Source organism: Asanoa iriomotensis, assembly GCF_016862515.1.
Taxonomy (GTDB): domain Bacteria; phylum Actinomycetota; class Actinomycetes; order Mycobacteriales; family Micromonosporaceae; genus Asanoa; species Asanoa iriomotensis.
In genome coordinates this window covers 1-43,577 of the sequence record NZ_BONC01000067.1, presented here as the reverse complement: position 1 = coordinate 43,577, position 43,577 = coordinate 1, and the positions used below count along the sequence as shown (strand labels likewise).

Annotated in this window: 34 protein-coding genes; 22 read left to right on the top strand and 12 right to left on the bottom strand. The window is 72.5% G+C overall.

Features of this window, described 5'->3' with window-relative positions; genetic code table 11:
• The first annotated feature begins 48 nt into the window (after nucleotides 1–48).
• The 12 genes from melA to Air01nite_RS32865 all read left to right on the top strand — a co-directional run bounded on the left by melA (nucleotide 49) and on the right by Air01nite_RS32865 (nucleotide 15,206).
• Entirely contained in the window at nucleotides 49–1,338 is a 1,290-nt protein-coding gene (melA, locus tag Air01nite_RS32920) for an alpha-galactosidase (protein ID WP_203707262.1), read from the top strand.
• Nucleotides 1,339–1,502: 164 nt separating this feature from the next.
• Complete coding sequence (locus tag Air01nite_RS32915) at nucleotides 1,503–2,552, top strand: amidohydrolase family protein (RefSeq protein WP_203707261.1); 1,050 nt, start codon at nucleotides 1,503–1,505, stop codon at nucleotides 2,550–2,552.
• A gap of 39 nt (nucleotides 2,553–2,591) precedes the next feature.
• The gene (fxsT, locus tag Air01nite_RS32910) at nucleotides 2,592–5,192 is read left to right on the top strand and encodes an FxSxx-COOH system tetratricopeptide repeat protein (protein WP_203707260.1); all 2,601 of its coding nucleotides are present in this window, start codon (nucleotides 2,592–2,594) and stop codon (nucleotides 5,190–5,192) included.
• 114 nt (nucleotides 5,193–5,306) lie between these two features.
• The gene (locus Air01nite_RS32905; RefSeq protein ID WP_203707259.1) at nucleotides 5,307–6,524 is read left to right on the top strand and encodes a (Fe-S)-binding protein; all 1,218 of its coding nucleotides are present in this window, start codon (nucleotides 5,307–5,309) and stop codon (nucleotides 6,522–6,524) included.
• Entirely contained in the window at nucleotides 6,521–8,020 is a 1,500-nt protein-coding gene (locus Air01nite_RS32900) for an FAD-binding oxidoreductase (RefSeq protein ID WP_203707258.1), read from the top strand. The genes Air01nite_RS32905 and Air01nite_RS32900 overlap by 4 nt, the downstream gene beginning before the upstream one ends.
• Nucleotides 8,020–8,271, top strand: a complete 252-nt coding sequence (locus Air01nite_RS32895) for a hypothetical protein (RefSeq protein WP_203707257.1) — start codon at nucleotides 8,020–8,022, stop codon at nucleotides 8,269–8,271. The genes Air01nite_RS32900 and Air01nite_RS32895 overlap by 1 nt, the downstream gene beginning before the upstream one ends.
• Before the next feature lie 7 nt (nucleotides 8,272–8,278).
• Complete coding sequence (locus Air01nite_RS32890) at nucleotides 8,279–9,334, top strand: LLM class flavin-dependent oxidoreductase (protein WP_203707256.1); 1,056 nt, start codon at nucleotides 8,279–8,281, stop codon at nucleotides 9,332–9,334.
• 36 nt (nucleotides 9,335–9,370) lie between these two features.
• Complete coding sequence (locus tag Air01nite_RS32885; protein ID WP_203707255.1) at nucleotides 9,371–9,994, top strand: hypothetical protein; 624 nt, start codon at nucleotides 9,371–9,373, stop codon at nucleotides 9,992–9,994.
• 84 nt (nucleotides 9,995–10,078) lie between these two features.
• On the top strand, nucleotides 10,079–10,957 hold the full coding sequence (gene sigJ / locus Air01nite_RS32880; RefSeq protein ID WP_203707254.1) for an RNA polymerase sigma factor SigJ: 879 nt from the start codon (nucleotides 10,079–10,081) through the stop codon (nucleotides 10,955–10,957).
• A 99-nt stretch (nucleotides 10,958–11,056) separates the two neighbouring features.
• On the top strand, nucleotides 11,057–13,078 hold the full coding sequence (locus tag Air01nite_RS32875; protein ID WP_373310526.1) for an MMPL family transporter: 2,022 nt from the start codon (nucleotides 11,057–11,059) through the stop codon (nucleotides 13,076–13,078).
• A gap of 389 nt (nucleotides 13,079–13,467) precedes the next feature.
• Nucleotides 13,468–14,448: an ABC transporter ATP-binding protein gene (locus Air01nite_RS32870; protein WP_203707252.1), complete on the top strand. Its 981-nt coding sequence runs from the start codon at nucleotides 13,468–13,470 to the stop codon at nucleotides 14,446–14,448.
• The gene (locus tag Air01nite_RS32865; protein ID WP_203707251.1) at nucleotides 14,445–15,206 is read left to right on the top strand and encodes an ABC transporter permease; all 762 of its coding nucleotides are present in this window, start codon (nucleotides 14,445–14,447) and stop codon (nucleotides 15,204–15,206) included. Before Air01nite_RS32870 ends, Air01nite_RS32865 begins: the two co-directional genes overlap by 4 nt.
• Here Air01nite_RS32865 and Air01nite_RS32860 read toward each other — a convergent pair.
• The 3 genes from Air01nite_RS32860 to Air01nite_RS32850 are packed head-to-tail and all read right to left on the bottom strand — an operon-like array spanning nucleotide 15,161 to nucleotide 21,820.
• Nucleotides 15,161–18,238: an ATP-binding protein gene (locus Air01nite_RS32860; protein WP_203707250.1), complete on the bottom strand. Its 3,078-nt coding sequence runs from the start codon at nucleotides 18,236–18,238 to the stop codon at nucleotides 15,161–15,163. The genes Air01nite_RS32865 and Air01nite_RS32860 overlap by 46 nt on opposite strands.
• 27 nt (nucleotides 18,239–18,265) lie before the next feature.
• Entirely contained in the window at nucleotides 18,266–19,054 is a 789-nt protein-coding gene (locus Air01nite_RS32855; RefSeq protein ID WP_203707249.1) for an alpha/beta hydrolase, read from the bottom strand.
• 51 nt (nucleotides 19,055–19,105) lie between these two features.
• On the bottom strand, nucleotides 19,106–21,820 hold the full coding sequence (locus tag Air01nite_RS32850) for an AAA family ATPase (RefSeq protein WP_239091130.1): 2,715 nt from the start codon (nucleotides 21,818–21,820) through the stop codon (nucleotides 19,106–19,108).
• 22 nt (nucleotides 21,821–21,842) lie between these two features.
• Between Air01nite_RS32850 and Air01nite_RS32845 the strand changes: the two genes are divergently transcribed.
• Together Air01nite_RS32845 and Air01nite_RS32840 are read left to right on the top strand one after the other, a co-directional pair.
• Nucleotides 21,843–22,463: an L-threonylcarbamoyladenylate synthase gene (locus Air01nite_RS32845; RefSeq protein ID WP_203707247.1), complete on the top strand. Its 621-nt coding sequence runs from the start codon at nucleotides 21,843–21,845 to the stop codon at nucleotides 22,461–22,463.
• A gap of 68 nt (nucleotides 22,464–22,531) precedes the next feature.
• Nucleotides 22,532–22,984, top strand: a complete 453-nt coding sequence (locus Air01nite_RS32840) for a hypothetical protein (protein WP_203707246.1) — start codon at nucleotides 22,532–22,534, stop codon at nucleotides 22,982–22,984.
• Nucleotides 22,985–22,988: 4 nt separating this feature from the next.
• On the opposite strand, the gene Air01nite_RS32835 is transcribed toward Air01nite_RS32840, so the two are convergent.
• Complete coding sequence (locus Air01nite_RS32835; RefSeq protein ID WP_203707245.1) at nucleotides 22,989–24,173, bottom strand: MFS transporter; 1,185 nt, start codon at nucleotides 24,171–24,173, stop codon at nucleotides 22,989–22,991.
• Nucleotides 24,174–24,447: 274 nt separating this feature from the next.
• Between Air01nite_RS32835 and Air01nite_RS32830 the strand changes: the two genes are divergently transcribed.
• Together Air01nite_RS32830 and Air01nite_RS32825 are read left to right on the top strand one after the other, a co-directional pair.
• The gene (locus Air01nite_RS32830; protein ID WP_203707244.1) at nucleotides 24,448–25,197 is read left to right on the top strand and encodes an SDR family oxidoreductase; all 750 of its coding nucleotides are present in this window, start codon (nucleotides 24,448–24,450) and stop codon (nucleotides 25,195–25,197) included.
• 36 nt (nucleotides 25,198–25,233) lie between these two features.
• The gene (locus tag Air01nite_RS32825; RefSeq protein WP_203707243.1) at nucleotides 25,234–25,767 is read left to right on the top strand and encodes an acyltransferase; all 534 of its coding nucleotides are present in this window, start codon (nucleotides 25,234–25,236) and stop codon (nucleotides 25,765–25,767) included.
• On the opposite strand, the gene Air01nite_RS32820 is transcribed toward Air01nite_RS32825, so the two are convergent.
• Genes Air01nite_RS32820 through Air01nite_RS32810 form a run of 3 tightly spaced genes read right to left on the bottom strand, consistent with a single transcriptional unit; the run spans nucleotide 25,768 to nucleotide 29,991 of the window.
• Complete coding sequence (locus tag Air01nite_RS32820; RefSeq protein ID WP_203707242.1) at nucleotides 25,768–27,051, bottom strand: nucleotide sugar dehydrogenase; 1,284 nt, start codon at nucleotides 27,049–27,051, stop codon at nucleotides 25,768–25,770. It lies immediately after the preceding gene.
• A gap of 4 nt (nucleotides 27,052–27,055) precedes the next feature.
• The gene (locus tag Air01nite_RS32815; protein ID WP_203707241.1) at nucleotides 27,056–28,591 is read right to left on the bottom strand and encodes a glycosyltransferase; all 1,536 of its coding nucleotides are present in this window, start codon (nucleotides 28,589–28,591) and stop codon (nucleotides 27,056–27,058) included.
• Nucleotides 28,588–29,991 carry a glycosyltransferase family 4 protein gene (locus Air01nite_RS32810; protein ID WP_373310525.1) on the bottom strand — a complete coding sequence of 468 codons (1,404 nt, stop codon included), beginning with the start codon at nucleotides 29,989–29,991 and terminating at the stop codon, nucleotides 28,588–28,590. The genes Air01nite_RS32815 and Air01nite_RS32810 overlap by 4 nt, the downstream gene beginning before the upstream one ends.
• A 162-nt stretch (nucleotides 29,992–30,153) precedes the next feature.
• Between Air01nite_RS32810 and Air01nite_RS32805 the strand changes: the two genes are divergently transcribed.
• Nucleotides 30,154–31,353: a glycosyltransferase family protein gene (locus tag Air01nite_RS32805; protein WP_203707240.1), complete on the top strand. Its 1,200-nt coding sequence runs from the start codon at nucleotides 30,154–30,156 to the stop codon at nucleotides 31,351–31,353.
• Between the two features lie 4 nt (nucleotides 31,354–31,357).
• On the opposite strand, the gene Air01nite_RS32800 is transcribed toward Air01nite_RS32805, so the two are convergent.
• Nucleotides 31,358–32,812, bottom strand: a complete 1,455-nt coding sequence (locus tag Air01nite_RS32800) for a glycosyltransferase family 4 protein (protein WP_203707266.1) — start codon at nucleotides 32,810–32,812, stop codon at nucleotides 31,358–31,360.
• Nucleotides 32,813–32,955: 143 nt separating this feature from the next.
• On the opposite strand from Air01nite_RS32800, the gene Air01nite_RS32795 reads away from it, so the two are divergent.
• Together Air01nite_RS32795 and Air01nite_RS41690 are read left to right on the top strand one after the other, a co-directional pair.
• Complete coding sequence (locus Air01nite_RS32795) at nucleotides 32,956–34,362, top strand: glycosyltransferase (protein WP_203707239.1); 1,407 nt, start codon at nucleotides 32,956–32,958, stop codon at nucleotides 34,360–34,362.
• Nucleotides 34,359–36,485 carry a glycosyltransferase gene (locus Air01nite_RS41690; protein WP_203707238.1) on the top strand — a complete coding sequence of 709 codons (2,127 nt, stop codon included), beginning with the start codon at nucleotides 34,359–34,361 and terminating at the stop codon, nucleotides 36,483–36,485. Before Air01nite_RS32795 ends, Air01nite_RS41690 begins: the two co-directional genes overlap by 4 nt.
• A 24-nt stretch (nucleotides 36,486–36,509) precedes the next feature.
• Here Air01nite_RS41690 and Air01nite_RS32785 read toward each other — a convergent pair whose 3' ends face one another.
• From Air01nite_RS32785 to Air01nite_RS32770, 4 genes are all read right to left on the bottom strand, one after another.
• Nucleotides 36,510–38,036 (bottom strand): glycosyltransferase family 4 protein, encoded by a 1,527-nt coding sequence (locus tag Air01nite_RS32785; protein WP_239091129.1) that lies wholly within the window; start codon nucleotides 38,034–38,036, stop codon nucleotides 36,510–36,512.
• The gene (locus Air01nite_RS32780; RefSeq protein ID WP_203707237.1) at nucleotides 38,033–39,025 is read right to left on the bottom strand and encodes a Gfo/Idh/MocA family protein; all 993 of its coding nucleotides are present in this window, start codon (nucleotides 39,023–39,025) and stop codon (nucleotides 38,033–38,035) included. Before Air01nite_RS32780 ends, Air01nite_RS32785 begins: the two co-directional genes overlap by 4 nt.
• Complete coding sequence (locus Air01nite_RS32775) at nucleotides 39,022–40,131, bottom strand: DegT/DnrJ/EryC1/StrS family aminotransferase (RefSeq protein WP_203707236.1); 1,110 nt, start codon at nucleotides 40,129–40,131, stop codon at nucleotides 39,022–39,024. Before Air01nite_RS32775 ends, Air01nite_RS32780 begins: the two co-directional genes overlap by 4 nt.
• Nucleotides 40,132–40,225: 94 nt before the next feature.
• Nucleotides 40,226–40,852 (bottom strand): TetR/AcrR family transcriptional regulator, encoded by a 627-nt coding sequence (locus tag Air01nite_RS32770; RefSeq protein ID WP_239091128.1) that lies wholly within the window; start codon nucleotides 40,850–40,852, stop codon nucleotides 40,226–40,228.
• 135 nt (nucleotides 40,853–40,987) lie between these two features.
• On the opposite strand from Air01nite_RS32770, the gene Air01nite_RS32765 reads away from it, so the two are divergent.
• The 3 genes from Air01nite_RS32765 to Air01nite_RS32755 all read left to right on the top strand — a co-directional run.
• Entirely contained in the window at nucleotides 40,988–41,884 is an 897-nt protein-coding gene (locus Air01nite_RS32765; protein WP_203707235.1) for an ABC transporter permease, read from the top strand.
• Complete coding sequence (locus tag Air01nite_RS32760; RefSeq protein WP_239091127.1) at nucleotides 41,877–42,680, top strand: ABC transporter ATP-binding protein; 804 nt, start codon at nucleotides 41,877–41,879, stop codon at nucleotides 42,678–42,680. The genes Air01nite_RS32765 and Air01nite_RS32760 overlap by 8 nt, the downstream gene beginning before the upstream one ends.
• A 145-nt stretch (nucleotides 42,681–42,825) precedes the next feature.
• Nucleotides 42,826–43,577: discoidin domain-containing protein (locus Air01nite_RS32755; protein WP_203707234.1), on the top strand; the 752-nt coding region annotated here is incomplete at its 3' end.

Below are 43,577 nucleotides of genomic sequence, written 5' to 3'. Positions count from 1 at the left end.
CGTTCCAGTAACCGCACTGACGCTGCCCGCGTCGCATCAGGAGGACCCTTGACCGCCATCGTTTTCCTCGGCGCGGGCAGCGTCGTCTTCACCCGTGAGCTGCTCACGGACATCCTCGGCTTCCCGGAGCTGGCCGGTGCGCGGATCGTCCTGCACGACATCGACCAGGAGCGGCTTGCCACAGCGGCGATGCTGGCCCGGCGCGTCGCCGACGCGCACGGCGTCCGGCCCGAGATCGTCGCGACGCCCGACCGCCGGAAAGCCCTGGACGGAGCCGACTTCGTCATCAACACCATCCAGGTCGGCATGTACGCGGCCACCCGCGTCGACTTCGACGTGCCGGCCCGGTTCGGCCTGCGCCAGACGATCGGCGACACGATCGGCATCGGCGGCATCTTCCGCGGTCTGCGCACGTTCCCGGTGCTCGCCGGCATCGCCGCCGACATGGCCGAGCTGTGCCCGGACGCGTGGCTGCTCAACTACACCAACCCGATGGCCATGAACGTCACATACCTGGCCCGGGTGGCGCCGCGGCTCAAGGTCCTGGGGCTGTGCCACTCGGTCCACTGGACGGTCCGCGGCCTGTGCGACCTGGTCGGCGTGCCGTTCGGGGATGTCACGTTCGACAGCGCGGGCGTCAACCACCAGGCCTGGATCCTGCGCTGGGAACGCGACGGCACCGACCTCTACCCGTTGCTGGACGCCGCGATCGACGCCGGCCCGGAGCTGCGCCGGCGCGTGCGGGTCGACATGTACCGGCGGCTCGGCTACTACCCGACCGAGACGAGCGAGCATTCCGCGGAGTACGTCCCGTGGTACCTGCACCACGACGAAGAAATAGCCCGGCTGCGCATTCCCGTCGGCGACTATCTGCGGGTCAGCGAGGACAACCTTTCTACCTTCGCCGCCATCCGCGACGACCACACGGGGCCGATCGACCTGAGCCGCGAGACCGTCGAGTACGCACCGCAGGTGATCCACAGCATGCTCACCGGCACGCCGCGCCGGATCATCGCCAACGTGGCCAACGACGGTTTGATCGGAAACCTGCCGGCCGGCTTCGCGGTCGAGGTGGCGACGATCGTCGACGCGAGCGGCGCGAGCCCTGAGCCGGCCGGCGACCTGCCACCACAGCTCGCGGCGGTCAACCGCCCCTACGTCAGCGTCGGCGAACTGACGGTGGCGGCCGCCGTCACCGGCGACCCACGGCTGGTCCGCCAGGCCGCCATGGTCGACCCGAACACCGCCGCCTCCCTGACGGTCGACGCGATCTGGGACCTGTGCGACGCCCTCACCGCGGCGCACGGCAACCAGCTGCACGAGGCGCTCCGGGGATGATCGGCGATCTGGTTGCGGCGCGCGTTGACTTGCTGTCTGAGGGGCTCCGGGGATGATCGCCTATCTGGCTGCGGCGCGCGTTGACCTGCTGTCTGAGGGGCTCCGGGGATGATCGGCGACCTGACTGCGGCGCGCGTTGACTTGCTGTCTGAGGGGCTTCGCGCATGATTGACGACCTGCGCCTTCGTGACTACACCCCGGTGGCTTCGATTCGCCGTCCGGAGACCCGCGTGCCGCGGCCGGCGGTGCCGGTCGTCGACGTGCACAACCACCTGGGCCGGTGGCTCGGCGGCGGGGACTGGCTCGTGCCCGACGTGCCGGCGCTGGTCGAGCTCATGGACCAGGTCGGCGTCCGCACGATCGTCAACCTCGACGGCCGCTGGGACGCCGAGCTGGACGCGAACATCGCTCGCTTCGACAGCCCGTACCCGGACAGGTTCGTGACCTTCTGCCACCTCGACTGGTCACTGCTGCACGGCCCGGACCCGACCGGCGCCCTGATCGCGGCCCTGCGCCGCGCCCGCGACGCCGGCGCTCGCGGTGTCAAGGTCTGGAAGGACCTCGGTCTGACCATCACGGACGCCCGCGGCGAAAAGGTCCTACCAGATGACCCTCGCCTGTTCGACGTGTTCGCGGCGGCGGGGGAGCTGGGCCTGCCGATCCTGATCCACACCGCGGACCCGATCGCCTTCTTCGGCCCGCTCGATGCGACCAACGAGCGCCTGGAGGAACTGGCCGAGAACCCCGGCTGGTGGTTCGGCGCACCCGGCTACCCCACCTTCGACCGTCTGATGACGGCGCTGGACGCGGTGGTCGCCGGCGCACCCGGCACGACGTTCGTCGGTGCACACGTCGGCTGCGCCGCCGAGGACCTGGCCTGGGTCGACGGCATGCTGACCCGCCACTCCAACTTCCACGTCGACCTCGGCGGCCGCCTCGCCGAGCTGGGCCGCCAACCCCGCGCCACCCGCCGCCTGATCGTCGACCACCCCGACCGGGTCCTGTTCGGCTCGGACGCGTTCCCACCGTCCCGGGAGGCGTACGAGATCTACTGGCGCTTCCTCGAAACCGCCGACGAATGCTTCCCCTACGCCCCGGGCGCCCGCGTGCCACCACAGGGCCGCTGGGACATCTCCGCCGTCGACCTGCCGCCGGACGTGCTGGCCCAGGTCTACGCCGGCAACGCCCGCCGTCTCCTCAACCTGCCTAACTAGCGACTGTCGGAGCGCGCCGCGATCGGGCACAGTGGACGCGTGACCGATTTGTTCATCAGTCATGCGGGCCGCGACCGGTCCTGGGCGGAATGGGTCGCCTGGGAGCTGACCGAGGCGGGCTACTCCGTCGAGCTCGACCTCTGGGACTGGGAGGTCGGTGAGAACTTCGTCGAGAAGATGCGCGACGCGCTCGAGCAGGCCGACCGGATGGTCGCGCTGTTCTCGCCGGCCTACTTCGAGCCGCAACGGTTCACCTCGCCGGAGCTGACTGCGCTGCTCGCGGACCGCGGCCCGACCCGCAAGCGGGTGCTGCCGGTGCGGATAGAGAGCGTGACGCCGCCGCAGCTCTACCAGCCGCTGCTCAGCGTCGACCTGTTCGGCGTCCCCGAGGAGGAGGCCCGCCGCCGGTTGCTGGCCGCGGTCGGCGGGGCGCGGCGTCCGGGCGGGCGCCCAGGGTTCCCAGGGACGGCGGCGCCGCCGGTGGCAAACCGTGGCACGGGTCCGCGGTTGCCCGGGTCGCTGCCGCGCGTGTGGAACCTGCCGCCCCGCAACCCGGCGTTCACCGGCCGCGACCGCATGATCGTCGACCTGCGCGACGGACTGCTCGCCGGCAGCCCGATCGTCGTGCAGGCGCTCCAGGGCATGGGCGGTGTCGGCAAGACCCAGCTCGCGATCGAGTACGCCTACCGGTTCGCCAACGAGTACGAGCTGGTGTGGTGGATCGCCGCCGAGCAGGCCGACCTCGTCGCCGAGCAACTCGCGGCGCTCGCGGTCGCCGCGGGGCTCGCACCGCCCGACGGCGGCGTCACGTCCTCGGTCGCCGCGGCCCTGGCCCACCTGCGTTCCGCCGACCGGAGCCTGCTGATCTTCGACAACGCGGAGTCCCGCGAGGCGGTCCGCCCGTGGCTGCCGGGCGGCACGACGCACGTCCTGGTGACCTCCCGCAGCCCGCTGTGGTCAGGTGTCGCGCAGTCGGTCGGGGTCGACGTGTTCGCCCGCACGGAGTCGACCGCGCTGCTGCGTGCCACGCTGCCGCAGCTGTCCGCCGCGGACGCCGACCGCTTGGCCGACGCGCTCGGCGACCTGCCCCTCGCGGTCGCGCAGGCCGGCGACCTGATCGCGGAGACCGGCGTACCCGTCGACGTATTCCTGTCCGCGCTGGCCAAGAACGCCGCGGACCTGCTCGCCAGCGACCCACCACCGGCCGGCTACCAGGTGCCGCTCGCGGCCGCGGTCACCGTCGCCGCGAAACGCCTCGCCGCCGACGACCCCGTCGCGGCGCAGCTGTTGATCCTGTGCGCACACATGGCACCCGAACCCATCCCGCTGGACCTGTTCCGCGACACGACCGACCGGCTGCTCCCGGCCGAGCTGGCCGCCGCGGCCGGCAGCGGGATCGCGCTCGAACGCGCCGCCGGCCGGTTGACCCGCTACGGCCTGGCCCGCACATTGGACGGTGGCGTGCAGCTCCACCGCCTGACCCAGGCCATCCTGCGCGACGCCGACCCCGACGCCGCCGCGCACCGCGCCACTGTGGAGCAGCTCCTCATCGCGGCCCGACCCGACAACGGGCGCGACCCCGCCGGGTGGCCGCGGTGGAGCCAGCTGCTCCCGCACGTCCTCGCCGCCGACCCGGGCAGCAGCCGCAGCCCCGAGGTGCACTGGCTCGCCCATCACGCGGTGTGGCACCTGCTCGCCCGCGGCGACGCCCGCACGGCCCTCCCGCTGGCCGAGCACCTGTACGCCGCCTGGACCGACAGCCTCGGCCCCGACCACTCCTCGAGCCTGCTGGGTGCGGACACGCTCGCCTACGCGTACCGGCTGTCCGGCGCGCCCGACAAGGCGCGCACGCTCAACGAGGACGCGCTGGCCCGCCGCCGGCGGATCTTCGGTGACGACGACCGCAACACCCTCGGCACGGCCAACAACCTGGCCAACGACCTGCGGGACCTGGGTGAGTTCGAGCGCGCGCGGCAGCTCGGTGAGGACACGCTCGCGCGGCGCCGCCGGGTCCTCGGCGAGGACCACCCCGACACGCTCAGCGCCGCGCACAACCTCGCCTTCGACCTGACGCAGACCGGCGAGCGCGAGCGGGCGCGCCAGCTCGACGAGGACACGCTGGCCCGCCGGCGACGCATCCTCGGGGACGACCACCCGGACACGCTCAACTCCGCCAGCAACCTCGCCGTCGACCTGACCAACCTGGGCGAACACGAGCGGGCGCGGCAGCTCGACGAGGACACCCTGGCGCGCCGCGGCCGGATCCTCGGCGTCGAACACCCGGACACGCTCAACTCCGCCAACAACCTCGCCGCCGTGCTCACCCACCTGGGCGACTACCAGCGGGCCCGGCAACTCGACGAGGACACCTTGGAACGCCGGCGTCGGGTGCTCGGCGTCGACCACCGCAGCACCCTCGCGTCGGCCAACAACCTCGCCATCGTGCTCGCGCACTTCGGCGAGTACGAGCAGGCACGGCGGCTCGACGAGGACACCCTCACGCGCCGGCGTCGGGTGCTCGGCGACGACCATCCCAACACCCTCTCGTCGGCCCGGAATCTCGCCGCCGACCTGCGCAATCTCGGCAGGAACGAGGAGGCCGAGCGGATCGAGAAGGAGATGGGGATGCCACCGAGTTGATCTGCCCGATTCGCACGGGTCGACGGTAATCGTCGGACCACGCTAATGATCAGCGTCCCTTTACGGTCGCGCGGCCCGCAGGGCACGATGGTGCGGCGACCAGGGAGGACGACGATGTCTTCGACCGAACGCACCGACGGCGACAACGGCACCGACGGGTTTGTCGCGGAATGGCGCAACGGCGCCTACAACTGTTACAGCTCTGGGCACAAGTTCTGCCGCGAGGTCTGCCCCGTGATGCAGGTGACCCGCAACGAGGTGCACACGCCCACCGCCTTCCACGCCAACGTCGTCGCGATGGAGAAAGGGCTGCTGGACATCGCCGACGTGGCCCGCGACTACGTGCACTGCACGGGTTGCGGCGCCTGCGAACTGCGGTGCCCCAACACCCTGTTCACCGGCGACTTCTACCGCTTCCGCACGCGCACCGTGCAGTTGGTCAAGGCCGCCCGCGCCCTCGCCGTCGACCAGGGCATCCACCAGCCCGGGTGGCAGCGCTGGGTCGAGGAGACGAGCCGCCAGAAGTCCGAGCCGGTGCTGGGCGCCGAGGTGCCCGTCAGCCAGGAGCACGTCCGGGACTGGGCGGCCGGTCTCGACCTGCCGATCGGCGGCGAGACCATCCTCTTCTGCGACTGCGAGGGCGCGTTCCACCGCACGTCGGTGCCGCGGGCCGCGGCCAAGCTGCTCCAGCGGGCCGGCGTCGAGTTCGGCCTCATGCGCGAGCAGTGGTGCTGCGGCGGTCCGGCCGCCGAGATGGGCTACGTCGACCGCGCCCGCGAGTTCGCCAAGCACAATGTGGACGACTGGCGGGCGGTCGGCGCGCGCCGGATCATCGTGTTCGACCCGCACGACTACATCTCGTTCACCGAGGACTATCCGAGCTACTTCGGCGACGAGTACGACTTCGAGATCGTCCTCTTCGTCGAGTTGCTCGCGGAGCTGATCCGCGACGGCCGGCTGCCGCTGACCCACCCGGTCGAGCGGACCGTGACCTACCACGACGCCTGCCGGCTCAACAAGCGCAAGGGCATCCACGCGGCCCCGCGCGAGGTGCTGCGGGCCATCCCGGGCCTGACGTTCAAGGACGTCGACCACGTCACACAGTGGTCCTACTGCTCGGGTGCCGGCGGCGGCCTGCCGATCGAGCGGCCCGACCTGACCGCCGAGATCAGCCGCCGCCGGGTCGAGCGGGCCGCCGCGCTCGACGTCGACACGCTGGTCAGCGCGTGCGTCTGGTCGGAGCGGCCGCTCACGGAACAACGCGGCGCGCTGGAGATCATGGACCTGCTCGAGATCGTCGCGCTGGCGGCGGGTCTGGAGGACGAGCGATGACCAGCACCCTCGTCACCGACCCCGTCATCGACGAGCTGGTCGCCATCTGCGGCCCCGACAACGTGTTCGCCGACAGGTCGTCGCGGGTCAACCGCGCCCGCGTCCCCGCGCCGTTCCCGGTGCACCGCTGGGCCGAGCACGTGCCCGACGTCGTCGTCCTGCCGACCACCGCCGAGCAGGTGTCCGAAGTGGTCAAGCTGGCCAACCGACACCGGATCCCGGTGGTGCCGCGGGCCGGCGGGACCGGGCTGACCGACGGCGCGGTGCCCCTGCGCCACGGCATCGTCGTCGACGTCAAGCTGATGAACAAGATCCTGGAGATCGACCTCGACGACCGCACGGTCACGGTGCAGCCGGGCATCAACATGCTCAAGCTCAACGAAGAGCTGCAGCAGTACGGCGTCATCTACCCCGACGACCCGGCGTCGTACCCGTGCTCCCTCGTCGGCGGGCGGATCGGCACGAGCGGCTGGTCGCTGATCGGCGGCCGCTACGGACACACCCGCGACCTGGTGATCAGCTTCCAGATCGTGCTGCCCACGGGCGAGCTGATCTGGGTCGGCGACGGCGGCGGCCGCAAGGTGCGCAAGTCGTCGACCGGCTACCAGCTCAAGCACCTGTTCATGGGCCACCAGGGCACGCTCGGCATCGTCACCGAGGCCGTCCTGGAGCTGGTCCCGCGTCCCGAGGCCGAGTTCGCGGCGTTCTTCTCATATCCCGACTACGAGACCGCCTGGCGCTCGACGGGCGCCCTGGCGAAATCCGGCCTGGCCACGCTCGCCGGTGTCGTGCTCTTCGACGAGTGGAAGCTCGACTACCTGCGCCGCGACGACGAGGCCTACATCCCGCAGCCCGACGACGTGCGGTGCGTGGTCGCGACCGCGATGTACGGCACCACCGACGAGGTGCGCCCCGGCGCCAAGCGGCTCATGCGGATCGGCAAGGACACCGGCGGCGCGTACCTGGGCGACGAGATCTCCCAAGGCGACTGGGCGAGCCGGCACGACCGCTACGCGACGCCGCTGCACGGGCGGCTGCGCGACGGCCAGGTCGTGCCGATGAGCTGGCACTGCGAGGACGCGTCGATCAACTGGTCGCAACTGCCGCAGGTGCGCCGCGAGTGGCACGAGATCGTGGCCCGGCTCGGCGACAACTTCCGGATCTTCGACGACTGGGGGATGTTCGCCTACACCAACGCGGCGTTCAAGCCGTGGGGCGACTACCTCACCGAGATCGACGTCGGCATCTGGGAGCAGGAGCTCGACGACGCCGCCTGGGACGCCTGGGTCACCGCCAAGCGCGACATCGCGGCGGTGGCGATCGCGCACGGCGGCTCGATCAGCGCGTGCCACGGCGCCTGCCGCGCGGGTGAGGTCGACCTCGTGCCCGAGGAGCTGGGCGGCGGCTGGGACGTGATGAAGAAGGTCAAGCGCGTGCTCGACCCGCTCAACATCATGAACCCCGGGAAATACCTTCTCGACGAGGCGTACGAGTGATGATCGGTTTTCGTCTTTCGGCAGAGCGCCCGCCCGACCCGCGGCGGATCAACGACGTGGTGGTGCAACGCCTCGACCACGTGTATGAAGTGGACCCCGAGCTGATGCGGGACCACATCCAGCAACACGACTTCCCGGCGTGGGACACGCGCCGCATCGTCGACAGCCGGTGGGAGCACCTCGCGTGGATGCACGCCCACTGGGCCGACTCGGTGGTGTCCGGCGAGGAGCTGATCTCGACCGAAGAGTGAGGACGCCATGCGGTTCAGCTATGTGATGCTTCCCGACTACCCGCTCGCCGACTCGATGGAGTCGATCAAGAAGGCGGACGAGCTCGGCTTCTACGGGTGCTATGCCGCCGACGAGACCTGGCACAAGGACATGTGGCTGCTGTTCGCGGCGGCCGCCGACAAGACCATTAACATCCGGTTCGGCCCGAGCCTGTCGGGCGTCGTGCTCCGCGAGCCGACGCTGATCGCACAGGCGACGGCCACATTGGACGAACTGACCGGCGGCCGCGCCGAGTGCGTCATCTCCTGCGGCAACTTCGGTCTGCTGGCGCAGTACCACATCGACTGGGCACAGACCCGGCCGCTGTCCCGGACGCTCGAGGCGCACACCGTGATGCGGACCCTGCTCGACGAGGGCGCGATCAACTTCGAGGGCGAGTTCTACAAGTACTCGGGGCTGTTCACGTTCGCCCGGCCGGTCCAGCCGCGGTTGCCGTTGCTGCTCGGCGCGATGCGCGGCCCGCGCTCGTTCCAGAAGGCCGGCGAGGTCTCCGACGGGGTGCACCACGCGTTGAGCTACACCCGCGAGGCGTACGACTATCTGGTGTCGAACGTCCGAAAGGGAGCCGAAAAGGCCGGCCGCGACTGGCAGTCGCTGGACATCGGCGCGTGGATCGTCTTCTCGATCGGCCGCGACTCGGCCGCGGCCAAGGAGGCCGCGCGCAGCATGGTCGGCCTGTACGCGTCGTCGATGCCGGCGGAGCAACTGCGCCGCAACGGCGTCGACCCGGCCGACCTGCAACCGGTCATCGACGCCCTCGGCAAGGGCGACCTGGCGGGCGCGATCGAGCTCACCCGGCCCGACATCGCCGAACGCCTGTCGGTGGCGGGCACGCCGGAGGAGTGCGTGGCCAAGCTGCGCAGCGAGATCGTCGACGCGGGCGTCAACCACCTGATCTTCGCGATCACGGACGCCGCGCTGGTCAAGGCCCTGATGGGCCGGGACCTCGACAACGTCGCCTCGGTCAACGACCAACTCCAGCTCATCCACGACGAGGTGATGCCGGCCTTTTCCGGAAAATAACCTAGAAGGGCATTAATCAGGAAGATAATCCACTATGTGTCCGTCTTCCCGGAATCGATGTTCCTGCCGGTGGCGCTCGGGTTCTTCGGCCTGGGCACCGGCTACCTGATCTACGGTCCGCAGGAGCTGTTCGGCTTCCCTCGGCGCGATCCGCAGGTCGACCGGGCCACGGGCATGTGGGGTATCTGGCTGCCCGGCTTCTGCCAGGCCCTGGTCGGCGTGATCCTGTTCGTCGGCCTGACCTGGTTTCCGGTCTTCACCGACGCCAGCGCGACCTACATGGCGGCGCTCGCGTTCAGCGCGTACGGCATCCACTGGTTCGTGTTGGGCTGGAACCGCGCGCACGGCGCCGACGCCCGGCCCAACGGCTTCATGTCGATCCCGTTCGTGATCATCTCGGTCCTCGGCGCCACGGTGTTCTTCCTGGCCGGCTCGTGGCCGCTCGGCGTGCTGTTCATCGGGCTCGCGCTGGTCTACGTCGCGGAGTTCTTCGCGAGCTTCAAGATCGGCGTGCGGGCGCTCGCGAACGGTCGGGCGACGGTCAACCTCGGGGAGAAGGCCCTGGGCTTCTTCCACATCCTGGTCGGCCTCTGGCTGATGTACCTCACGTTCGCCACCACGCTGAACATCGCCTCCGGCTACCACATCCCGGCCGCCTGAGACCCGGGACACATTTCCGCCGGCCATGTCGCACTTCGGGTGCCTGTCTCGCTCTCACGTAGCGACCGACAGGAGGCCCGGACGATGACCGATACCGCGACGCAGGCGTACACCGAGCACCGCACGTTGTTGTTCTCGATCGTCTACAACATGCTCGGCAGCGTCGCCGACACCGAGGACGTGCTGCAGGAGACCTGGCTGGCGTGGGCCGAGCGGCACACGGCGCCCGGTGAGATCGACAACTCGAAGGCCTATCTGGTACGCATCGCGGTCAACCGCGCCCTCGCCCAGCAGGCCAGCATCAGCCGGCGCCGGGAGACCTACGTGGGGCCCTGGCTGCCCGAGCCCGTCGTCGAGGCCGGCGACGGGTCGGACGCGTCCGTGCGGGTCGAGTCCGTCTCCATGGCGCTGCTCGTCGTGCTCGAAACCCTGACCCCGCTCGAACGCGGCGTCTTCGTGCTCCACGAGGTGTTCGGCTACGCGCACACCGAGATCGCCGAGATCCTCGGCCGCAACCCGTCGGCAGTCCGCCAACTCGCCCACCGCGCCCGTGAGCACGTCCATGCCCGGCGCCCGAGGTTCCAGCCGGACCCGAGCGTCCAGCGGGAGGTGACCGAGCGGTTCCTGGCGGCCGCGCTCGGCGGCGACATGGCGGCCCTCCTGGAGATCCTCGCCCCGGACGTCAGCCTCTGGGGCGACAGCGGCGGCAAGGCGCACACCGCCGGGGGTCGCCGGCCGATCCAGGGCCGGGCCAACGTCGCCCGCCTCATCACCCACACCGCGCCCACCGCCGGCGCGGACATCGAGGTCGTCTACCGCAGCGTCAACGGCGACCCGTCGGCCCTGCTGTTCGCCGGCGACCGGCTCTATGCCGTGGTCGTCCTGGACCTCACCCCGGACGGCCGCCAGGTGTCCGCGATCTATTCCGTCGCCAACCCCGACAAGCTCGCCCACGTCGATTGAGGACTATCCATGTTGCGTAAGGCTTTGACGATACCCAGCGGACGGCGGGCGAAATGGTTCGTCCTTGCCATTTGGCTAGCTGTGCTCGTGCCGGCCCTGATGCTGGCCGGCCGGCTCGGCGACGTCCAGAAGAACGACAACGCGGCCTGGCTGCCCGGCAACGCCGAGTCCACCCAGGTCCTCGACCAGGTCCGCGAGTTCCAGTCCGCGGACACGCTGCCCGCGATCGTGATCTACGACCGGCCGGCGGGTGTCACCGACGCCGACCTGGCCAAGGCGCGGGCGGACGCGGCCGCCTTCGCCGGGATCGACGGCGTCGTCGGGCAGCCGCAGGGTCCGACCCGGTCGCAGGACGGCAAGGCGATCCAGACCGTCGTCCAGGTGCGCCAGAGTGCGGGCGGCTGGAGCGCGATCGGCGAGGTGGTCTCCGCGATGAGCGATGTCGGCGAGAAGGACGCGGACGGGCTCGGGTTCCACGTCACCGGACCCGCCGGGTACGCCGCCGACTCGTCCGACGCCTTCAGCGGGATCGGCGCCCTCGGGATGATCAGCGCGGTCGTGGTGGTGGTCATCCTGCTGTTCACCTACCGCAGCCCGGTGCTCCCGCTGCTGCCGCTGATGGCCGCGGGCGGCGCGCTGGTCACCGCGGAGGCGCTGATCTACCTGCTGGCCAAGCACGCCGGGCTCACCATCAACGCGCAGACCAGCTTCGTGCTCACCGTGCTGGTCTTCGGCGCCGCCACGGACTACGCGCTGCTGCTCACCTCGCGCTACCGGGAGGAGTTGCTGCGCCACGAGGACCGGCACGAGGCGATGGCGGTCGCGCTGCGCCGGTCGAGCCCGGCGATCATCGCGAGCGCCGCGACCGTCGCCGTCGGCCTGCTCGTGCTGATGCTGGCCACGCTCAACTCCACCAAGGGACTCGGGCCGGCGTCCGCGATCGGCATCGTCGTCGGCCTGCTGGCCATGGTCACGCTGATGCCGGCACTGCTGGTCATCTTCGGCCGCTGGATCTTCTGGCCGCGCCGACCGGTGCACGGCGCGCCCGCCCGCGGCGGGCAGGGCATCTGGACCCGGATCGGCACCGCCATCGCACGGCGGCCGCGGACGGTGTGGATCGCGACGGCGCTGGTGCTGGGCGCGATGGCGTTCGCGGTGACGGGGCTCAAGGCCGACGGGATCCCGAGCAAGGACCAGTTCACCAACTCGACACAGGCGGTCACTGGCGAGGAGATCCAGGCGCGGCACTTCCCGGCGGGCTCGGGCGACCCGGTCTACGTCGTGGCCCGCGCCGACTCGGCGGAGCAGGTCCGGGCGGCGCTGGCCGGCGTGCCGGGTCTGACCGGGGTCACCCCGCCGGTCGTCAAGAACGACAGCGCGCTCATCCTGGGTACGCTCGAGGCCGCACCCAACAGCGACGCCGCCGTGCGCACGGTCGAGGCGGCCCGGACCGCGATCCACGCCGTGGACGGCGCCGACGCCCGGCTCGGCGGCAGCACCGCGATCACGCTCGACATCCAGGAGTCGGCGGCCCGCGACTCCACAGTGGTCATGCCGGTGGTGCTGCTCGTGGTGTTCCTCATCCTGGCGCTGCTGCTGCGGGCGATCGTCGCGCCGCTGCTGCTGATCGCCACGGTGGTGCTGTCGTTCGGTGCGGCCCTGGGCGTCAGCGCGCTGATGTTCAACCACGTCTTCGGCTTCGCCGGGGCGGACGCCGCGTTCCCGCTGCAGACGTTCGTGTTCCTGGTGGCGCTGGGCATCGACTACAACATCTTCCTGGTCACCCGGGTACGCGAGGAGTCGCTGCGCCACGGCACCCACCGCGGAGCCCTGATCGGCCTGTCCGCCACGGGCGGCGTGATCACGTCAGCGGGCCTGGTCCTGGCGGGCACATTCGCGGCGCTGGTCTCGCTGCCACTGGTACTCGCGGCCCAGATCGGCTTCACGGTGGCGTTCGGGGTGCTGCTCGACACCTTGATCGTGCGGTCGGTGCTGGTCACGGCGCTGACCCTGGACGTGGGCCGCTGGATGTGGTGGCCGAGCAAGCTCTTCAAGCGCCACGACGACGCGACACCGGGGGCCCCGGACCACGACCGCGAGCCGGCCCTGGCCACGAGATGACACGGCCGCGGGCCGCCGACCACGGGGCGGCGGCCCGCGCAGGCCTTGGCCACGCGATGACACCACCGCGGGTTTGTCGGCCGCCGAGCGGCGGCCGCCCTGCCTTTGGCAACGGATGACCGCGCGCGTAAGCCTTGGCGTCGGGATGGCGCGGGTGGGGGTTGCCGGTCGGGGGCGCGGTCCGCATAAGCCTTCGCCGTGGGATGACGCCCGCGTGGGTCGTCGGCCGTAGGGCGGCGCCCAAACCCGGCCGTGGCCCCGGGATCACGCCCAAGCCGGCGACGGGGCGGCTCGTGTGAAACCGCTATGAAGCCGGTTTGAAGCCCGGACCGCGCACCCTTCCTTCGACGACGTGTCGGACAGCGACACGGCAAGGGGAGGCGGGGCTAATGGTTAGCGGTTCATCGCGGTCCGCGATCGAGGTGACCGGGTTGCGGAAGTCGTTCGGCGGCACCGTGGTGCTCGACGGCATCGACCTGGCGGTCGACGAGGGGACGACGTTCTCCCTGTTGGGTCCCAATGGTGCCGGTAAGACCACCGCCGTGCGGATTCTTTCTACCCTTATTCGGTTCGACAGTGGGCGGGTTCGGGTGGCCGGGCATGACCTTGTCGCCGAGCCCGACGCGGTGCGGCGCTTGATCGGGGTCACCGGGCAGTTCTCGGCCGTCGACGATCTGCTCACCGGCGAGGAGAACCTGGTCCTCATGGCTGACCTGCACCACCTCGGCCGGGTCGAGGGGCGGCGGCGGACCGCCGACCTGCTCGATCGGTTCGACCTCACCGGCGCCGCGCGCAGGCTCGCGTCGACCTACTCCGGTGGTATGCGGCGCCGGCTCGACCTGGCCATGACGCTGGTCGGCGATCCGAGGGTGATCTTTCTCGACGAGCCGACCACCGGGCTCGACCCGCGCAGCCGGCAGGCGATGTGGGAGACGATCCGCGGGCTCGTGGCCAACGGCGTCACGATCTTCCTGACCACCCAGTACCTGGACGAGGCCGACGAGCTCGCCGACCGGATCGCCGTGCTCGACGGTGGCAAGGTGGTCGCCTCCGGCACCGCCGAGGAGCTCAAGCGGGGCCTGCCCGGCGGCCACGTGCGGTTGCGGTTCGCCGACGCGGCCCGGCTCGCGGCCGCCGCCGGTGTGCTCGCCGACGCCACCCGCGATGACGAGGCGCTCACGTTGTCGGTGCCGAGCGACGGCGGCGTACCCGCGTTGCGGTTGCTCCTCGATCGTCTCGAGCGGGCGGACCTCGAGGTCGCCGAGCTGTCCGTGCACACGCCGGACCTCGACGACGTCTTCTTCGCGCTGACCGGCCACGCCACCGGCGCAACAGCAACAGCCACGACCGAGAAGGAAGCCGTCCGATGAGCGACGCCCTGACCATGCTGCGGCGCAACGTCCGCCACACGCAGCGCAACCCGACCACCCTGGTCATGACCATCGCGCTGCCGGTCTTCCTCCTGCTGGTCTTCGTCGGCGTGCTCGGCGGCGCCCTCAACGCCGGCTTCGGCCCCGCCGAGGGCGAGTACATCGACTACCTGGTGCCGGGAATCCTGCTCATGACCGTCGGGTACGGCGCCAGCCAGACCGCGATGGCCGTGAACCGGGACGTCACGACCGGCATCATCGCCCGGTTCCGCACGATGGCGATCTCCCGCGCCTCGGTGCTGACCGGGCACGTGGTCGGCTCGACCATCCGCACGCTGGTCAGCGCCGCCCTGGTGATCGCCGTGTCAGTGCTGATGGGCTTCCGCCCGGCGTCCGACCCCGCCCGCTGGCTCGGCACGCTCGGCCTCCTGGCGCTGCTCACGGTCGCCCTCACCTGGATCGCGGTCGCGGTCGGTCTCATGGCCAGGACCGCCGAGGGCGTCGGCCCGTTCATCTTCGTCGTGCAGCTCCTGCCGTTCCTCAGCAGCGCGTTCGTGCCACCCGAGTCCATGTCGGTCGCGGTCCGCTGGTTCGCCACCCACGAGCCGTTCACACCGATCATCGACGCCCTGCGCGGGCTGCTGCTCGGCACCACGGTGGAGCACGGCGGCATCGTCGCGATCGCCTGGTGCGTGGGGCTCGCGCTCGCCGGCTACGTCTGGGCGCGGGCGTTGTTCCGGCGCGACCCGGCGGCCTGAGCCCGGTCGCGCACGGCCGCCAGCGCCGCGGCCCGCAGGCCTTCGTGATCGAGGCCGGCGTAAGAGGACACCGCGTCCGCGTACGCCGGCCCGTCGGCCCCCAGGCCGATCTCGGTGACCCGCGCCGGCGTCAGGTCGGGCTGCCAGCCGCGGAAGATCCCGAACCGCTCGGCCAGGGCGACCAGGCGGGCGCCCGATGCCGCGGCGCCCCGGTCCACGGACGCCACCGCGAGGGCCAGCAACAGCGTGCCGCCGACCGGAAACTCCACGATGGACAGCGACGGCAGCGCGCCCGACAGGAACCCCGGCAGCTCGTCGACGATGTCCGCGACCTCGTCGAGGCGGCCGTACCGGGCGTGGCGGAGCACCGTGTTCGCCTCGACCTCGAACGGCCACAGGCCGATGTCGGCACGGCCGGAGCGTGACCGGGCGGCGGCCTCCCGCCAGACGCGCAACCCGCCGTCGATGTCGCCCCGACCGAGCTGGATCTCGGCGCGGGCGCACATCGTGTAGCGCTCCACGTCGGCCGGGTCGTCCCCGTCGGCCGGCGTGGGTTCGGAAAGCCCGCGTTCCGCCACGTCGTACGCCCCGCGCTGCAGGTTGGCCAGCACCAGCGCCCACTGCCCGCGCGTCGTCGACCAGCCGAGCCCCCCGGTGATCGACAGAGCGGCGTACAGGTTGCGGTACGCCTCCTCGCCCGGGTCGGAGTGCAGGCTCAGCTCACCGACCCGGCTGTAGGCCATCGCCCGCAGCAGCGGCAGGCCGTCGTCGCCGACCGACGCGCTCATCCGCCTGGCCGCCGCCAGCGCGCTGTCCAGCTCGTTGGCGTACTCGTGCACGTAGCTGAGCAGGTAGTCGGCGATCCCGGCGAGCAGCGGCGCACGGCTGGCCGACAGCTCGCGCAGCGCCGCGACGTGCGGCGCGCTCAGGGCGACGTGCGCCGCGCGGAGAAGGGTGTCCGGCGGAGCCGGTGGCAGCCGGCGCAGGCCGACCAGGGCCCGCAGCGGGCTGACGCCCGGCATGAGGAACCCGAACATCGCGCCCAGCACGAGGGCCGTCCGGGTCACCTCGACGAGATCGGGGTCGGGGCGGAGATGCGACAGCACCCAGGCGGTGTCCCGGGCCAGCTCCGTGAGGCGGGGGACGTTCGACTCCGTGATCCAGAGTGTGCCCAGCGCGGCCGCCACCGCCGCGACGGTGGCGCCGTCCGCCCGGTCGAGCCCGTGCCGCAGCGCCAGCAGCAGGTTCTCCTGGTCGGCGCGGACCGCCTCCACGGCCTGCAGCCCGTCGTGGAGGTCAGCGCCCGCCTGCCAGCGGACGCCGAAGTCGCGCGCCCAGCCGAGGAGCAGGCCGATCGCCCGGTCGGTCTCGCCGGCGTCGGCGAGGCGGGCGGCGCTGAACTCGCGCACGGTCTCCAGCATCCGGAACCGCGTGCCGGACCCGCTGTCGGCCACCGTCAGCAGCGACTGCTCGACGAGCTGCTCCAGCACGTCGTCGCCGCCCACCACGTGGCGGGCCGCATCGGCGCCGAACCCACCGGGAAACACCGACAGCGCGCGCATGGCCGCCTGCCCGGCCGGCTCCAGCAGGTGCCAGCTCCAGTCGATGACGGCGTGCAGCGTGTGGTGCCGCTCGGGTGCGTCCCGGTTGCTGCCGCGCAGCAGGGCGAACCGGTCGTCCAGGCGGCGGGCGATCTCGGTCACGGACATCACGCGTACGCGCGCGGCCGCCAACTCCACCGCGAGCGGCAGCCCGTCGAGGCGGCCGCACAGCTCCCGCACGAGCGCCGGCGGCAGGTCGGCGTCGGGCCGGATCGCCCGCGCCCGCTGCGCGAACAACTCGACCGTCGTCGGCAGGTCGAGCGCCGGCAGCTGGTAGACCGACTCGGCGGACAGCCGCAGCGGCGCCCGGCTCGTGGTGAGCACCCGCAGCTCGCGGCTCGCCGACACCAGGTCCTGGACGAGGGCGGCCGCGCCGCGCACGACGTGCTCGCAGTTGTCGAGCACCAGCAGCGCGGCCCCCAGCGCCTCGGCGATGGCCGCCGGGGCGCCAGGGGACAGGCCCAGCGCCGACGCCACCTCGCCGGCCACGTCGGCATCAGCGGTCACACCGGCCAGCCCGACGACGTGCACGACGCGCTGCTCGGCCGCGTCGGCGACCGCGTGCGCGAGCCGGGTCTTGCCGAGGCCGCCAGGCCCGACGATCGACGTCACCCGGGCGGCGCGCAGCAGGTCGGTCACCGCGGCCACGTCCTTGTCGCGGCCGAGCAGCGGGTTGGGCTCGGCCACGACCCCGTGCCGCACGACCGGGGCGTCACTGCGCAAGAGATGCTGGTACGCGTCCCGCACGGCGGGCCCGGGTTCGCTGCCGAGCTCCTCGCGCAGCCCCCGCCGGTAGGCGTCGTAGCGGGCCAGCGCGGTCGCCGGCCCGAGCGCCGCCGCCTCGCAGCGCAGCAGCTCGACCAGGACCTCCTCGTCCCGAGGCGCCTGCAAAGCCGCGTCGCGCAAGGGCTCGAGCGCCTCGGCGGAGCGACCGAGCCGGCCCAGCGCGAGGGCCCGGGCCCGCGCGAGGGACCGGAAAGCCGGCACCCGAGCGGCCCGCAACGCGGCGAGCGGATCGCCGAACCCGGCGCCCCAGCCCGACGCCCCGTCGCACAGGGCGAGTCCGGCCTCGGCGTGGGAGAGCGACGCGACCTGGTCGCCCGCGGCGGCGGACCGCTCACTCGCGGCCGCCGCCAGCAGCACGGCCGAGGCGTCGATCTGGTCCTCGGCCAGGGCGAGCCGGTAGCCGGTCGGCGAGCTGAGGATCACATCGGGCCCGAGCCGGGCCCGGAGACGGGAGACCAGGAGCTGCAGGGCCTTGGTGGGGTGCGCGGGCCGCTCGTCGGGCCACAGGCCTTCGACCAGCCGCGCCGCGCTGCAGCCCAGCCGTGGCTCGGCGGCCAGCAGGGCCAGCAGCGCGCGGGGGCCGGAGCCGGTTATCTCCCGGCCCCGGAACGCCACCCGCGACAGCAGGACCAGCTCGACGGTCACCGGCCTCAGGATAGCCGCGCCGGGACCTCAGCCGGCGTGGCGGAGAGCCCAGTCCAGCACCTCGTCGGCGATCCGCTCCCAGCCCTTCTGCGCCGGCAGCAGGTGGGCGTAACCCTCGTACTCGCGGATCTCCGTGATCGTCTTGGACTTGTAGTGCTTGTGGTTCGAGCGCTGCACCTCCGGCGGCATGATGTGGTCCTCCGAGCCCGATACGAACAGCAGCGGCGCCCGGTTGTCGTTGTGGTAGTCAACCCAGGTGTCCTGGTGCCCGGGCTGGAAGTTGGCGAGCACGCTGCCCCACAGGATGCCGCCGTTGGCCGGGATCGCGTACCGCTCGTAGAGGACCCGCGACTCCTCCTCGCTGAACGTGTTCGTGAACGCGTACGTCCACTGCTCCAGCGTCAGCGGCACCGCCTTGTGCCGGTTCCCGGGGCTCTTCAGCACCGGGAACGTCGACTTCACCTGCGAGAGCGGGACCACGCGTACGCCCTCGGTCGGTGCGGAGTTCAGGGCCACGCCGGCGGCGCCGTAGCCGTGGTCGAGCAGGATCTGGGTGAACGCCCCGCCGGCGGAGTGGCCCATGATGATCGGCGCCTCCGGCAGCGCGCGGATCTGCTCCTCGATGTGCGCGATGATCTGCGGCACCGTGACGTCGACGATCGGGGTCGGGTCGGCGTTGAGCGCCTCCACCTCCACCTCGAACCCGGGGTATCCGGGCGCGATCACCCGGTGGCCCTTGGCCTCGTAGTGCGCGATCCAGTTCTCCCAGCTGCGCGGGGTGACCCAGAAGCCGTGGACCAGAACGATTGGTTTCATGCGCCGATCCTCGTGGTGCGCGTCACCCCGCGAATCCCGCGCGACGCGTAGTCAGTCGTGCAGCACGTTCCGGAGCTGGCGCCGGGAGGCGACGCCGAGCTTCCGGTAGACCTTGCGTAGGTGATAGTCGACGGTGCTCGCGCTCAGGAACAGGTGCGCGGCGATCTCGGCGTTCGTGGCGCCGGCCCGCGCCAGCCGCGCGACCGCCGCCTCCTGCGGGGTCAGGTCGTCCTTCTCCGGCGCGGCCGGCCCGACGGTCTCGCCCAGCGCCGCCAGCTCCCGCCGCGCCCGGTCCGCGTACGCGCCGGCCCGCACGGCCTCGAACATCTCCAGCGCGGTGGTGAGCCGCTCGCGGGCGTCCCGCCGCCGGCGTCGGCGGCGCAGCCACTCGCCGTGCAGCAGGTGCGCCCGGGCCAGGTCGCCGTGCGCGAGCGTCGCGCCCAGCTCGTCGACGGCCCGGTCGTAGAGGCGCCCCGCGTCGTCGGCCCCGGCGAGCAGCGCGCGGGAGCGGTGCAGCAGGCCCCGTGCCCACGGCGTGCCGCTGTGCCGGGCCGCGACCTCGAGCTGCGCGCAGGCCGCCTCGGCCGCCGCGCGGTCCCGGGCCCGCAGCGCGGCCTCCACCAGGTCCGGCAGGACGCGCGCGTAGCGCCCGGAACCCACGCGGGCCAAGGGGAGCAGCCGGTCCCGGGCCGCGGCGTAGTCGCCGTACCCGATGTCGAGCACCGCCAGGCTGTGCCGGGTCAGCGACGACATCGAGGCGAGGCCGACCTTGTCCAGGAGCCCCAGGGTCGGCAGCAGCGCGTCACGCTCGTCGCGACCCAGCCGCCAGGCGGCCAGCTCGGGATGCCGCCACACCCAGTCGCGTTCGCTCGTGATCCCGATGGCCCGGCGCAGCCGGATGCCGGCCGTGTCGTGCCGGTCAGCCTCGGTGAGCCGGCCGAGCGCGGTGTCGCTGAGCACCGACATGAAGTGAATGACGCCCAGCGTGGGCAGCGCGCCGCTGCGGCGGGCGGCCGCCTCGCCACGGTCCAGGATGGACTGTCGCGCGCGGTCGTCCCAGAGCAGCGTGCACAGGTAGACCGCCACCACCAGATGCGGGAGCAGCTCGGCCTCGGGCAGGCGCGGATCGGTGACCGCGTCGACCGCGCGGCGCGCGGCGGGCGCGCCACCGGGGATGCCGCCGGCCGCGACGGCCGCCCAGCCGGCGAGCAGCAGCTCCGCCAGGCTGCTGGGCCGGTCACCCGCGAGCCGGGCGGCCGCGGCGGCCAGCTCGGTCGCGGTGGTGTCCAGCATCAGGTCCTCGACGGTGATCTCGTGCTCGATGGCGTGCAGCACCGCGGCGTGGGCCTGCTCCGGGTGCGCGGTGCCGAACGCCTCGGCGGCGGCCAGGCAGACCGCGGACGCCCGCAGGTTGGCCTGCGGCACGCCCGCGGTGACGGGCGCGTTCGCCCGGATCACCAGCGCCGTGCCCCGCCCGGCGTCGTCGAGGTCCGCGGGGTCCGCCTCCCGCAGCAGGTGCAGCGCCCGGGCCGGGGCACCGGCCACCTGCGCCGCCTCGGCCGCGCGGACCAGCCGGGCCGCCCGCCGGCGCGGGTCGCCGGTCAGCTCGGCGGCCCTGGCCAGCAGGGCGGCGCGGGCGGCGTGGCCACCCCGGTCGGCGGCCCGGCCGGCTCCGCGCTCGAGCTCGGCGGCCACGGACTCGTCGGGTCCGGTGGCGGCGGCGGCGAGGTGCCAGGCCCGGCGGTCGGCGTCGGCCGGCGCGTCGGTCACGGCGGCGAGCGCGGCGTGCACCTCCCGCCGCTCGGCCGGTGCCGCACTGCCGTAGACCGCCGAGCGGACCAGCGGATGCCGGAACTCGACGGGCGGCGAGCCGGTGACCAGCCGGTCGGCCTCGGCCGGTCCGGCGGCCGCCGCGCTGACGCCGAGCCGCTCGGCCGCCGCCAGGGTCGTGGCGGCCCGGCCCGCGTCGGCGGCGGCCAGCAGCAGCCAGGCCCGGGTCTCGGCGGGGTAGTCCCGGATCCGGGCCGAGTAGTGCGCCTCCAGGCGGCTGCCGATCGGCGCCGGGTCCGGCAGCGCCGCCGCGCCGCGCAGTTGGGCCGCGGTGAGCTCGCGGGCGAGGTCGGTCAGGGCCAGCGGGTTGCCGCCGGTGGCCGCCGCGACGCGACGCGCCAGCTCCGGATCGACCGGCGCGCCGACCACGTCGGCGAGCAGGCGGGTCGCCGCCTCGGCGGGGAGGCCGGCGACGTCCAGGACCGGAAGGCCGGCGAGGTGGTCCGGGTCGCCGGGTCGGGGACGCAGGCCGAACAGCAGCACCACACCCTCGGCGTGCAGCCGGCGCCCGACGAAGGCCAGCGCGCGCAAGGACTCGGCGTCGACCCACTGCGCGTCGTCGACGACGAAGAGCCGCCGTTCGTCGGCCAGCAGCGTCAGCGCCGCGAGGCTGACGAGGAACAGGTCGGCGGGCGGGCCGTCGGTCAGTCCACAGGCGACTTCCAGGGCCGCCCGCTGGCGCGCCGGCAGCCGGTCGCGTCGCGGCAGCAGGGGCAGGAGCAGGCGGTGCAGGCCGGCGTACGGGAAGTCGGCCTCGCCCTCGACGCCGCTGATCGCGTGGGCGTCGGGTGCGTCACGCCGTGCGTACCCGAGCAGCGCGGTCTTGCCGACTCCGGCCTCGCCGCGCAGCACGAGGGCGGCGCTGCGCCCGGACCGCCCCTCGGCGAGAAGCCCGTCCAGGGTGGTGCACTCGGAATCCCGTCCGAACAACCGCACGGCGGCAGCGTACGCTGCCGCCGTGGCCAGGTACTTCGACATGCATCCGCAGAACCCCGCACCGCGGGCGGTCGGGCAGGTGGTCGACCTCGTTCGCGGTGACGGGCTCGTCGCGTACCCCACCGACTCGCTCTACGCCCTGGGTTGCCGGCTCGGCAACGCCGACGGTGTCGAGCGGATCCGGCGCATCCGAAACCTCGACGACAGCCACCACTTCACGCTCGTGTGCAGCGACTTCGGTCAGCTCGGCCAGTTCGTGCAGGTCAACAACGCGCGGTTCCGGGCCGTGCGGGCCGCGACACCGGGTTCCTACACGTTCATCCTGCCGGCGACCAAGGAGGTGCCGCGGCGGTTGCGGCACCCGCGCAAGCGCACGGTCGGCGTCCGCATCCCGGACCACGTCGTGACGCAGGCGCTGCTCGCGGCCCTCGGCGAGCCGCTGGTGTCGAGCTCGTTGCTGCTGCCGGGCGACGAGGAGCCGATGACGCAGGGCTGGGAGATCAAGGAACGGCTCGACCACGTGGTCGACGCGGTGGTCGACGCCGGCGACTGCGGCACGACGCCGACGACGGTGGTCGACTGGAGCGACGACGAGCCGGTCGTCCTGCGCCGCGGTGCCGGTGACCCGTCCCGGTTCGAATAGCTCCAGCCGGCCGCCGCGCGGTGGGATAATTGCCTAGAACCGGACATGCGTGACCCGGGGGGTGAGGTATGTCGACCACCATCGAGCACCACGCGCACACCCAGAAACACGCGCACATCCACGGGATCGACTGCGGCCACGAGGCGTTCGAGCACGTCGGCCACATCGACTATCTGCACGACGGGCACCGCCACCACTCGCACGACGGGCACTACGACGAGTGCGACGCCGCCGAGCACCCGCGGTCCGAACCGCACCAGCACCAGCACGGCGACGGCTGCGGGCACGTCGGGCTGCCGCACGAGGGGCACATCGACTACCTGCACGACGGGCACGCCCACACCCGGCACGGTGACCACTGGGAGGAGTGTTCGGTCAACGACCATGTCGAGGCCGAGCCGCACACCCACGTCCACGGCGACGGGTGCGGTCACCCGGCGGTGGACCACGGCGACCACGTGGACTACCTGCACGAGGACCACCGGCACGCGGCCCACCAGGGCCACTACGACGAGCACTGATCAACTACGAAGACCGTTGACGGTGTACGGCGGTCATCGCGGCGACGCCCGCCAGGCCGAGGATCGGCGCGAAGGCGAAGCCGGCGCGCAGGTCGGCCGCCGCGAGCGGGCCCGTCAGCGCCGCACCGGTGGCGCTGCCGACGGTGAACGCGGTCATGATCCACGCGAACGCCTCCACCACCGTGCCCGCCGGTGCGAGGTCGTCCGTGGTGAGGAAGACCGCGGTCAGCAGCGGCGGCAGCGCGAGGCCGCTCACCGCCACCAGCGCCGCCATCACGCCGAGGCCGGGCATGAGCACCAGCGGCAGGTAGCCGATCGCGAAGCAGGCCGCCAGCACCGGCAGCCGGCCGGTGCCGCGGCCGGGCCTGACCCGGGTGTAGACGAGACCGCCGGCCAGCGCGCCGGCCGCCTGGGCGGCGAGCAGCCAGCCGCTGAGCCCACGGTCGCCGGCCGCCTCGGCGTACCCGGTGATCGCGACCGGCAGGCTGCCCACCGCCGCGCCGACGCAGACCACGCCCACCACCAGCACGACGAACCGGCCGACCCGCAGCGGACCCGCCCAGTGCCGCTGGGTCGCGGGCTCGCCGCGCCAGACCCGCACCGGGCGCGAGACCGCGAACACGACCGCGCCCGCGAGCTGGCAGGTGGCCGCCGCGACGAGGCCCGCCGAGGGACCGCCGACCGCGACCGCGCTCAACGTGACCAGCGGTCCGACCACGAAGATCACTTCTTGGAGAGCGATGTCCAATGTGTACGCAGCGGCGACCGCGTCCTTCGGGACCAGTGCCGGCCAGAGCGCGCGCAGGCACGCCTCCAGCGGCGGCGTGCCGAGGCCCGCCAGCGCGGCACCGGCCAGGGTCATCCGCAGGTCGCCACCGCCGGCGACGACGGTCAGGAAGCCGACCGCCGACAGCGCCGATGATCCGAAGAGGACGGGTGGCTGCCGCCAGCGGTCGACGGAGCGGGCGAGCAGCGGCGCGCTGACAGCCATGCCGGCGGTGTAGGCGGCGACGACCAGGCCGGCGAGGGCCAGGCTGACGGACTCACGGGCGAACAGCAGCAGGGCCAGCGGTGCGGCGCCGAACGGCAGCCGGCCGACCTGGCTCGAGGCGAGCAGGGTGGGCACGCGCGGCGTGCGCAGAACGGCCTTGATGCCGAGCGGCGACGGGGTGGTCGTGACTGTGGACATAGGACATCGCTCCCGGATGTCGAGGGATGAACGCGGACACGGGGTGACGCCCGTGCCTCAGGGAGCGAAGTCGCCGCGCTTGTGGTCGTCGCCGTAGAGCGGGAGCGGCGGAGTGATCCAGCGAGCGAAGGCGGCCGCGGAGATCACGCCCATACCTTACCGGTTGAGACGGCTGTCACATCAGCCCCTTCCCGTCACAAACCAGCGGGCTGTCCGGTCGAAGCGGGTGCGGCGCCCGACGGCGTCGGGAGAAGCTGAAGCGAGGGGTGTCGAGATGAAGATCGTGGTTTTCGGTGGTACGGGCCTGATCGGGTCGCAGGTCGTGCGGCTGTTGGGGCAGGCGGGGCACGAGGTGGTCGCGCAGTCGCCGTCCACCGGTGTCAACACGGTGACCGGTGAGGGCGTGGCCGGCGCGGTGGCCGGTGCCGACGTGGTGGTCGACGTGACGAACTCGCCGTCCTTCGCGCCGGACGACGTGCTGGCGTTCTTCCGTGCGTCGACTGGCAACCTGCTCGCCGCCGAGAAGGCGGCCGGGGTGGGTCACCACGTCGCGCTGTCGGTGGTGGGCGCCGATCGGAGCCCGGACAGCACGTACCTGCCGGCGAAGGTCGCGCAGGAGAAGCTCATCGCCGCGGGCGGCGTCCCGTACACCATCGTCCGTGCGACGCAGTTCTTCGAGTTCCTCGGGGCGATCGCCGACTCCGCGACCGACGGCGGCGCGGTGCACATCGCGCCGGTGGCCTTCCAGCCGATGGCCTCCGCGGACGTGGCGCGCGCGGTCGCGGACGCGGCCGTCGCCCCGCCGGTCAACGGCGCGGTCGAGACGGCCGGCCCCGACCGGCTCGGGTTCGACCAGGCGATCCGGCAGGCGCTGGCCGCGAAGGGCGATCACCGCACGGTGGTGGCCGACCCGGCCGCTACGTACTTCGGGCAGGTGCAGACCGACGAGACGGTCGTCCCGATCGGCGACTACCGCCCCGGCGCGGTCCACCTGACCGACTGGCTCGCCGCGCAGGCCCGCTAGACGCGCCGGGAGGGGTGGCCACTATCGTCGGGCGGCATGAATAGTGATGCCGCCCCCGACGTGTTCGTCCACCCCTCCGCCGAGGTCGACGAGGGGGCGAAGATCGGTGCCGGCACGAAGGTCTGGCACCTCGCCCACATCCGTTCCTCGGCGACGATCGGCGCGAACTGCGTGATCGGGCGCAACGTCTACGTCGACGCCGGCGCGGTGGTCGGCGACCTCGTCAAGATCCAGAACAACGTCTCCGTCTACCAGGGCGTGACGATCGAGGACGAGGTGTTCGTCGGCCCGTGCGCGGTGTTCACCAACGACCTGCGCCCCCGGGCGCAGAACCCCGACTGGGAGATCACCCCGACGGTCGTCCGCCGGGGTGCCTCGATCGGCGCGAACGCCACGCTGGTGTGCGGCGTCGAGATCGGCGAGTACGCCATGATCGCGGCGGGCTCGGTCGTCACGAAGAGCGTCGCGCCCTACCAGTTGGTGGCCGGCAACCCGGCCCGGCCGAAGGGCTGGGTGGACGCCAAGGGTCAGATCGTCTCGCGCGACCCCGAGCGTCCCCCGACCGCGTAGTCAGCCGCCGATCACGATCCGCTCGACCCCGTCCCAGCGGGCGGGGTCGGTCACCCGCCGGCCGTCGACCAGCACCCGCACGCCGGGCAGGTCGGCGGCCGCGAGCGTCTTGTATTCGGCGTGGTCGGCCTGGATGACGACCGCGGTGACCGGCTGACCCTCGTGCGGCGGCAGGCCGTGCGCCTTGAGCTCCTCGACGGTGTACATCGGGTCGGCGACGTACGGGTTCGCGCCCCGGGCCCGCAGCGCCTCGACGGTCGGGAAGACGCCGGAGAACGCCGTCTCCTTGACCCCGCCGCGGTAGGCGGCACCGAGCACCAGCACGTCGGCGCCGGTCAGGTCCCCGTACGCCTCGGCGAGCAGGCTGACCGCGTAGTCCGGCATGCCGGCGTTGGCCTCGCGCGCCGTGCGCACGACCGTGGCCTGCGGGTCGTTCCACAGGTACATCCGCGGGTAGATCGGGATGCAGTGGCCGCCGACCGCGATGCCGGGCAGGTGGATGTGGCTGTAGGGCTGGGAGTTCGACGCCTCGATGACCTTGATGACGTCGATGCCGGCGGTGTCCGCGAACCGCGCGAACTGGTTGGCCAGCGCGATGTTCACGTCGCGGTAGGTCGTCTCGGCCAGCTTGGCCATCTCCGACGCCTCGGCCGAGCCGAGGTCCCACACCCCGTTGGCCCGGGGGAGGTCGGGGCGGTCGTCGAAGTCGAGCACCGACTCGTAGAAGCGGACGCCGCGCTCGGCCGACTCGGCGTCGATGCCGCCGACCAGCTTCGGGTACTTGCGCAGGTCGGCGAAGACCCGGCCGGTGAGCACCCGCTCGGGGCTGAAGACCAGGAAGAAGTCCTCGCCGGGGGTCAGGCCCGAGCCCTCGGCCAGCATCGGCGCCCACCGCTCCCGGGTGGTGCCGACCGGCAGCGTCGTCTCGTAGCTGACCAGCGTCCCGGGGCGCAGCCCGGCCGCGATCGACTTGGTCGCGTCGTCCATCCAGCCGAAGTCCGGCACGCCCTCGGCATCGACGAACAGCGGCACGACGACCACCACCGCCTCCGACTCGGCGACCGCGGCCGCGGTGTCGGTGGTCGCCGACAGCAGGCCCTCGGCCACCGCCTTGGCGAGCTTGGTGTCGAGGTCGGCCTCGCCCGGGAACGGCGGGATCCCCTCGTTGACCAGGTCGACGACCCGCTTGGAGACGTCGGCCCCGATGACCCGGTGGCCCTTCGACGCGAACTGTACGGCCAGCGGCAGGCCGATCTTCCCCAGGGCGACGACGCAGATGTTCACGGGCCTACTTTCCTAGACGAAGTTTGACGCGCTTGAGGTGGGCGACCACCCGGCGGGGACTCACCGGCGTGACGCCGATCATGACCTGGCCGATGTGGTCGAGCGTGACGGCCAAAACGTACACGCGTGCGCCCTTGCGCCGGACCATGGGGCGTGGAGCCCGGAAGCCGGGAGCACGCAGCGGCGCCGTGCCGGCACCGACCGTGGCCTTGAGCGCGCGGCGCTCACCGCGCACGGAGCTGGTGGCGAGCAGTTCGGCGGCGGAGAGCGTGGCCAGCACCCGGGTGCCGTCGCCGTCGTGGGTCACGTCCGCGGGCCCGGTGAGGTCGCCGGCGCCCAGCACGACGGGATCCGCCAGGTCCGGGCGCGGGCTGCGGCCGCGGATCTCGAGCACCCGGCGGCGCGGGCCGCCGGCCCAGGTGACGCCGGTCACGTCGAGCTTGGCGGGCCAGTCGGGCGCGTCCGTCACGTCGAAGCAGGCGTCGGGTGGGCCGCCGGCCGCGCGGAAGCCCGGGTAGGCCGCGTAGGACCGGCCGCCGTCGACCACGGTGGCCGGGACGCCGACCTCGGCGTCCTGGCGGATGACCGCGACCAGCGCGGCGGCGTCGCCGTGCGCGGCGAGCGCGAGCCGCACCCGCGTCTCGGCGCCGAGCCGGGCCCGGATGCGGTCGGTGAGGTACTCGCGGACCAGCGCGCCGATGCCGGCGACGAGCCCGTCCAGCGAGTCGTGGTCGGCCGTGCGGAGCTGGTCGCCGACGAGGGCGGTCAGCTCCCAGCGGAAATGCCGGGTCAGGATGGCGTCCCGGCGCTCGCCGGCGGGCACCAGCGCCGCGATGAACGCCATGAGCTGAGTCAGGGCTTCGACGCGTACGTGCTGCCGGCTGCCGTAGCTGACGTTGCTCGAGTCGAGCCGGCGCACGGCGTAGTAGTAGTCGTAGTCCGCGCGCACCGAGATGCGCTCGGCGTGGAAGAGGGCCTCGAGCGTGAACGGCTGGTCGCTGAGCACCCGCATGTCCTCGGGGAAGCGCAGGCCGTGCTTCTCGATCAGCGCCCGGCGGAACAGCTTGGTGTTGGCCATCGCGTACGGCAGCGCGGAGTCGAACAGGTCGACGTCGTCGGCGTCGGCCGCGAAGACGGACTGGTCGACGTGCCGGCTGTTGACACCGACGACCCGACCGAGCACCACGTCGGAGCCCAGCCGGTCGGCGGTGGTGACGAGGCGTTCGAGCGCCTCCGGGCCGAGGTAGTCGTCGGCGCCCAGGAAGAAGACGTAGCGTCCGTTGGCCGCGTCGAGCGCCCGGTTGCTCGGCACCGCCGGGCCGCCGGAGTTGGCCTGGTGCAGCACCGTGAAAATCGCGGGGTGGAGCCGGGCGAAGCGGTCGAGCTCGGCGCCGCTGCCGTCGGTGGAGCCGTCGTCGACCGCGACGACCTCGAGCTGGCCGGGGCCGATGGTCTGGGCGACCAGCGACTCGAGGCAGCGGGTGAGGTAGGGCATCACGTTGTAGACGGCGACGACCACGGTCACGGCCGGCCCGGTCATCGCGCGCTCCCGGCCAGCAAGGCCCGGTATACGTCGTCGAGCACGACCGCCTGCCGTTCCCACGTCCAGCTGTCGAGAACATCCGGTTTGTCGTACGCGTCCCGATATTGGGCGGGGTCGGCGAGCACGGTGCGGACGGCGCGGACGAAGTCGTCGAGGTCCTCGGCGCGGAACACCTCGCCGTTGCCGGTGGCGCGGACGGTCTCGGCCATCGTGCGTACGTCGGAGACGACCATGGGCAGGCGTGCGTGCGCGTACTCGAAGAACTTGGTGATCAGCGCGATCTCGTGGTTGGGCCAGTGGTGGATCGGGATCACCCCGACGTCGGCGCCGGACAGGAAGCGGACGACCTGGTCGTGCGGTACGTAGGGCAGCACGTGCAGCCGGTCGGCGACGCCCAGTGCGGCCGCGCGGGTGACCAGCCGCCGCACGTAAGGATCGGTGTCGGCGTTGACGACGAACGCGACGTGGGCACTGGCGAGCCGAGGCAGCGCCTCGACCATGATGTCCATGCCGCGCTGCGGTGCGGCGGCGCCGCTGTAGACGAGCAGCGGGGTCGCGGCATCGATACCGCAGAGGGCGCGCAGGTCGGGTGCGTCGGCGGACGTGCCGGCCAGCGGCGCGTTGAGCACCACGGTCGGCGTGACGGCCAGGCCGTGTTCCTGACGCAGCAACTCGGCGAGGTTGCCGGAGACGGTCATGACCACGTCGGCGTACGGCGCGTACTCGCGCTCGTGGGCCCGGTGTGCGGGCAGCCAGCGGGGGTTGTCCCGCCGCGGCTTGATGCCCGGCAGGAACTCGTGCGCGTCCCAGACCAGGTGGACCCGGCGACCGACCGCCGCGGCGCGGGCCTTGGCGCGGGCGCCGACGCCGAGCATCCGGAAGTCGTGCGCGTGGATCAGGTCGGGCGCCAGCGCGTCGACGACCGGCCCGAAGACCTCCTCGTAGTCCCACAGCGCCGGCTCGAGCCGGCGCCAGGCCCGGTCGCCCCGTGCCCGCAGCCAGAACGCGGTGCGCGCGCGCTCGTAGGGGCGGATGGCGCGGCGCACGGCGCCGAAGGCGATCGCGCGAGCGCCCCGCCGGGCGGGGACAGGAGTGGGGGCAGTGGCAGGTGTGGGTGTTGGGCCGGCCGACCGGCGCAGCAGGAACCGCACGGCGGTCCGCCGCAGGGCCGAGCCCCGGGCCAGCGGGTCCGGCATCGGGAGCAACCGGACATCCGCATCGCCCAGCCGCCAGGTCGAGGGGTCCCCGGCCGTCAGGCCGAGCAGCACGACCTCCCAGCCGGCGTCGGCCGCCGACCGGGCGATCTTCTGTACGCGGGAGTCGCCGTGGACGCCGTTGTCGACCAGCATGACAACGCGGCGGCCGCCGGGGCGTGCAGAGGCTGCGTCTGCTGCCATACCGGTCTTTTCGCCTTCCGAGCGATATGGGGGTGCTCGATCGTCGTGAGGCTACCAAGCCGGAGAGCGCACCCGAAAATAGAGCCGGACGGGATCAGACCGGACGGGATCCCACCGGACGGCCCCCATGAGCCGAGAAGTGCTCGGCTATGGTCTCTGGCCATGGGCGCACTGACGACAGTAGACACGGGCACGGGCGAGGCGGCGGACGAGACGCAGCCCACCCGATCCTGGCGCGACCGAGCCCGCTCGGCCCTGTCGGCCGCCGCGCCCGCGGTCATCGGCTACCTGATCGTCCGGGCCTTCGGGATCCTGGTCCTGTGGGTGATGGCCCACCGGCAGGGCACCGACCTCTCCTGGCTGCTGGCCGGCCGGTTCGACGCCACCTCCTACCGCAGGATCGTCGACGTGGGCTACGACGCCACGATCCCGGTCGGTCCCGACGGCGACCTGAAACCCTCGAACCTGGCGTTCTTCCCGGCGTTCCCGGCCCTGATCAAGGTCTTCACCTTCCTGCCGGGTGTCGGTTCCCTGGCGGGCGCGGTGATCGTCGCGTGGCTCGCGGGCCTGGCCGCCGCCTGGGGCATCTACCTGGTCGGCACGCACATGTGGAACCGGACCACCGGCATCCTGCTGGCCATCCTCTGGGGCGTCATCCCGCACGCGCTGGTCGAGAGCATGGGCTACAGCGAGTCGCTGTTCACCGCCTTCGCCGCCTGGTGCCTCTACGCGCTGCTGCGTGAGCAATGGCTCACCGCCGGCGTGCTGTGCCTGCTCGCCGGGCTGACCCGGCCGGTCGCCGTCGCGCTGATCGCCGCCGTCGGGATCTGCGCGCTCGTCGCGATCGTGCGGCGCCGGGGCGGGTGGCGCCCCTGGGTCGCGGGCGCCCTGGCCCCGCTCGGCTACGTCGGCTATCTCGCCTGGGTCGGCGCCCGACTCGGCCGGGCGGACGGCTATTTCTACATGCAGAAGGAAGGCTGGAACGTCTCCTTCGACGGCGGCCCCGACACGGTCCGCACGGTCTACCAGGTGCTGACCCAGCGCGGCGAGATGCTCGCCTTCTACGTGATCGTGTTCTCGATGTTCGTGGCGGTGGTGCTCGCCGCGCTGTTGCTGGTGCAGCGCCCGCCGTTGCCGATCGTCGTCTACACCGTGGTGATGCTGGTCTTCCTGGCCGGCGCGGCCGGCGGCCAGCAGGGCAAGGCCCGTTACCTGATCCCGGTCTTCACGCTGCTGATTCCGGTCGCGGTCGGGCTGTCGAAGGCGCTGACGAGCACGAAAGTCATCGTGCTCGTGGCACTCGCCCTCGGTTCGGCCTGGTACGGGACCTACCTGGCGCTGGTCTGGAAGTGGTCGCCGTGACGCGTCACGCCAGGCGGGCGTAGACGGTCTCGTCGAGGATCGCGAACTGCCGCTCCCAGGTCCACGTCTCGAGCAGGTCGGGCTTGTCGTAGGCGACCTGGTAGCGGGCGGGGTCGGCCAGCACGGCCCGGACGGCGCGCACGAAGTCGTCGAGGTCCTCGGCGCGGAACACCTCGCCGTTGCCGGTGGCGAGGACGGTCTCGGCCATGGTGCGCACGTCGGAGACGACCATGGGCAGGCGCGCGTGCGCGTACTCGAAGAATTTCGTGATCAGCGCGATCTCGTGGTTGGGCCAGTGGTGAATCGGGATGATTCCGACATCGGCACTGGACAGGAAGCGGACGACCTGGTCGTGCGGGACGTAGGGCAGCACGTGCAGCCGGTCGGCGACGCCGAGCTTCTCGGCCCGGGCGACCAGCCCGCTCACGTACGCCTCGGTCGGCGCGTTGACCACGAAGGCCACGTGCACGTCGCCGAGGGTCGGCAGCGCCTCGACCATGATGTCGAGGCCGCGCTGGACAGCCGCGGCGCCGCTGTAGACGACCAGCGGCACGCCCGGACCGAGCCCGCACGCCGCGCGCAGGTCGGGCGCGTCGGCGGCCGCCGCGGACAGGCCGGCGGGGGCGTTGAGCACCACGGTCGGCGTGACCGCCAGGCCGTGCTCCTTGCGCAGCAGTTCGGCGAGGTTGTCGGAGACGGTCACCACGGCGTCGGCGTACGGCGCGTACTCGCGCTCGTGGGCCTGGATCGCCGGGTTCCAGCGGGCGTTCTGCGGCAGCGGCCGGATGCCCGGCACGAACTCGTGCGCGTCCCAGACGAGCTTCACGTCACGCCCGGCGGCGCGGGCGCGCAGCGCGGCCCGGGCGCCGACGCCCAGCATGCGGAAGTCGTTGGCGTGGATCAGGTCGGGCTTCAGCTTGTCGATCTCCGGGCCGAAGGCCAGCTCGAAGTCCCACAGGTGGGGCGCCAGCCGCCGCCAGGCCCGGTCGCCCATGGTGGCCTGCCACATGCGGGTCACCGTGCGGTCCCAGGGGCCGTGGAAGGTGCGCGGCTTGCGGTTGAGCTGCCAGTAGCGGAACGACACCCAGCGGCTGGTCACCTTGGCCAGCGCCGACTCGGCGGCCAGCAGCCGCGGGCGCAGGCCGCCGGCCTTCGCGAGCGTCGCCTCGGCCCGGCGCGTGCGCAGGTCGGCCTGCCACGCCTTGACCTTCTGGGCGCGGATCGGTGCGATGCCGCTGGGCGGGTAGCCCAGCGGACCCCGCAGCCAGCGCCGGCGGGCGGTGTGCGACCCCTTGGCCAGCGGGGACGGCGTGGGCACCAGGCGCACCTGCGCGTCACCGAGCTGCCAGGTCTGCGCGGCTCCCCGGCCGAGCAGCACGACGTCCCAGCCCGCGGCGGCGGCCGAGGCGGCCGTCTTCTGGACCCGCGAGTCGCCGTGGACGCCGTTGTCGACGAGCATCACGATGCGTCCGCGATCGATGGCGGGCTTCATGGCGGTGGTTCCCCTCACGCTCTAGGGACGGGTGGTCGCGGTCATCGCACGGTCCGGCGGTCGGCTACATTAACGTACCTTCGTCTACCCGGGCAGGATCGTCAGCATTGATGGAGCGCAGCGCCACCAACCTCGTCCACCGGTCGCCTGACTCGACCGGATCCCGGCCGCACGTGATCTACCTGGCCATCGGGTTCCCGCCGGCCGCCAAGAGCTCGGCCTACCGGATGCGCGAGACGGCCAACCAGTTCGCCGCCGCGGGCTGGGACGTCACGGTCGTCACGATCCGCCAGGAGTCGTGGGAGCGAGAATATGGCCTCGACCACACGCTGAGCGCCGGTGTCGACCCGCGCATCACGATCGTCGAGCTGCCGCTGGAGCGCGCCGACCTCGAGACCGACATCCGCAAATTCTCGGCTGCCCGGAGCCTGCGCCCCCGCGACTGGATCTACCAGCAGCGGCAGCAGTCCCTCAAGCTCTTCCCGGAGCCGGTCTTCGGCAGCTGGCGGCCGGCCCTGGAGCAGGCCGTCCTGCGCCTGCACCGGGAGCGCCCGGCCGACCTGCTGGTGGCCACCTGCGTGCCCTACGTCAACCTCGCCGCGACCTGGCGGCTGTGGCAGGAGCACCGGGTTCCCTACGTGGTCGACTTCCGCGACGGCTGGTCGGTCGACGTCATCAACGGCGGCGAGGCGTTCACCCGCGACTCGGTGTCCGGCGGGTGGGAGGCCAAGCTGCTGGGCGACGCGGCGGCCTTCTGGTGCGTCAACGAGCCGATCGCCGAGTGGTACCGCGAGCGCTACCCCGACGTGGCGCCCCGGGTGCGGGTGGTCCGCAACGGCTTCGACCGCGACAGCATCCCGGCGGAGCCGCACCGGCCCGACCCGGGCGCCGGGCTCACGTTCGGCTATCTCGGCGCGCTCAACCTGCCGCTGCCGCTGCTGAAGGCGACGCTCGAGGGCTGGCACGCGGCCCGCGAGAGCGAGCCGCTGCTGGCCGGTGCCCGGTTCGAGGTGCGCGGCCATGTCGGCGCCGGCTGGGCTCGCGAGGACAATCCACACATGGAGGCGTTGCGGGCGGCCGCGGCCGACGGCGTCACGTTCGGCGGCCCGGTGCCCAAGGCCGAGGTCGCACAGGCGTACGCGCGCTGGGACGCCCTGGTCCTGATGGTCACCGGCGGGCGTTACATGACCTCCGGCAAGGTCTACGAGTTCATGGCGGCCGGCCTGCCGGTCGTCTCGGCGCACGAGGTCGAGCACGACGCCGCCACGGTCCTCGCCGACTACCCGCTCTGGGCCGGCCCGCCCGCCATGGACGCGGCGGGCCTGGCGCACGCCTTCCGGCTGGCCGCGCACAAGGCCGTCGAGACCTCCGACGCCGACCGGGCCGCGGCCCGGCGCACGGCCGACCGCTACGCCCGCGACACGCAGCTGGAGCCGGCGGTCCGCGAGGTCACCGAACTGATCCGATCGGGCGGTGCGACCGTTTCGCGCCAGGCGGCCGGGGAGGGCCACCAGTGACCAACGTGCTGCTCGTGGCGGGATCGCGACCGACCCGACCGACCGTGCTCGTCGACGCGCTGACCAAGCTGCGCGACGGCGGGGCGACGGTCACCCTGGCCTGCGACTTCGACCCGTCCGGGCTGGAGATCCCCGCTGACCTGGCGGAGACCCGCAACATCGGCGAGGACGGCCGGTCCGGCGGCCTGGTCTTCCGGCAGTTGGTGCGCGGTGCCGCGCGCCCCGTGCAGGTGTGGATGCGCGCCTCCCACGATCCGTGGGTCCGCCGCCACGCCCGGTCCGCCGAGATCCTCGTCGCGCTCGACAACAACGCCGTGCACGCCGTGTGGCAGCTCGCCCAGCGCAACCGGCGCGCGGACGCGGTGTTCGGGCTGACACCGGCCCTCAAGGCCCTCGACGACCGGCGGGCCCGCCCGGAGCCGGCCAAGCGGTCCGCGCTGCCGTCCGCACCGTCCCCGGCGGTGCTCGCGGGCGACGCGGCGCGGCGCGCGAGCGCCGCGGCCAGGCTCGCCGGCATGGCCGCGACCGGTCGCCGCGCGATGACGGTCAGCCCCGTGCGGAGCATGTGGCGGGTCGCGGCCGCCGCGCCCGGCATCCCCGAGCGGCGCCGGGCCGCGCTGGCCCTGCGCCTGCAGGGCAGCATGATCAAGGCCGGCAAGCCGGGCGCCGCCATGGCCATGGCCGAGCGGGTGGTGCCGAAGGTGACCGACGCACGCGCCCGTGCGGCGCTGCTCGGCCCGGCGGTCGACCGCGATCTGGCCGCCGGCCGCGTCCCGCCGACCCTGCGCGACGTCGTCAAGGGCGAGCTGGCCCGCGCCGAGGCCCTGCACACCGGCAGCCACCCCGGGCAGGCACCGCCGGTCGTCGGGCGGGCGCTCGACCTGCTGTTCCACCGGGTCCTGCACTACGACCGCCTGTCGTCGCCGCTCAGCGACGACCCGGCCGGGTTCCTCGCGCCGCTGCACGACAGTGCGGTCGGGCGCCGGCTCGCCGCCGCGAACGGCCGCGAGACCCCTGCGGAGGCGCCGGTCGGCCGGCCGCCGCGGCTGCTGTTCCTGACGGGGCTCAACGACAACTTCCTCACCCCGATCCGCGAACGGTACGACGCCATGCCGGACGTGGAGACCCGCCACCTCGACATGTCGCCGGGCACGCCGGTGCGCTCGTTCCTCAACAACGGCCGGGCCAAGCTGATCGCGCACCGGCTCATGGGCCAGTCCAAGTACGGCCAGGAGGCGCAGCAGCTCTTCGGTCCCGACATGGAGTGGGCCGACACCGTGTTCGTCGACTGGTGCGCGGTGCCCGCCGGCCTGCTCAGCCTGATCGACCCCGGCACCACCCGGGTCGTCGTGCGCCTGCACAGCTTCGAGGCCTTCACCTGGTGGCCGCACCTGGTCGACTTCTCCCGCGTCGACGACATGGTCTTCGTCTCCGAGCACCTGCGGGACCTGGCCGTGGCGGCCGTGCCGCGGCTGACCGGTCCGGGCGCGCCCCGGCTGCACGTGCTGACCAACGCGATGGACCTGCGGCGTTACCCGGCCGAGAAGACGCCGGACGCGCGCTTCACGCTGGGCCTCGTCGGCATCGGCGCGATCGCCAAGGACCCCCGGTGGGCGCTGGAGGTACTGCGGGAGCTGCGCCGCGCCGACGAGCGCTACAACCTGGTGCTGGTCGGCAAGGAGCCGAGCCCGGACGCGAGCGCGGCGGCCAAGGAATACTGCACGGCCTTCGAGCGCGACCTCGCCGAGCTCGAGGGGCTGGGTGCCGTGCGCCGGCTGGGCCAGCGCGACGACATCCCGAAGGTGCTCACCGAGGTCGGTGTCATCCTCAGCACCTCGGTGCGCGAGAGCTTCCACTGCGCGCTCGTCGAGGGTGCGGCCAGCGGCGCCGTTCCGGTCGTGCGCGACTGGCCGTTCTTCGCGGGCCGGGCGCACAGCGCGCGGACGGTGTTCCCGGACGAGTGGGTGGTCGGCACGCCGGCCGAGGCGGCGCAGCGGATCCTGGCGCTGACCGCCACGGACGAGGCGTGGCGGGCGGCGGGCCAGGCCGCCGCCGACCACGCGCTGGCCACCTACGACTGGGACGTCGTGGCGCCGACCTACGACCCGATCTTCAAGCCGTAAGGGCCTGACGGCCCGCTGACGTGGTCAGCGGGCCATCAGGTCGGTGTAAGTCTCGTCGATCACCCGGGTCTGCGCCTCCCAGGTCCAGCCGTCGAGCAGGCCGGGCTTGTCGTAGGCGGCCCGGTAGCGCTCCGGGTCGGCCAGCACGGCCTTGACGGCGCGGACGTAGTCGTCGACGTCGCCCGCGCGGAACACCTCGCCCTGGCCGGTGGCCCGGGTGGTCTCCGCCATCGTGCGCACGTCGCTGACCACGATCGGCAGGCGGGCGTGCGCGTACTCGAGGAACTTCGTGATGAGCGCGAGCTCGTGGTTGAGGTTGTGCAGGATCGGCACGACCCCGACGGTGGCCGCGGAGAGGAACTCCGAGACCTGCCAGTGCGGCACGTACGGCAGCAGGTGCACGCGGTCGGCGACCCCGAGCTCCGCCGCCTTCTCCGCCAGCGCGTCGGCGGCCGGCACGCTGACGCTGGGGTGCAGCGTCACGAGCGCGACGTGCACGTCGGGGAGCTGGGTGAGGGCCGACACCATCACGTCGACGCCGCGCGACGGGTTGACCGCCCCGCTGTAGACGAGCAGCGGTGTGCCCGGCCCGACACCGCACAGCGCGCGCAGGTCCGGGGTCGGGACGGCCGGGTCCTTCTCCGGCGGGTCCGCGGCCGGCGCGTTGAGCACGACCCGGGGTCGCGCCGGCAGCCCGTGCGTCTCCTGGAGGAGCTCCGCGAGGGTGTCCGACACGGTCACGACGGCGTCGGCCGCCGGCGCGTACTCCGCGACGTACGACACCTGACCTGGCAGCCAGCGCGGGTTGTCGGGCCGGCCGTTGATCCCGGCCACGAACTCGTGCGCGTCCCACAGCAGCCGGGTCTTGCGGCCGGCGGCCCGGGCCCGCATCCGTGCGCGTACGCCGACGCCGACCATGCGGAAATCGTGCGCGTGGACGATGTCCGGCTTGAGGTCGTCGATCGCCTGGGCGAAGGCGAGCTCGTAGTCCCAGAGCCCTGGGTCCAGCCGGCGCCAGGCCCGGTTGCCCAGGAGCTTCTGCCACGCCGTGATCGACAGCTTCGTCATCGGCGCCGCGGTGTTCTCCCGGGCGTCCTTGAGCCGCCGCAGCTCACGGGCCCGGAACCGGACCCACAGCGCCGTCGCCTTGGCCAGCGCGCGCGGCGGCACAAGGACGGCCTTGCCGGCCGCCACCCGTGCGGCTCCGCCGCGCACCTCCAACGCCGTCCACCGCTCGCGCAGGGCGGCCTGGCGGGCCTTGATCTTCTGGACCCGGTAGCCAGCCTGGTAGCCCGGCGGGTAGGCGAACGGCCGCCGCAGCGAGCGCTGCCACTGCGTCGGCGGCCGGCCCAGGCCGCGCCCGACCCGCAGCAGCCGCACCTCGGCGTCCCCGATGCGCCACGTCTCACGGGTCGAGCCGCCGCCCAGCACGCCGAGCAGCACGACGTCCCAGCCCAGGTCGGCGGCCGACCGGGCGGACTTCTGCACGCGCGAGTCGCCGACGACGCCGTTGTCGACGATCATCACGATCCGGCCGCGCGACGTGGTCATAGCGGGACGGTGACGCCGCGCTTGGCCGAGTCGAGGACACCGGCCGCCACCTCGACCGTGCGCAGGGCCTGCCGGAGTGTGACGATGTCGCTCTCCTTGCCCTCCACCGCGTCGCGGAACCGCTCGTGCTCGACGAGCAGGGGCTCCCGCTTCGGGATGGCGTAGCGGATCATGTCACCCTCGGCGACGCCGCGGAACGCGCGCAGCGCCTCCCACTCGGTGCCGAACGCGCCGTTGGCGTAGAACGTCAGGTCGGCCGTGAGCGTGTCCGCCACGAAGGAGCCGCGGTCGCCGGTGACCACCGTCGACCGCTCCTTGAACGGGCTCAGCCAGTTGACCAGGTGGTTGACGATCGTGCCGTTGGCCAGCTGCCCGACCGCGGTGACCATGTCCTCGTGCTGGCGGCCGCTGCGGAACGCCGTGTGCGCCGCGATCGAGGTGTAGGCCTGCCCGGTCACCCAGGCGGTCAGGTCGATGTCGTGCGTGGCGAGGTCCATGACCACGCCGACGTCGGCGATGCGGGCCGGGAACGGGCCCTGCCTGCGGGTGACGACCTGGAACACCTGGCCCAGCTCACCGGCTTCGAGCCGCGTGCGCAGACTCTGCAGCGACGGGTTGTAGCGCTCGATGTGGCCGACGCCCGCGACGAGCCCAGCGGACTCGAACGCCTCGACCAGCCGGCGGCCGGCCTCGACGGTCGGCGCCAGCGGCTTCTCGATCAGGGCGTGGACGCCGTTGGCAGCCAGCTCCAGGCCGACCTCTTCGTGCAGGCCGGTCGGGCACGCGACCACCGCGTAGTCGATGCCCCGGGTGACCAGGTCGGTCACGGTCGGCAGCACGGGCACACCGCGAAGCGAGCCGGTGGGGTCGCCCGCCGGGTCGACGACGGCGACCAGATCGACGCCGTCCAGGCCCATCAGGATGCGGGCGTGGTTGCGACCCATCGCGCCCATGCCGATCAGGCCGGCGCGCAGGACGGATCCGGTCATCGGGCACCTCCGGTGCCGTTGGCGGCGTCGGCGATCCGGTCGAGCTCGGCCGCCGTCAGCGTCGGGAAGATGGGCAGCGAGAGCACCTCGGTCGCGGCGCGCTCGGTCTCCGGCAGGTCCCACGGGCCGGGCTTGCCGTCGGCGTCGAGGAACGGCTTGAGGCGGTGGATCGGCGTCGGGTAGTAGACCGCGCTGCCGATGCCCTGCTCCTTGAGGTGGGCCTGTGCGGCGTCGCGGTCGCCCGGCACCCGCACCGTGTACTGGTGGTAGACGTGCTGGGCACCGTCCGCGACCGGCGGCACGGTCATCGTGGTGATCCGCGAGTCGAGCACCTTGGCGTTCTCCTGCCGGCGCTGCGTCCAGCCCGCGAGCTGGGTCAGCTGCACCCGGCCGATCGCGGCGGCCACGTCGGTCAGCCGCATGTTGGCGCCGACGATCTCGTTGGCGTACCGCTGCTCCATGCCCTGGTTGCGCAGCAGCCGCAGGGTGCGCGCGAAACCGGCGTCGGCGGTGGTGATCATGCCGCCCTCGAGCGAATGCATGTTCTTGGTGGGGTAGAAGCTGAAGCAGCCCGCGAGGCCGAACGCGCCGACCGGCGTGCCGTGCAGCGAGGCGCCGTGCGCCTGGGCCGCGTCCTCGACGACGGCGAGGTCGTGGCGCCGGGCGATCTCCATGATCTTGTCCATCGCGGCCGGGTGGCCGTACAGGTGGACCGGCATGATCGCGGCGGTGCGGGGGGTGATCGCGGCCGCGACGGCGTCGGGGTCGATGTTGAAGCTGTCCCGCTCGATGTCGACGAAGACCGGCGTGGCGCCGACGAGGCGGACCGCGTTGGCGGTGGCGGCGAAGGAGAACGAGGGCACGATCACCTCGTCGCCCGGGCCGAGGTTCATGGCCATCAGCGTGAGCTGCAGCGCCGAGGTGCCCGAGTTGACGGCGACGCAGTGCCGGCCGTCGACGAGCTCCGAGAACTCCTGCTCGAACGCGGCCACCTCCGGGCCCTGGACCACCATGCCGCTGCGCAGCACACGGACGGCCGCTTCGATCTCGCGTTCGCCGATCACCGGCCGAGCCGGGGGGATCGGGTTCTGACTGGGTTCGGTCATGAGGGATTCCTTCTGGTCGACCCTGTTTTGTGGGGGCGGGGTGGCCGGCACGACCCTAACCCGTGTGGGCTAACGCCGTGTTGTGTGGGCATGGTCAGTTCGTCCGGTCGGGTGGCCCTGGCGCTCCGGCGGTCAGCGCGGCCGCGGTGGCGTCGATGAGCTGGGCGAGATCGTCGGGGGACAGCGGGCGGCGCGCGACCGTGAGCCGCCAGTAGATCGGCCCGACGACCAGGTCGATGGCGAGGTCCGGGTCGGTGTCGGCGGGCAGTTCGCCCCGCTCGATCGCCCGCTTGATCAGGGGGACGCCGACCTCGTCCTGGATCGCCCGCTGGGTGCGCTGGAGCGCCTCCGCGATCTTGGGGTCGCGACCGGCCTCCACCAGCAGGTCCGGGATGATCTGCGAGGCCAGCGGGTGTTCGAGGGCGGCGGCCAGGATGTGCAGCACGAGCCCGAGGTCACCGTGCAGGCTGCCGGTGTCGGGCAGCGAGAACTTGCGGCCGGCGAACTCGGCCACCACTTCGAGGACCATGTCGATCTTCGCGTTCCAGCGGCGGTAGACCGCGGTCTTGGCGACGCCGGCGCGCCGGGCCACCGCTTCGATCGACAGTCGCCCATAGCCGTTGGCCGCTAGCTCCTCCAGCAGGGCGCTCCGGAGGGCGGTGGTAATTTCACCCCGCAGCACGGCGGCACCCGCCACGGAGCGTCTACTCTCGATCGTCACCAGGGCAATATAGCGTAGCGACGGTACGGTTGCGTCGCGACGTGGGCGCCGCTAGCCTCTCCTGGTGTCGAGCGGGGATCGCGCCCCGACGGCGATGCCATGACCGTTTTCGCGTGATCACATGGAGTGACCAGCATGGCCGATACCGCAGTCACCGAGCCTGGCTCGGATCTGCAGCTGCGGCAGTTGGCGGCCCGGCACGGGCTCCACGTCGCCGGCGCCCGCCCCAACCTGTTGGCGTACACCAAACAGCTGTGGACCTATCGGCATTTCATCACCGAGTACGCGAACGCGAAGGTCGTCGTCGCGTTCAGCACCGCCCGGCTCGGCCAGCTCTGGCAGATCCTGACGCCGCTGGCCAACGCGGGCGTCTACTTCCTGATCTTCGGCGTCGTGCTGAACACCCGCCACCAGGTCGACAACTTCATCGCCTACCTGTGCACGGGCCTGTTCGTCTTCACGTTCACCTCGGCCGTGGTGCAGCAGGGCACGTCGTCGATCGTGGCGAACCTCGGCCTCATCCGGGCATTGCACTTCCCCCGGGCGGTGCTGCCGATCGCGGTCATGCTGACGCAGTTCCAGAATCTCGTCTCGTCGATCATCGTGCTGGTCGGCATCGTGCTGATCACCGGTGAGCCGATCACCCTCCAGTGGCTGCTGCTGATCCCGACCCTGGTGCTGCAGTCGCTGTTCAACGCCGGCCTGGCGCTGGCGATGGCCCGCCTCGGCGCGAAGCTGACCGACCTCAAGCAGATCATCCCGTTCGTCATGCGGACCTGGATGTACGGCTCGGGCGTGCTCTACAGCGTCCAGAACTTCGAGGCGCACCTGCCGGGCTGGGCCAACACCATCGTCACGGCCAACCCGCTGCTGATCTACATCGAGCTGGCCCGGCACGCCCTGATGGAGGACGTGCCGCTGGCCTCCCCGGTCGGGCAACTCTGGACACTCGCCGTCGTATGGACCGTGCTCATCGCCGTCGGCGGCTACATCTTCTTCTGGCGCGGGGAACAGGAGTACGGCCGTGGATGAGACCGAGGTCACCACACGAGTGGCACCGGCGCCCTACGGGAAGCCGACCGTCATCGTCGACGACGTGCACATCGTCTACCGGATCCACGGCGCGGGCGGCGCCGCGACCAGCCCGGTCGCCGGCCTGCGCCGGATGGTCACCGGCAGCCGGGCACCGACGATCCGCGAGGTGTACGCCGTCAAGGGCGTCAGCTTCGTCGCGCACGAGGGTGAGGCCGTCGGCCTGATCGGCAGCAACGGCTCGGGCAAGTCGACCCTGCTGCGGGCGATCGCCGGCCTGCTGCCGCCGGAGCGCGGTGCGGTCTACACGTCCGGCCAGCCGTCGCTGCTCGGCGTCAACGCGGCCCTGTTCAACGACCTGCCCGGCGAGCGCAACGCGCTGCTCGGTTGCCTGGCGATGGGAATGGGCCGCGCCGAGGCCCGCGCGCTGGTGCCGGGCATCATCGAGTACTCCGGCATCAACGAGCGCGGCGACTTCGCCTCCCTGCCGATGCGGACGTACTCGTCCGGCATGGCGGCCCGCCTGCGGTTCGCGATCGCCTCGGCCAAGAGCCACGAGGTCCTCCTGATCGACGAGGCCTTGGCCACCGGTGACGCGAAGTTCCGCAAGCGCAGCGAGGAGCGCGTCAAGGAGATGCGCGACTCCGCCGGCACGGTCTTCCTGGTGAGCCACGCGATCGGCTCGATCCGCGAGACCTGCGAGCGGACGATCTGGCTGGAGTCCGGCGTCATCCGCGGCGACGGTCCCACCGACGAGATCGTCCGGGAGTACGAGGCGTTCAGCAAGCGCCGCTGACCTTCAGTTAGCGCCGATTCCGGCGTCCGTTTTCCATCTGTTCAGCTGATTGCCGCGGCGCCGCCGGGTGGGATCCTTACCCATCTATCCGGCGGCGTCCATCCCCGCCGGGTCTCATTTTCTCGGCGCATGGGGGTGTTCGCCGATGGCACAGTGGCCGGTGAAGCGTTTCTTCGGGCGATCGTACGAGCGTCGTCTCGTACCCGTCGCGGTCCTGTTCGTCGTCCTGTTCGCGGTGCCGATGCCCAGCTATGCCGGGGATCCCGGGCCGGGCGGCGGATCTTCGTCCGCTGTGGACCCACACGCCGCGCACCGGGCCGGCGACCCGTCGATGCCGGGCATGAACGAGGCGCCCGCGGAGGCGTTCGTCGCGCAGTCCGCGCCGCTGCCGGCGACGGGCTGGACGGCCACGGCCAGCGACCAGCAGTCGGTCAACCCGGCGGGCAACGTGCTCGACGGCAAGCCCACGACGATCTGGCACTCGCAGTTCTCGCCGGCCAAGGCGCTGCCGCACTTCATCACGATCAACATGCGCGGCGCGTACGGCATCGACGGCCTGACCTACCAGCCTCGGCAGGACGCGTCGCTGAACGGCAACATCGGCCGCTACTCGATCGCGGTCAGCAACGACGGCGCCGCCTGGAGCGCGCCGGTCGCGACCGGCACGTGGGGCGACACCAAGACCACCAAGACCGTCGCCTTCGCCAGCGTCAACGCGCGCTACATCCGCCTGACCGCCATCACCGAGGCGGGCAACCGCGGCCCGTGGTCGTCGGCGGCCGAGATCAAGGTGCTCGGCAGCCCGGTCACGGGTCCGGCGCTGCCCCGCGCCGGTTGGACGGCCACGGCCGGTGACCAGGCGTCGGGCAACCCGGCGGGCAACGTGCTCGACGGCAA

Bases quoted from the DNA above. Each gene is read 5' to 3' on its own strand.
- Air01nite_RS32915 (WP_203707261.1), top strand. From the start codon at position 1,503: ATGATTGACGACCTGCGCCTTCGTGACTACACCCCGGTGGCTTCGATT.
- Air01nite_RS32905 (WP_203707259.1), top strand. From the start codon at position 5,307: ATGTCTTCGACCGAACGCACCGACGGCGACAACGGCACCGACGGGTTT.
- Air01nite_RS32900 (WP_203707258.1), top strand. From the start codon at position 6,521: ATGACCAGCACCCTCGTCACCGACCCCGTCATCGACGAGCTGGTCGCC.
- Air01nite_RS32895 (WP_203707257.1), top strand. From the start codon at position 8,020: ATGATCGGTTTTCGTCTTTCGGCAGAGCGCCCGCCCGACCCGCGGCGG.
- Air01nite_RS32890 (WP_203707256.1), top strand. From the start codon at position 8,279: ATGCGGTTCAGCTATGTGATGCTTCCCGACTACCCGCTCGCCGACTCG.
- sigJ (WP_203707254.1), top strand. From the start codon at position 10,079: ATGACCGATACCGCGACGCAGGCGTACACCGAGCACCGCACGTTGTTG.
- Air01nite_RS32875 (WP_373310526.1), top strand. From the start codon at position 11,057: ATGCTGGCCGGCCGGCTCGGCGACGTCCAGAAGAACGACAACGCGGCC.
- Air01nite_RS32870 (WP_203707252.1), top strand. From the start codon at position 13,468: ATGGTTAGCGGTTCATCGCGGTCCGCGATCGAGGTGACCGGGTTGCGG.
- Air01nite_RS32865 (WP_203707251.1), top strand. From the start codon at position 14,445: ATGAGCGACGCCCTGACCATGCTGCGGCGCAACGTCCGCCACACGCAG.
- Air01nite_RS32855 (WP_203707249.1), bottom strand. From the start codon at position 19,054: ATGAAACCAATCGTTCTGGTCCACGGCTTCTGGGTCACCCCGCGCAGC.
- Air01nite_RS32840 (WP_203707246.1), top strand. From the start codon at position 22,532: ATGTCGACCACCATCGAGCACCACGCGCACACCCAGAAACACGCGCAC.
- Air01nite_RS32835 (WP_203707245.1), bottom strand. From the start codon at position 24,173: ATGTCCACAGTCACGACCACCCCGTCGCCGCTCGGCATCAAGGCCGTT.
- Air01nite_RS32830 (WP_203707244.1), top strand. From the start codon at position 24,448: ATGAAGATCGTGGTTTTCGGTGGTACGGGCCTGATCGGGTCGCAGGTC.
- Air01nite_RS32825 (WP_203707243.1), top strand. From the start codon at position 25,234: ATGAATAGTGATGCCGCCCCCGACGTGTTCGTCCACCCCTCCGCCGAG.
- Air01nite_RS32815 (WP_203707241.1), bottom strand. From the start codon at position 28,591: ATGACCGGGCCGGCCGTGACCGTGGTCGTCGCCGTCTACAACGTGATG.
- Air01nite_RS32810 (WP_373310525.1), bottom strand. From the start codon at position 29,991: ATGGCAGCAGACGCAGCCTCTGCACGCCCCGGCGGCCGCCGCGTTGTC.
- Air01nite_RS32805 (WP_203707240.1), top strand. From the start codon at position 30,154: ATGGGCGCACTGACGACAGTAGACACGGGCACGGGCGAGGCGGCGGAC.
- Air01nite_RS32800 (WP_203707266.1), bottom strand. From the start codon at position 32,812: ATGCTCGTCGACAACGGCGTCCACGGCGACTCGCGGGTCCAGAAGACG.
- Air01nite_RS32795 (WP_203707239.1), top strand. From the start codon at position 32,956: ATGGAGCGCAGCGCCACCAACCTCGTCCACCGGTCGCCTGACTCGACC.
- Air01nite_RS32785 (WP_239091129.1), bottom strand. From the start codon at position 38,036: ATGACCACGTCGCGCGGCCGGATCGTGATGATCGTCGACAACGGCGTC.
- Air01nite_RS32780 (WP_203707237.1), bottom strand. From the start codon at position 39,025: ATGACCGGATCCGTCCTGCGCGCCGGCCTGATCGGCATGGGCGCGATG.
- Air01nite_RS32775 (WP_203707236.1), bottom strand. From the start codon at position 40,131: ATGACCGAACCCAGTCAGAACCCGATCCCCCCGGCTCGGCCGGTGATC.
- Air01nite_RS32765 (WP_203707235.1), top strand. From the start codon at position 40,988: ATGGCCGATACCGCAGTCACCGAGCCTGGCTCGGATCTGCAGCTGCGG.